Here is a 56,078-nt window from a genome sequence, read left to right as displayed (position 1 = left end):
GGCCGGCTTTGATTTCGTACCCGACCGCGTCCTTGAGTCCCTTGCCTACCCATGTCATTGCTTCGTCCCAGCGCCCGAGCCATTCGAGACAGCTCACGAGGTTACTAATGCACAGGCCGTTTACACCTAGGTCGAGATGGAGTTCCCCTGCCAGAAGGTAACCTTCTAGGGCATCTCCCGCGGCCGCTTCGTAGCGTCCGGCTTCCTGAAGCACGAAAGAGTGATTATTCAGCGTGCGGAGGAGGTTTTCGCCTGCGTCATGCTGGCGGGCGAGGGCCAGAGCCTGGTCAAGTATCTCCACGCCCTCATCTATCCGACCCGCCAAGGCGTAGGCTATCCCTGTGGTGGTCAGCGCGTTCGCCCGTGTCTGCCCTGAACGGTCACCGGGCTGCTCTGCGCACAGAGCCAAAACTTGGGCGGCGGCTTCCATGGCCTCTTCTGCTTGCCCTGAACCAATCAGAGCGCCAGCAAGAGTCGCAGTGATTTCGGCTTTCCGCAGTACGCTGACGCCCTCAGCTGACCCAGCGCGACGGGCTGTTAACCGGGCGCGTTCCACTGCTGCCGGCCCGTCGCCTGCCCACCGCAGGTACTGGACCAGTCTTTCGGCCAGATCCAACTCGTCAGCGATCTCGGGCTCCATAGAATCCAAGGCCTGCTGAGCCAACCGTGCCGCCATAGCAGCATTACCTGCACGGTATGAGGCTTCCGCAGCGATTGGCAGATGATTCATCCATTTGCGGCGCTCCTCTGATGCCGGGGCCGACCTTTCACTGAGCAGCATTGCTTGCTCGAGGTGGTGCCATTGCTCCTTGTACGCACCGCTGGATGAAGCTTCGTCTGCCGCGAGGAGGTAGGCCTCGAAGGCACGTGGCGCTTCACCCGCTTCCCTCCAGTGGGTAGCCATCTTAGGCGTGCGGAAAGGCACATCCTGTGTTGCTGACTCATACGCGAGAGCTAGCGCGCGGTGGATGCTTGCCCGGGCCTCAGGTCCAAGCAAATGCGTGGCCGCTTCCCCTATCAAGTCGTGCGCCAGAGCCACCGTTTCAGTCGAAACGTCAAAAATCAGGATGTTTTGATTGACCGCCTTAATGATCTGTTTCTCCGAAGAGACAGCATCACCCCCGAACGCCCGGGCCAAAATGAGGAACTCCATACTGCCTCCCGCAAGAGCCACAGTCTGTGCAAGCCGCCGAACGTCTTCGCCAGCAAGAATTAACTGGGACGAAAGAAAATCCAGCAGACTGGCAGGAAGCGTTGCGCGGCTACTGTCACTCGCGGCGCGGGCCAGCGTGAGGGCGTAGTAGGGATTGCCAGCCGCCCTTTTTAGAAGTTCTTCAGTCCTGCCGTCATAGCCTGCTTTCTTTAGCAACTGGACTATCGCCCCGTCTTCTAGTGCTGAGAGGCGGGCATGATGGCAGAGTTCCAGACGCTCCCATTCAGGCCACAGGTGCCGCAGGGACTGATTCATGTCAGGGGAGACGCGGAACGCGACGGCCAAAAATATGGGGGCGCGGGGTAGTTCCGCGATTCCCGACGCGAGGAGGCCTAGGGAGGAGTCGTCGCTCCACTGGAGGTCATCCAACACAACCAGCAAGGGCGTTTCGTCTGCAGTTCGGACTAGGGCCTGCCAGAACGCCGCAGCCTGGGAGCGTGGGCCTCCCTGCACATCACTCTGCAAACAGCGGGCAGCCCGACCCAAGTTCTCAAGGGCACGGGTGCTCAGGGTCCCCCGGGGCGAATCGAGCGCCTGCGCCCATGGAAGATAGGGCAGTTCATGGCCCACGAGAGCGGGACTTCGGCCGCACAGCGTCGCGCCGCCTCTGGACTCCCACGACAAAGTCGCGCAATCGAGTAAATTGGTCTTCCCAATCCCGGCCGGCCCGGACACAAGCATTATCTGGCCCGATCCGCCATAAGCCAGGTCAAGTCGGGCAGATAAGTGGGCAAGCTCAGAGCTCCTGCCAAAAATCATCATATTAGGACGACCTCTAGTGGCGCGGTCCTTTAGGCTGCGAGGCAACTACTCCAACTGCCAGAGTCGGGACAGCCCAATATATCCAACACTCCCAATTTAGTGATGTCTGCGGGTAATAGTAAACGCGTGGTTGGTAGTCGACCCGCTGTGGCCCACTCAAAATGCCTGTGGGCTCACTTTGAAGTCCGGCTAGAGGCTCAACCTCTGTGATCGTTAGTAGAAGGGAAGTTCAGTTGCCAATGCGGTCACAGAATAGGAAATGGACGGGTCGCTTTCGTCGTCCCTCTGGACCCAGGCCGTAAAATCTTTCAATGACATAAAGCAGTAGTAATCGCAGTACCGAAGGTTCTGCTTCGTTTTCTCGTCGGCAACCGCAAGGTCCCTCTCGGGACGACCGGCGTGGTGGTCCAGGTTCTGTGCCCCACTCGCGAAGGCGCGGGATGGTTGCAGCCCTTGAAGAGTGATGGCTGGCGACTGGTCGATGATGGACGGCGGTGATGCCTTTAGCTGGCGATGTTGTTTGCCGCGGTCTTTACTCATTTTGTGCTTCTCCTCGGTTGTTATGTTTGTTCAGTTGCCAGAGGCTATGGGCGTGATTGCCCAGACTTTTGGGACCGCCGGTTAAGGGCCCGGTGTGACCGTCACTTGAGATGCGTTATACGTCCTTTGGAAGGAGCGGCCTGAACCCGGCACCGTCGACAATGTCGCCACCTGAATTTCCACGTGCGTTTGAGGGACATCGCCCGCTATGTAGCGGGCGATGTCGGGGTCAATACTGTGGTCCTGAGCGGCGCCGCTTTAGAACTGTGCCGGGTCGGTCCGGCCATAGATGAGACCGTTGGCGTTGGAGTAGCCGAGGTCGATGAGCGCTTCGACGTGCAGGTGCGCGCCGACGTATTCGGCCGGGCCGATGGCTTTCGTGTTGCCGGAAAGCCCGATAACTTGCCCCTCCCGGACTTTCATCCCGGCAGGGGCCATGTTGTTATCGGACAGGTGCGCGTAAACGCCGATGCCCCACGGGTGCTGGATGACTGAACAGATGCCAGGAAATCGCTTATAGAGGAACCATCGTGACGCCCACCCGACCCAAGAATCATCGCCCGGGAGGTTAGTGGCCCAGTCCGCCCACAACACCGTTCCTCCAGCCATGGCGCGGACAGGCGTACCGATAGGACAAGCGATGTCCCGACCAGCGTGGCCAAGCGGTTGGTAGTTGCCGTAGAGGTAGACGAGGTAGGCGATTCCGCTGTTCGGGTCCGGACTTGGTGCCACACCGGCCGTCGCCCCTCCTCCGAAGTCCTGCGAGACCGGGAACGTCTCTGGAACTGGTCTCACCGAACGATTCCTTCCGTTGGTCGTGCGGAAGCTGCGGAGACAAGCTCATTCGGTGCGCACGGACTTCTGTAATTGCGGACCCGTGCTGGGGCGCCGATGGTCCTGTTGATAGCGCGATGATGCGGATTCACTGATGGTCTTTCTGAACGTGTTGGGATGGCACAGCACCACAAGGAGTTCAAGTCATGCTGTTGCCTGTGGGTGGGGTACCAGAGCTCCCGGTGCGGACCCGATCGACCGGGAGCAGATGGCATAGTCGTCGCTTGCATGAACTGGGCCTCAGTCTTGAGCCCAGGTAAATGACACGCGGGCACCGCCCGGTATGTTGCGAATGCCCCGGACCGAAAAAATTTCCGTCCAGATTCCAAAAATCTTCGGCTTCCAGAATGTGAGGGGCGCGTCGTTGGCGGCCTCATTCACATAGATGGCGTTCTCGTTGGAGGCGTACCCTTTGGCCTCGATGCGGTATTCGGCGCCGTTCCCATCGCGCAGGATCATTCGTTTGTCCCACCCTTCAGGGCTCTGGTTGTTGAGTCGGAAGGCCACGGCGTTCGGATCTATCACTCCGTGCTCGATATGGGTTTCGATGACGTCGCCCTCGGAGGAGCCGATAACTCCGTCATCCGATGAGAACCATGTGTCGTTTTGGGGATGCGGGTATCTTGTCGAGGGAATGAACGCGGCAGGGTTGAGAGGGAACCCGTACGCGGTTAGGAAGACACCATCGCCTTTGTCGGCGGCTTTCGTCGCCGGTATTTCCCACGCCAGATGTACTGCCACCGCTGCCGCGACTATGGGCGCCACGACGGCGGAAACCCCAAGCGCGGCCAGGAATGCCGTAATCGCGCGCACGTCTCCATTGGTCAGGGTGTCCGTGAATTTCGCAGTTTCTTCGTGATCAAGTTCGATACGAAGATAAACGCCGTTGTAGGTAACTTTGGACATTATTGAATCCTTTGCTGGGTTTTGTTTGGTGTATCTCAGGCTCCTGTCGGTGCCAGGTAGATTGAGTCTGTTCCCACACAGCGGTCTCAACATCTGCAATGCGACGTACTCGGGCAGGCCAAAACCCTTAGCCAAGGCAGCCGATACGAGAGCGACCTCCGTCACAGGCAGATAATGCAGTCATCGGAAACATGGCAACGCTTCGGAGCCCACGGACGACATCCCCGGGAGATAAAGTCTGGGTGTGGTTTTCTAGGCATCCCGAACTCCGCGGCGCCGGCCCCAGCCGGCATCCAACGTGTAATGCCGGCCCCTAACGCATGGAGCGGCCCTCCGGCCATCGCGCTAGGTCTGGACCTTTACGAGCCTGCAAATCCAGGCGCCACACTGAACGGAGGCACCGAATCGTCCTCCCCTGCGACAGCACGGATCGCCGCTACCGCCGGAAACCACGTACGCGAGAACCGGGTTGGTTCCCGTCGCCGCGGGGCGAACATGTGAACTAAAGCTTTTGACCCCGCCGCATATGTCGAACTGCGGATGTTGAAACAGGGGCGCTGAAAGAAACTCGATGTGTCCGGGCAACCAGCCGGCACTATTCGAGGAAGGTAAAGAGAGTGGACACTCTTAATTCAGGCGTTACTCTGTCTGCGAATTCGTCCATTGCATCCAGTAACGGTAAGTACACCCTTGTGATGCAAGGGGACGGCAACCTGGTCCTGTATGCGTTTGGGAATCAGGCTGTTTGGGACACGGGGACCTGGCAGCTGCCGGTGGAACACAGGCCAGATCGCGCCGTCATGCAGCCCGACGGGAACCTTGTTTTGCTCACTCCGGGCGGAGTCCCGGTATGGGCGACGCACACCGAAGGAAACGGAGGCTCAAGGCTCGTCCTGGGCGATGACCGCAACCTCGTTATCTACCGCTCCGACGGGAACGCAGTCTGGTCGTCGAACACGGTTTACGCTCCTGGGGCCGTGGTTACAATCAGCAAACTCAATGAGAACGTCGGCTACGCCAAGACCATGAGTACGGTCGGCACGCTCTACCGCTCGGGTCAGGCCGTGTGTTCCGTTTATACCAAGAATGACAACTGGACCGGAGGGCTAAGAGGGAAGGTGCTCCTCCTCGTGGTGGATGAGGGCGGTCATGCAATTTGGGTGTCACGTGAATTCGCGGCGGCGACCCGGTGCTCGGTCCCTGACCCGGCTTGCGCCTCGTATGGGCAGGAAACATTCCGTGACGACTTCCCTGAGGCAGTCGGGCGCTATGGCGCCCGGGTCGACGTGTATCAGGCCGACACACCGTCATACCGGGATCTAAGGAACGAGCTCATCGACGGAATTAAGGCTGCGGGCGACATTGCCCAAGAGGTCAAGGACGTCCTTGGCCAGCTAACTAAGTCCTAACACGACCTGCGTCGACTACCCCTCGGCGAACCCGGCCGTATGCGGTGTCAGGCATGGGACTCCTCAGTCCTCCCCGCAATCTTGCGGGAGGACTGAGGAACGCCCCTTGTCAGCAAATATCGGCGAGCCTGTCTGCGCTGTTTCTCGTCAGCCCAGGCGGGGCGTCAAACCCGTCATAGGACCACGCTCACAGCCGGCACATAGATACGGCACCACCATTTCTCTGCCTCCGGCAGGAGGATTCGGAAAGCAAATAGCAGGGAACCGGGCGACAGAACCACGGCCCTGCACTACATTTTGAAAGGAATTTTTCGTGGAAAAGCACACGGCCGCTTCCATGCCCCAATATCAGTTCACAGCGAAGACGACGCACGGAGAAATAGCAGCGGATACTTCATTGGACTTCCCTGTCAGCGCTGCCAGCGCCCTACTGTGGTTTGTCATTGCCCTGGTTATTATCAGTTTGGTTTCTATTGTGGTTTTCAAGTTCCGGCAACATCGTGCCCGAGAAAATACAACATCCCTGACTCGGCCTATTTTGGCCGTTCTATTGGTCGGGACGCTTGTCATCATGTCCGTTGCTTCTCTTATTTCGAGCAATGCTGACCTACAAAAGACCTTGATCGGCCCGATTGTTTCCTTGGCTTCTGCTGCCGCGGGATTTTATTTCGCCTCCGCTAATGCAACCGACGCCCGGCGGGATATGCTGGATGCCGCAACCGCCCATGCGTCGACCGTAGCCCCCAACCTGACGGGGAAGACCCTAGAACAGGCCCAATCTCTCATTACCCGCACTGATTTCACCCTCAAGGTGAACATGCCCGCACCGAAACCGGCGAGCATTATCCAATCGCAAACCCCAAGCCCCGGAGAAAGAATCGCTCCCTGGCAGGAAATCCACGTCTCGTAACCGAGCCGCAGAGCCAGGTGAAGCTGCCTCCGGTATCACGCAATACCGTGTCAGCCGGCGAGACAGCAGTCAGGAACGCCGGATGCGTCATTCGCGCCGGACACGATCAACAACTGATTGCTCAATTCAGTCGTCAAGATCCGGCAGCTCATAAAACAACCTGCCGTCAGCGCTTCGCACTTGACCCCGTCCACTTGGAGTCTAAAAAGGCACGGGTGCGCTGGTTCACAGACGTAGGATTATTTAGAAGCGCAAATCCCTTCAGCCGGGGCAAGTCCCTAATGAGCAAGCCGATAACAGCGCGGCGGTGATAGTCTTTTTGTATGGCACGTAAAACAGTAGTTACCCTTGAAGATGATCTCGATGGCTCAAAGGCCAGCGAAACCGTGAATTTTGCTGTTGACGGTGCGGAATATGAGATTGATCTCAACGACGAGCACGCTAACGAACTCCGCGAAACCCTACGCCGTTATACCGATGCCGCCCGTAAGACTTCTGGTGGCCGTGGCCGGCCAGTACGTAAATCGAGTGGCAATGACGCCAAGGCCATTCGGATGTGGGCTCTCGACAACGGTATTCAGGTCAATACCCGCGGCCGGATTCAGGCCGACGTGGTGGAGAAGTACCAAGCTGCCCACTAGCAACAGATGACAGCCAAGAGGCTAGTGAGTTCACGGGACTGACTTTGGCTATAACGGGCCCAGGACTGTAGAAAATCGGGCGGCCAACGTAACAATCAGGATCAGGCCTCATTTCGGCTTCTGATCTTGATTGGTTATTTACCCGAAGGTATCGCCCTATGCTGCGCACGGATTACCTGAAAAGTTTGTATCGTCTTACTTATAGCATTGGGTACCGGCACTGCTAGCCCGGGCGAACTTTCTAGTAACGTGGTTCCCGCTTTAGAAGGCCTTCGCCGCCCCTTGGAATCCTCAGCCGCTTTCGACTGACCCCCAACCGCCGATAACGGATCTTTTGTCAGCCGTGATGGAAGTGCTTTGGGTCGAAGGCAGTCCTATTCCGGGTAGGGTTTGCCTTGGCCGACGAAAGGGTCCAAATGAGCTATAAATATCGAACCGTCCGGGTTCGCGGCACCGACTTGATTGGAACCATTGCGCGAAAACACGCGAGCGCGCCCGAGATCTACGAAACCTCGAAGGACGCGAACACTTCAGTAGTTCCAGTGTTCTTCCAGGCAACGGGCGAGGTCCGATTCTTCGACAGGTCAATGCTGGAGGACGTCGTGACGCCGGCCAGTTAGCAGCGGTGGCGCATCCTCGGAACTGACAACGACGAGCTACCGTGGTCTCGTGCTGATCGCCGTCGGTGTGATGAACCTGGCATGGAGTCATCTTCCTGGAGCCCGCTGAGCCGAGGCTGCGTGCTCCCTGATTTCCTCATGGGGTTAGCAACGTACAAAGTCCGACGGGATCCGAGGTGAGGCGAATGGACCCAAGTCTGATGCCGGTGGCTCTTGAAGGCACTGGACTATACTCCGGGTTCGGGCTTGAGAGCTGTAGCTGCGTCAAGGGCGTCGTCGACGACGATGAGGTAGTTGTCCCGGCCCGCGGATAGCGGGATGGAGTGTTCGCCATACTTGCCGTAGGCGAGGTTCACGGCGTCGTCGGCGTTGGTGATGTTGAGGCGGCGCAGGAGGCGGGCGATATCGAGCATATCCTTGTCCCGTTCGGCGGCGATTTTCATGGCCAGGAGTGTTTCTGTGTCCGCTGCGCGGATGGTGAGTCCATCCAGTTGCTCCAGTTCGACCCAGGTGGCGTTGTCTGGAACGAAGGGCGATGCGTTGGAATTCAGCCATTCGGGCGCAAGGTCATAGTCCACGGCCATCTCGGTGACAACGGCGTTGACCGTGGTAAATCGGTCAACGCCATCGCACCGGGACCGGTGAACACTCCCATGTGGGCACAATTCGCAAAAGACTCAGGACCGGACGCAACCGCCAACCGGGCCAAGCGCGCCGCGCAACTTCCAATGCGCCGGTTCGCCGAACCCGACGAAGTCGGCCGCGCCATCCTTTTCCTCGCCGACCCGGACAACCGCTACATCACCGGCGTGACACTCGACGTGGCCGGAGGTGCGCACCTCGGTATGGGGACCTGAGCGTGAGGTCGCTGGAGGGTCCGAGCCCGGCAACCGTGATTTCGGGCAAAAGCGCGGGCACGAGGGGAGGGACCGTGGGAAGTCCAATGATTCCGGAGCAGCGGCAGAAGGAGCTGCTGCGCCTCCTCCGGACGGCTGGAGTCCTGAGCATCCGCGACATCACGGAACTCCTGAGGGTCTCGTATATGACCGTGCGCCGCGACATCTCCAACCTCGAGGCCAGCGGCCACGTCGTAGCGGTCCAAGGTGGAGTCCGCCTGGCGGAGAATTCTGGCACCCAGCCGCCGGCCGAGCGCTCGTCACGCTCTCAGCTCAGCCTGCAGCACAAGCGGGCCGTAGGCGAACTCGCGGCGGCCCTCGTCGAAGACGGCATGGTCGTCTTCCTCGACGCGGGAATCATATGCGAATTGGTCGTCCCGTTCCTAGCCGCCCGCAAAGGCATCACCGTCGTGACGAACTCGTACTATGCCGCGGCTGCTCTCTTCGATTACCCACAGATCGAGACGATCCACACGGGCGGCACGATCGACGTTGATAGCCGCTCGAGCAGCGGCCCCTTCGCTGCCGCGACCCTTTCCTCGGTGAACCTCGACCTCTGCTTCCTCAGCACTCAAGCTTGGGACGTCGAGCACGGGGTCACCACGACGTCGGCCGAGACGGTTCTCCTCGAGCGGGCGGCGCTCGACGCGGCGTCCTTGGGCGTCCTGCTAGCCGGCAGCGAGAACTTCGGATCCCTTGAGCGCTTCAACATTGTGCCCCTCGCGAAGCTTCACGCTATTGTCACGGACTCAGCTCTCGCTGAGCCGACGCGGCACGCGATCCAGGACCTTGGCGTTGGAATCCATATCGCCGAGATCTGACTCCCCAGAGCCGCTATGCCCTTCGCGAGCGGTGTCTGCGGCTCTGGAGGGCGTGGAAAAGGACCATCTTCGATGGCAGAACGAGCCAGATCCGGGGAGGCAGAACCTGCGGAATCACGCCGTTCGCAAATTGGTCCTGTGGACAATTTGCCTGTCAAACACCTCTGCCGCGGTCGCTCGCCCGCTTGTTGTTGCCCCCGCCCCTGCCTCTGTCTTGTTAAATGACCGGCCGTTGGCGCCCGCGCGAGCGGCGCCGAACTCCCATGCTCGCGAGATTCGGCAGGCGTACCGGTACCGGGTCCTGGCTGCCACGTCGGTGGATTGACCGGCTTTCGGTTGCGAGGACCGACGCCCACCCATGCCCTCGATGAAAGCCACAGCGCACTCGAACGCGTCGTACGGGGAAGGATCCGGCCATACCCCCGGGCTTCCTGTGCGTGGAAGGAGGTGCCCTCCCGGCGGACCAGCCGCCGCCAAGACCGGCAAGCCCCAAGGGAACGCCGAAACGGCTCAACGCCGGCATTCCAGAAAGGGGGGGCCTGGGGCAAGGCGCGAACCTGAGCGGCTGGCGTCAGGGCAACGGCGGTGCCGGTATCAGTCATGTTGTCAGAGGGCCCGGTTGGTGGGGGAAGATGAGCAGCGTGCTCGTGGCGGTGGCGAGGAGTTCTCCGTCGGCGGTGCTGAGGCGGCCTTCGGTGAAGATCACCCGCTGGCCGGTTTTCACGACTGACCCCTCGGCGCGCAGAGCACCCTTCTGGAGCGTGATGGGTCGCAGGTACTTGACCGCGAGGTCGATAGAGGTGTAGCCGATCCCTGCTTCCAAGGTACTGTGTGCTGCGCAGCCGAGCACCGTGTCGAGGAGCGTGCAGGCCAGGCCGCCGTGCACCATTCCGAGGGGGTTGTAGTGCGCTTCTCCCGGCCAGCACTGGAACTCGACGTGTCCGTACCTCGCATCGACGAGATCGAAATTCATGAGGGAAGCGATCGGCGGCGGCGCAATGCTGCCGTCGCGGAGGCCGGAAAAGTAGTCCAGACCCGACAGCCGTGGCAGCTGTTTGAGTGCGACTGCCGGATCAATCCAGGTGAAGGTTTCCGAGCGTTGCGCCGAGGTGTTGGTTGACACCGGGGTTTCCTCCTTAGCGCTCTGCAGGTCTTCAGGGTTTGTCGCGGTCATATCGAAGCATTGGTACTCAGTGCCGGGTACAGATCCGAGATCGAACCAGACAGTCCGAGCTTCACGCCGGCGCTGATTTCGTCCACGATAACCTCGTAATCACCCTGCTCGAGCCCATCGAACGACTTCCGGGCGACTTCCTCGGGGGAGGTCTTGGGGGCATTCACGCCCTTGGCCATGGCTGTGTCCATATAGCCGACGTGAACACCCGTGACCTGCGTACCTTGGGGGGCCAGTTCCACGCGGAAGGAGTTGGTCGCCGACCACAGTGCGGCCTTTGATGCGCTGTAGGCGCCGGTGAGTGCGATCCAGCTGAGCACTGAGTGGATGTTGAGGACCGCTGATGGCTTGCTGGCGGCGAGCACCGGTGCGAATGCCCTGGTCAGGGCGACCGGTCCGAAGAAGTTGGTCTCCATGACTTCACGGAACTCCTCGTCGGAGAGCGCCAACAGGGTGTCCGATTCGACGCTCATGCCGGCGTTGTTGATCAGAACGGTGACGTCTCGGGCCTGGGTAACGGCGGCCCGGATCGAGTCAGGGTTGGTGACATCGAGGGCGAGGGGGACGACCCGGGAGTCGTTCCACTCTTGCGGGCGGCGGGCCGTCGCATACACCTTCGCAGCACCCCGGGCGAGGGCCTGTTCCACGAGCTCGCGGCCCAGGCCTCCATTTGCACCGGTAACGAGGACGACGGCGCCAGATAGCAGTGGCATGGATTCTCCTGATCTCAGATAGGCGGCGACGCGGTTGTCGCGACCTCAGAACATCAGAGTAGTCGAGTGAGTTGGATTTTCCAACTGACTTGTATACTTGAAGAAAGTACCGAAAGCAGGTGAACGATGAATCGGCCGACCGACAAGGCAGTAGATGCGCCCAGGGCGTGTTTCATCGCGGCGGGGCTCGACGTGCTCGGGGAGCGGTGGGCGCTGCTGGCGCTTCGTGAGATGTCGTTGGGCGTTCACCGGTTCGATCAGATCGCGCGAAATACCGGCGCGTCCCGCGACATCCTGGTGGGCCGACTGCGCACACTCGAAAGCCAAGGCGTGATCGAGCGTGTCCAGTACTCCGAGCGCCCCCCGCGCTACGAGTACCACCTCACAACTTCCGGGGCCGAAGTCGCGCCCATCCTCATTTCACTCGCAGCGTGGAGCAGTACATGGATGCGCGACGAGACACCCCGTGCCTCTTACCGGCACAGTTGCGGGGCCGACCTGAAACCGGTGGTGTCGTGTGCGGAATGCGGTCAGGAGTTCACCCCAGGAAGTCTGATGCTGGGGCCGCTTGTGTCAGTGGCCGGTACGGACCCGGCGTCCGACCAGTAAGAACAAAAACCGGACAGAGGACGACGGTGGTACCACCGCCGTCGTCCTCTGGCCACGGTTGCGCACGGCGTTCCGCCGGTCGAATTCCCTGGAATCAAGCCTCAGGATGCTTCTCGAAGCAGACTGACTGTGATGTCGCGGTGTCGTAGGGCGAATAGCCGCGTGTGTATCTATAGCCGATCTTCGGGTACAGGGCTTTTGCTTCTGGTTGTTCGCCGCCAGTTTGAAGAGTGACCCGCCTGGCGCCAGCCACGGCTGCCATCTGCTCCAGTCCGGCCACCAGTCGAGTCGCCGCACGAGGCCGCGCGCTGCCGGGTCCACAGTGACACGTTTGACTTCCAAGACGAAGTGCCCCATGCCCTATGGAGTGCCAAAGGAGGCAACGAGGACATTCGCGACCATGGTCACCATGCCTTCTACTGCTCTCGCCAGCGCCCGCCCGCGGCGGACCCAGTCCCGTGAATGCTAGTTCGCCCTTAGGATGACAGCCTGCGCTGTCCTCCGCCGCCGCAGATTCCAGCGGGTCTCACTTGCCGGCGCCGGCAAGTGAGAGTTGCCTAGCCAGCGTGCCAATGAGTCGGACTCCGGGCGCGCCTACAGGACGACCGAGCGCGATGGCCCCGCCGTGTTGGTTGATGCCTTCCTGGTCCGTGCCGAGTTCGTGCAGGAACTGGGCGGCAACGGCGGCGAAGGCTTCGTTGATCTCTATGACCGGCAGGTCGGCCGCGCTGGTCCGTTGATTTTTTTCAGGGCAGCAGAGATGGCATTGGCCGGTTGCTTGTACAGCAGCACGTCAGGCCGGCCACGGACACGTGGTCTTTGGCGCATACTCCTGAACGCCCGATACCCGCGTATAAGGCGAAAAATGTCTCACCAATCCTGCCTTAGATCTGCTGACCGTGCTCGTGATGCACGCCCTTCAGCTTGGCTTTACAGGTGGTGTGCAGCGGTCGGCCTTCGATTCGGACGGCCTCCACGACATCGTCGGCACGCAGTGAAAATACTGTTGCCTGCCAGGATTCCTAGCGGCCGCAGTTCGCCGGATCCAGCATGAACTCCAGGTTGTCCTCGATTTCTGTCCGGACATCCGACGGCCAATGCCGGTATCACAATGCTTCTCCAATCCTCCAGCGACTCCAGCTCTCCTACACAAACAATCTGACGCCCCCAAGCGTGTCTGGCGCTGCCCGGACCGCGACGGCCCGAGAACGACATTCACCGAAGGATCATGCACTGGCCGGGCCGAGGGCGAAACTCACTGCCCGCGCTGCGGCCTGGGCGACGGACGCGCTGCAACATTTCGATACTTCGGTCTCGGCGTTTCGATCTGAGAGCCTTCCCAAGCCAATGTGGGAAAAGAAGAAGCGAACCTCATTCTGAGCACGCCTGGCTTCCGACCCTGACGTCACCTTGGGGTGTAGCCCAACGGACACGAAAAGAGATGCCGATTTCGTGAAGTCAGTTTGCGGTGCACCGCTGGCAGGAGAGGAACATATGAGAAGTCGTCAAGGAGTGGCATGAATTGATTCAAGGCTGTCATGGCAACGGGTTGGGGACAACTCTTGTCACAGACAGCGTCGCAGCCAGCGAGCTACTCGGCTTGCCCAGCGCCGGCTGAGCCCGCATGGCTTCCGCGGTCTCAGCAGGCCGCAGTAGGCGACAGCGCAGAATTTCCAGGGCGGCCGCAACGTGGACGTGATCTCCGGCGCCCCGCCGGATGACTGCGCACATTTGGCTCGGCGGTATGGGCGTTGGTACTACCTGGACACCTGGTGGGGCGAACGTGACTGAATACTCAGGCACGACGGCGGCCCCGAGCCCGAACGCTTAGGCCGCGGACCCCTTCGAGCAGGACGTCGAGAGCGTCCTTTCCCTCCTTGACGGCTCGCTCCCCGACGCCAGCGGTGAACCGCTGCAGGCGGCGTTGCCGAAGGATACGGACAATGACGTCTGGGTGCACGGCACCACGGCGGGCCTAAGCGCCGGCATCGCAGCCTCCCTGGGGCTGCCCTTCGGCTCCAACTACCATGTAACGCCGTCCTTCGTGCCGGATGCGATCGGAGCGTATCGTGAGGCCCTCCGTCCATCAGCCAGACTAGCGACGCCATACATCACCGTTTCAGTAGATGTTGTGGTGGCCGATTCCGACTCCGAAGCCCACCGGATTGGCCGCGGCTACGCCGAACGCCTGGTCCAGATCCGCAAAGGCGTCGGTTCAGGACCAGAGCTGGGTCCCTCGGCGGTCGCTGAAAACGGCCTTAGCGACGACGACCGCGGGATCGCCCGTGCTCGGTTGCTCACGCGCTTTGTGGGCACCCTGGACGCCGTGGCCGACCGGCTGGAGAGTCTCGTGGCCGTCACGGGCGCCAACGATCTTCTCCTGACGACGTCCGCCTTTGAGCAACCGCCAGATACATAGGATCCTGGCCCCAACGCAAATTGGGAGTCAGGGCTTGTGGTCTTGGCGCTCGAGCAGGCGCGATATGCCGTAGCCGATGAGCACGCCCCAGAATGCGGCATGGATGTTGAAGAGGTCCAGGCCAGAGATCGTGACGACGAAAGTCACCAGGGCTCCCAGGGTGAAGTTTGTGGCAAAGGCGGTAACGAAGGCCTGTTGGAGTGCACGCAGCATAGCTATACCGCCAAGAGTCAGGACGAATGCTTCGGGCGTGGCCAGCATGAGGCTGGTGAGCGTGGGGGCCAACAGAGCGCAGGCCAGGGACAGCAGTCCGTAGACCACCGCGGCCGTGTACTGGCGCCTTTTCTGCCCGGAGGCGGTCAGCAGGGCATTGGTAGGGCCAGTCACGCACGCGGAGACAGCGCCGAGTAAGGCGTTGAGCAGGGAGAACAAACCGGAGCTCATCGCGAAGACGTTGATCGGAGGGTTATGTCCTGCGGCCCGGAGTACGGCGGCACCCTGTCCGTTCTGCACCACGAGGACCGTGAGTGCCAACGGGATCACCAGTTCCAGTTGGGCGGCCCAAGTGAACGCGGGGGCAGTGAACACGGGTGCTGCCAGGATGGGTCCGCCCGCCAATATCGTGAACCGGCCACTGACCACGACGGCGACGACGCCTGTTGCCAAAGTGCCGAGTACCGGCGGGAGGCGTTTGCCCAGGGAGGGCACTGCGGTGAGTACAAGGAACGCCACCACCATGGGTGCCGCCACTGCGGGGTCGGCTTGTGTGGAGGAGACAATGTCCGTCCCGAACCGCAGGAACACGGCGGCAACCATGGCCATTACGATCGGCACGGGAATCGCGGCCATGATCGGACGTACCACTCCGGAACAACCAAGTGCGAGTATCAGCACCCCGGCAGAAAAGAATGCCCCTACCACCTCAGGAAACGACAGATGCTGCAGCGACGGCCCCAACAGCACGGTCCCCGGGATGGACCAGGCGAAACCCAACGGCTGGCGATAGATCAGTGACATGACCAGGGTGGCCGCGCCGGCCGAGAGAAACATGGCGAAGACCCACGACGCGAGCTGGGCCTCCGTCAGTCCGCCTAGCGACCCGACGGTAAGGGTCACTGCTACCGGCCCGGATGCTGAGAAAGCCAGTCCGACGACCCCGTTCGAGACGTAGTGCGGGCCGATGTCCCGCCAGATGTCGCGTACGCCAGCCGGACGGAGCCCGGGCCGTTCGAAGAGGGGGTGGGCTCCATGGACCGGGCGCGGTCGTGACCCGGTGATCACCGACGCGGCCCTTGGGAAGCGGGGCATGATGTCTCCTGAGAGATGACGGACGTGGGGTTCTGGTGACCACAAAAGTCGCCCTGGTGGCTGAAGAGATTCCTCAGCGGATGGAGTTGGGATGCTGGGCCAACGGTGTGACCTTGATTGTCATGAAGGGGTACATAGGGAAGCTGCTCAGGATCTGGTGCAGTTCGTCGTTTGATCCGACGTCGAACACCGAATAGTTCGCATACTCGCCGGCCACTCGCCAGATGGAGGCAAGGCGGCCTTCCTGTTGCAGGGCGTGGGAATACTCCTTCTCCAACCCCTGCATGCGGGTGACGTCCTCGGCGGAGAGGTGCGCTGGGAAGTGCACGTCCATACGGGCCAAAAACAACATTTGATTCTCCTTGGTGAGTGGGCCTAGGACAGGCGGTAGGTTGCGAGTTTGTCCTCGTCGATCTCTGCTCCGACCCCCGGCAGATCGCGCACGGAGATCGTGCCGTCGATGATTCGGAGCGGATCAGCCAGCAGGTCATCGGCCATATCGAGGAAGTTCGACAGTTCCCCTGCCCGGCGACTCGTGGCCTCGTGGGCGGCGCCGAAGGTGACGGTCGCAAGTGAGCCGATCTGGGTGTCGATCTGGTTGCCCATGGTCACATCCACGCCGAGCCCAGTGCATAGCCCCAATATCTCCGTGGCCTCTGTGAAGCCGGAACGGGCGGTCTTGATGCAGATGGCGTTGCAGCCACCGGAAAGCAGTTCCCGGGACGCGTCCCCGGCCGTGGGGACGGATTCATCGCCCACCACCGGGATTGGCGATTTATCGACCAGCCGGCGGCGGCTCAGTGATTCCTTGGCATCGCACGGTTCCTCGAGCATGGTCAGTCCAAGCCCCTCAGTCCTCCGGAGCACCTCAAGGGCTTCGTTCGCGGTCCAGCCGCGGTTCGCGTCAAGGTATATCTCCACGTCTTCGCCCAGTCCCTCGCGCAGCACGTGGCAGGCCTCCACGTCCAGTGACAGCGGCCGACGGCCCACTTTCAGCTTGAAGGTGGTGATGCCGTATTCCTCGCCGAAACGCAGGGCCTCGTCGAGGAGTTCCTGCGCTGGCCGGAAGCCGAGCATGTGGCTGACCCGCATGCGGTCGGTATACCCACCCAGTAGCTTGTGCACCGGAGTGCCGAGCGTCTTGCCGATCGCGTCCCACACCGCGATGTCGACGGCGCCTTTCGCCACCTGGTTGTGTATGGTCCGGCGCATTACTGCATGGATCTTTTCCCGATCCACAATCTCCAGACCGGTCAGCTGCGGGGCGAAGGTCTTCTCGATGATTGTCCCGATGGACTCTTGCGTCTCGCCGTAGGTATAAGGACGGGGAGGGGCGTCCGCGACTCCCACGACGCCGTCGTCGGTGTACACACGCACAAGAACGTGGTCAGCGTTTGCCACCTCGCCGCTGGCGAACTTCAGGGGGTGCGTGTACGGGATGGAGTACGGGATCACTTCGATCCGCTCGATCTTCAACGGCTCGGTTCCTTTCGGTTGTGTCAGGCAGTCCAGTGGTGCCGGGAAGAACGGTGCCCCAGGGCTCACTGCCCTGGGGCACCTCATTGGATGGAAATCATGAACCCGACCACGTCAGGAGCTTCTACTCGGACTGTCCCACTTTGGCGAGGACGTAGTCATATGAGGCTTCTTCGCCGGCAGCGCCGTCCGTCCGTGGAGTGGTGTTCAGCATCAGCTCCGGCTTGACAGCTGAGGCAATGTCGTCCGCATTGTGCGGGTCACCGGGGAAGTAAAGCTGCTGGGTTACAGACTGATAACCGGGCGCTGACACCTTGATGTGAATGTGGGCGGGGCGCCAGGCGTGCCAGCCCGCAGCACTGATCAGCTGCCCACAGGCCCCGTCAGTGGGAATCTGGTACGGAGCCGGGCGCATGGTGTGGAGGACGAATCGTCCTTCGCTGTCAGCCTGCACATTGGCGCGGAACAGCCAGTCCGGCAAACCCGGGGCGTACTGAGAGTAGAAGCCCGCCGCGTCCGCATGCCAAATCTCCAGCTGTGCCCCGTGGATCGGGTTGCCGTCGGTATCGGTGAACCGGCCGCTGAACTGCAGCGGAACACCCGCTTCGTCATCACGCATCTCAACCGTGGCGGGGGAATCCAGCTCAGGCGAGTTCGGGACATAGTAGGGTCCCTCGATGGTGCCTTTGGTGCCGGGCCGGTCCTGTGAGTTGACATCCTCCACGGTGTGCTCAAGCCACACGTCGAGGAACAGCGGCCACTCGCCGTCGTTGCCCACCTTGATCAGCCAGGCTTTCAGGGCGTTGTACTCCTCGTAGGTGACTTCGTGTTCGACGACGATGTCGTTAGCGGCTTTGATGAGGGCGCCGGCGAGCAAGCTCACTCGCTCCTTGGGAACCCCCGTCACCACAAGCTTGCCCGACGCGGCGAAGCGCTCGGTCGCCTTCGAACCGGCCTCCACAGCGCTGCCCTCATTTTCCTGGCGGGTGTCCAACTGATTCTCAGTCATAGTGATCTCCACACTCCTAGATGCATAAGGAACGGGATATGAGCCCGTTCCCCGAAACGCTCCGTCCGCAGGCTGTGCACCCGCAGGTTCACCGGCTTCGCGTGACGTCCATCTCATGCTAGCCAGCTAATAAGGACGAAACAAGGACTTATATGGCCATTATTATGTCTCTGAACTTACATAAAAGAACCCTTGGTCAGCACTAGGGTTTTGCCTGATGTGAGCGCTGTCACCTTGCAGCAGACTGGGTGGAACACATGCATTCCGTCCGAGGGGAACAGGCGTGGCCGCACAGTCGCTGCCCGCCTACCCGCACCCTCTCCCAAGAAGGAGCACACCATGACCGAGAATCTGACACGTGTCCGTGGAGTCCTGGCTGACGCCGTCGTCGACGATCGAGAGAACGGCGTTATCCGGGCGAAGCGTGAAATCTTCACCGACCAGGAAATCTTTGAATTGGAGATGAAGCACATCTTCGAGGGCAACTGGGTCTACCTTGCCCATGAATCCCAGATCCCCAACGTGGGGGACTACTTCACCACCTACATTGGCCGGACTCCCGTCGTCCTTACTCGGGACAAGGACGAGAAGATCAACTGCATCGTCAACGCCTGCTCCCACCGTGGCGCCATGCTGTGCCGGCGCAAGACCGACAACAGGACCACCTTCACCTGTCCCTTCCACGGCTGGACATTCAAGAACTCCGGAGAGCTCCTTAAGGTCAAGGATTCCCGCAATGCCGGGTACCCGGAAACCTTCAACAAGGAGGGCTCACACGACCTCACCAAGGTGGCCCGCTTCGACTCCTACCGGGGCTTCCTGTTCGGCTCATTGAATGCTGACGTCCTCCCGCTGGAGGAGCACCTGGGAGATGCCACCAAAGTCATCGATTCGATTGTGGACCAGTCCCCGGAGGGGCTCGAGGTGCTGCGCGGGTCATCCACCTACACCTATGACGGCAACTGGAAGGTCCAGGCGGAAAACGGCGCCGACGGCTACCACGTCACCGCCGTGCACTGGAACTACGCCGCGACCACCGCCCGCCGCACCGCCGGTGACTCCGCCAACAAGACCAAGGCCATGGACGCCGGCAAGTGGGGCAAGGTTAAAGGCGGCTTCTATTCCTACGATCACGGGCACCTGCTGCTGTGGCAGGAGTGGACCAACCCCGAGGACCGTCCGTTGTGGGACCGCCGCGACGAGCTCGTCGAAAAGTATGGCGAGGAGATGGCAAACTTCATGATCAACATCTCGCGCAACCTCTGCCTGTACCCGAATGTGTACATCATGGACCAGTTCTCGTCGCAGATCCGTCACTTCCGTCCCATATCAGCGGACCAGACCGAGGTGACGATCTACTGCATCGCGCCGAAGGGTGAATCGCAGGAAAACCGCTCTAAGCGCATCCGCCAGTACGAGGACTTCTTCAACGCAACCGGCATGGCCACACCGGACGACCTCGAGGAGTTCCGATCCTGCAACAAGACCTACTGGGCCACCTCCGCGCCGTGGAACGACATGACGCGAGGCTCCACCCACGAAATTGCCGGTCCTGACGAGCAGGCAACAGCGCTGGGCATGTCGCGGGTGATCGCCTCCGGTGTACGCACCGAAGACGAGGGTCTCTACCCGGTCCAGCACGGGTACTGGAAGGAAGTAATGGATAGGGCCCTCGCCGAGGCGGAATCCGCTGCCCAGGAATCCTTGCCGGTCACGGCGTAATTAAGACTTCCGAATCCTTACAGAGAGTGCTGAAACAATGGCCAACCTCATAAACCCCTTGACCGCGCTCAAGAGCGCCGACGAAATCGCGACCCTCGAAACTGTCCGCGCCTTCCTCTACCGGGAAGCCCGACTACTGGACGACCGCCACTTCGACGAGTGGCTCCAGTGCTACCACCCGGACTCCGAGTACTGGATGCCGGCGTGGGACGTCGACGACCGGCTCACGGTGGACCCCCAGAACGAGATCTCGCTCATCTATTACGACAACCGCGGCGGCATCGAGGACCGGGTTTTCCGCATCAAGACGGACCGCTCCTCCGCTACCTCCCTCCCTGAGCCGCGCACCGGGCACAACATCACGGACGTTGAAGTCCTGGAGCACGACGGCGACCAGGTCAAGGTCCGCTTCAACTGGTTCACTCTGTACTTCCGGTACAACACCACCGACACCTATTTCGGCACGAGCTTCTACACCATCGATCTCTCCGGTGAGCAGCCGGTGATCCTGAAAAAGAAGGTTGTACTGAAGAACGACTACATCCACCACGTGGTGGATGTCTACATGATCTGACGGCACCCGGCACGCGTACGGCGCGGCCGCAGCAAGGCAGCCAGGAGCGGCCCGCCGCCAGATTTGCTCGCAAGAGATAACCGCACTAACTTTCCGGGGGTTGCGAGGATGCGACCCCCAACCAGGAGGAATCATGGGCCATCAGGTAGCCCTCAGTTTCGAAGATGGCGTCACCAAAGTCATCAAAGTCGGCGACTATGAGACCGTCATGGACGCGGCGTACAAGGCGCGCATCAACATCCCTTCAGATTGTCGGGATGGCGCCTGCGGCACGTGCAAGGCGTTTTGCGACTTCGGCTCGTTCGACCCCGGCGACTATATCGACGACGCCATGACCGAAGAGGAGCTGGAGAAGGGCTACCTCCTCACCTGCCAGGCCGTTCCGGAATCGGACCTCGCCATTCAGATCCCGGCGACCTCCGAATCCGCGAAAACCTCAGCTGCCACTTTTGCGTCCACGCTGAAGGAACTCGACAAGCACTCGGAGTCCACCATCTCTTTCACCTTGGAGGTGCAGAACCGGGATGCACTGGCTTTCCTGCCCGGCCAGTACGTCAACATCAAGGTCCCGGGCACCGACGCGGAGCGCTCATACTCGTTCAGCAACGGCCCCAAAGGGATGGATGCCTCCTTCATGGTGCGCATCACGCCGCAGGGCGCAATGTCCGAGTACCTGCGTGACCGCGCGGCAGTAGGGGACACCATCGAGTTCACGGGCCCTTACGGCTCCTTCTTCCTTCGCGAGCCCAAGCGCCCCCTGCTCCTATTGGCAGGCGGCACCGGTCTGGCCCCCCTCCTGTCCATTCTGGAGAAGTTGTCCGAGAACCCCCCGGCCACGCCGGTCCACCTGATTTACGGCGTCTCCCGTGAAGCCGACATCGTGGGACTCGACTGGCTGCGCACCTACGAAGCGAAGTTGCCGACCTTCACCTGGGATTACATTGCCTCCGAGGCGGATACGTCCGCCCCGCACACGGGATACGTCACGAAGATCATCCAGCCGTCCCACCTCAACGACGGCGACGTCGATATCTACCTTTGCGGACCGCCGCCCATGGTCAATGCCGTCTCCAAGTGGCTGGACACCGAGGGCATACAGACAGCCAACTTCTACTTTGAACGTTTCGCTCCCAAGGAAACCACCGGCGGGGACGCCGAGACAGGCGCGCCCGCCCCCGCGGAGAAGGTGGAGACCACAGGTGACACTATCAGCCGCGTGGAAGCCATTTCGTCCATGGAGACCGGCCGGCTCGAGTTCCGTAAGGAAGACAGTTTCGCGCACCTGGACGCCCGCATGGGCCTTGAACTTGCCGTGACCGAGCTGATGTTGGATCGCCTGAGCAAGGAGCAGTTGCACCAGTTCCGTCGTCTTGCCGAAGCGACCATCCGGGCGGTGGATGCCGGAAGGGTTCTCGACCCGGAAGAGTATGTCAGGACCAATGAAGAGTTCCATGAGTACCTGTTCATGATCTCCGACAACCCCATGCTGCTCGAGTCTTACCGTCGGCTCGACGTCCACGCCCAAATGGCAGCCACTTTTGCAGAGGGCACGCATATCTTTGACCGGGTCGCCCAGGATCACCTGGATGTCGTGGACGCGTTTGAGCGCGGCGACAAGGAGCGGGCCCGGGAAGTGATCATGGCTCACGCCCGCGAGGCAAAAGGAACTATGGCCGAAGCGATCAACGCAACGGTCAAGGGCTTCTGACGGTGGCTGCGTACTCAGGACAGTTCATCACGCCCGGCCGCTTCGCCGGCAAAGTGGCCGTGGTCACCGGCGCGGCCCAGGGAATCGGGCAGAAAGTCGCGGAGAGGGTCGGCGCTGAAGGAGGCTCGGTGGTCCTGGTTGACCGCGCCGACATTGTGCAGGACGTTGCAAAGGGAATCCAGGAAGCCGCCCAGGAGTCTGGCTGCGGCGGGTCAGCCAGCTTCGTCACGGCGGACCTGGAAAGCTTCGCCGGAGCAGAACAGGCAGTGAACGCCGCCTTGGCCCTTCACGGAAGGGTTGACGTGCTCGTCAATAACGTGGGAGGAACCATTTGGGCCCGCCCTTTCGAAGAATACGACGAGGAGAAGATTGAGCGGGAGATCCGCCGTTCGCTGTTTCCCACCCTGTGGTCCTGCCGCGCCGTCCTCCCGGCGATGCTCGCCCAGGACTCCGGCACCATCGTGAACGTCTCCTCAGTGGCCACCCGCGGAATGCACCGCGTCCCCTACGCCGCAGCGAAGGGCGGTGTGAACGCCCTGACCCAGTCCCTGGCCATGGAGGTTGCCGGGCGCGGCATCCGCGTCGTTGCTACCGCCCCGGGCGGCACCGAAGCTCCGCCACGAAAGGTCAAGCGCGGACCGGAAGCCCAGTCAGCTACCGAAATGGCGTGGTACCAGGCCATTGTGGACCAGACCGTGGAATCATCCTTTTTGAAGCGGTACGGCACACTGGATGAGCAGGCTGCGCCCATCGTATTCCTGGCCTCCGACGAAGCGTCGTATGTCACTGGCAGCATCCTTCCGGTGGCAGGCGGAGACCTGGGCTGAGCCTGCTGTGACTGAAACCCGCTGGCGTGGCCGCGACGCGCGGTCGAGTAAGCTTGCCAGCATGATTCCGGGCCACCACCACGGCAACCCCGAGGAGGACCTGGCGCTGCTCGGCCATACCGAGGTCTTCGAGGAGTTGCTGGACACGCTCCGCACTGTGCGTAAAGGCAACGTGCGCACGGTGGTGCTCAGTGGCCCCCGGGGATCCGGAAAGACGGCGGTGTTGGATCTTTTCCTGGAGCACTGCCGGGGCGCCGCGCGTGGCGTGCGGGTGCTGTCCGCCACGGGCGATGAATGGGAAGCGCAGCTCCCGCTCGCTGGCTACTCCCAGCTCATGGTCACCCCGCCGCCGCGTTTGGCAAAGGACCCTGGCAGAGGAAACGACCGATCCGCGGAGCTGGGCGGCATACTCAGCCCCGTCCAGGCCGCCAACTATGCGTCCACTCTGGGTGCACACCTCGACGGGCTGCAATTGCACGGGAGCGTGGTGGTTGCCGTTGACGACGTTCAGCATCTGGACGCAGAAACTCTGCACGTCCTCGTCTTTGTCATGCGCCGGCTGCGCAGCAAGAGAGTCCTGTTCCTGATCACCCTGGATCCCGCTCAGGCCCGGCTGGTGCCAGCCGGCGTGTTGGCCTTCCTCAGCGGGCATCAGGTTTCCCGCCTTCCACTCGATCCGCTGTCACCGCAGCGGGTCCAGGAGCTCGCACGGCGGTGGTTTGGCATCGACCTGAACGCCACGGCCGCCCACGAGATCGTGCGGCATACCGGGGGATGGCCGCAGCCGGTTGTCGAACTTCTCGGCGAGCTTCCACCGGAAACCTGGCAGACGTGGTTTTCGTCCTTGCCTCCGAGTTCACGCGTGCGGGCCCAAGTGCGTAGCCTCCTCCAAGCCGCGTCCCCCGACCTGGTAGCCGTGGCCGAGGCCACGTCCGTACTCGGCCGCAATGCCGGGGTGGCTGAGGTCGCCCGTGTCAGCGGGATCGAGCACGTGATGGATGCCCTCGACGAGGGCCACCGGGCCGGCCTGCTGGGCCTCTCAGTGGACCAGGCCCACTCGCTGGTGACATTCTTCGAAACGGGAATGACCGAGTCCGTCTACGAGCAAATTGCACCCAGCCAGCGCATGCGCCTGCACCGCAGGGCTGCGGACTCGGTGCAGAATGAGGGCGACCGCCTGGGTCACCGGGTGTCGGCTACCCCGGGACCAGACGAGGCCCTGGCCTCGGAGCTTGAGGAGTACGCCCGGCAACAGGCCCTCGTAGGTGCCTGGCACGATGTCTCGACCGCATTGTTTTCCGCGTCCCGGCTTTCGGGTGACGTCCGGGTCGGCAACGATCGCCAGCTGAGAGCAGTAGATGCCCTCGTGGGGTCCGGCAACATTGCCCAGGCCCAAATGTGGGGCGCCGCCGTCGACGCCATGGCACCCTCGCCACTGCGTTCCTCCGTTCTTGGCTACCTCTCCACTGCGTCCGGACAGAACCACAGCGCCCAAACCCAATTGGAAATGGCCTGGCGAACAAGCAACCCGCAACAGGACCCCACCGCCGCCGCCCAAGTGGCCCAACGCCTGGTCCTGCACGGGGTGGCCTCCTGGGATGGCCCTGTCATCACCCGTTGGGCGGAGCAAGCCATGTCACTGACAACGGCAGGTACCCCCGCCTACATCGAATCCGAGGCCATTTATGGGCTGGGACTTTACGCCCAAGGCAGGCTGGCTGAAGCCGAGGCCTCCTATCGCCAGGCTTTCGAACACGCTTCCGAAAACGCGCAAAAGCAACGCGTGCAGATGGGAGCCGGATGGCTGGCCCTGCGGCTGGACGACGCAGAGACAGCGCTTGTAAATCTCGAAGCCGCTGCCCCGACTGAGTTCCGCGGCGGCTCGTTGCGGATCTCCCTCTGGGCAGAGGCGTGGTTGGCCCGCACCCAACTTGTACTCGGCAACTGGGATGCGGCGGGGGCCACGGTTGCACGGGCCTCGGTCCGGCTGGAGACCTCTCGGATGCCGCTGATCCGCCCGTTACTTTATTGGACAGCCGCCGAGCTCTGGTCCATGCGCGGGGACTGGGACCGTGCACGGTACTACGTCTCCCAGGCGGCGGTGCAGCCCGGCACCTATCGCGCCATGCAGGTCCCTGCCAGCCTGGCCCGGGCGCGCTTCCATGAGGCACGGGCGGACTACGAAAGCGCCCTGTCCGTGCTGCAGCCACTGACGGAGCTGGACCCCTGGACAGAAAGCAGGGTGTCGTTTTGGCCGTGGCAGGACTCCTACGTCAATGCCCTGGTCATGACCGACCAGCTGGATACGGCAGACGCTTTCCTTACCGCCTTCGAGCAGGTGCCGCGGGAGCGGGCCGTGCCGTCAGATCTGGCAAGAATGGCGTGGGCCCGGGGCCGGCTCGTTGCCGCCCAGGGGGATCCAGACACCGCCCGGGAGCATTTCGAGACGGCGCTGGGTCATCTGCGAGGGCTCAACCGGCCATATCTGCGGGCACGGGTGAGCTTTGCCTTCGGGCAAAGCATGCGACGTGCCGGCAAAAGGCGCTTGGCATCCTCAGTGCTGCGCGTGGCCAGGGATCTCTATGATTCCCTGGGCGCTGCCACGTATGTCGACAGATGCGATCGGGAGCTGAAGGCGACCGGCCTGGACGTCGGCAACATGCCCGACCCATCTGACGCCGTGCTCGCAGCCGTGACAGGACCGCAGGTCCAGCTCACTGCCCAGGAGCAGTCAGTGGCGGAACTCGTGGCGACCGGGGCCACCAACAAAGAGGCTGCCCGCGCACTGTTCCTGGCCGACAAGACTGTGCAGTACCACCTAACCCGCATCTATGGGAAGTTAGGGATCCGCTCCCGCAGCGAACTGGCCGCACGATTCCGCCCCACGGACTGAAGCGCGGGCCATCTGGCATCGAACCGGCCCGGCCCGGCCCCGCCCCGTATCAGGATCCTGGAGGGCTGGGAGTGCGGTTGGGCAGGTCTTTGGTCGCGGTGCCTACAACATCCAGGAAGCTTTGGAGCAGTGATGACCGGTCCTCACGCCGCCACGCCACGGCCAGCTCCACCTCGGGGGCTTGTTCGATATCGCGGTAAACGACGCCCTCAAGCTGCAGGGCACGGACGCTCGCCGGAAGGATGGCAACTCCACTACCGGCAGCCACAAACGAGAGCATCGTGGACGTCTCACTGATGACTTGGGTGATGCGTGGCTGGAAACCTGCCTCGCGGCAAAGACCTGCGGTGGTCCGGTAAAGCACCGACTCCGGCGGGTAGGAGATAAATTCCTGATCCTGGAGTTCGTGCATGGCCACCGGCCGGTCCATAGCCAGGGCGCTAAAGGACGGCAACGCCACGATGAGCGCCTCGCGCGTCACGATGCGGTAATCGATCTCCTGGGAGGCGATGGGCGGCCGCAACAGGGCCGCATCCAAGGTGCCATCCCGCAGGCCGGCCTCCATGGCCGGGGTGAGCATCTCGCCATGCAGATTCAGCGACAGCCCAGGAAGTACCTGCTTGGCCAGTCGAACGATCGGTGGCATAACGCCGTAGGTTGCTGAGCCGGAGAAGCCCACGCGCAGAACGCCGGATGCGCCTTGCCCGACCTGATACACGTCAGCCCGGAGTGTTCCGACCGCATTGACGATCTGCCGGCCCCGGTCCAGCAGCGCCTGCCCGGCGGCCGTGAGTTCCACCCGGCGGGTGGTGCGATTCAGCAGGCGCACACCCAGTTGCTCTTCCAGCTGCCGGATTTGCTGGGACAGAGGTGGCTGGGCCATATGCAGGCGTTTGGCGGCGCGGCCGAAGTGGCGCTCCTCGGCAACGGCAATAAAGTAGTTGAGCTGCCTGATCTCCATTGGTTGTGCCGTCCCTCCGTGTGGCGCCTACGGTCAGGCGCCAAAACCACATTGATTCAGAAATCAAGTATAAAGCCCACCACCCTTGTCTGATCCAGACATAATGGCAGGGCTTGGCTCGGCTTACTGGCGTCCGGCCGGGTGCCCAGGCCTGGCCTGGGCACCCTCGCGGTAGATCCGGCTCATTCAAGGCAGCGGCCGGATGCGCTGGGTCAAAGGCGCGCCGGGGGAGTGGCGGTGCTGAGGTCCTCGTCCACGGAGTGCTCAACGATTGCCTCGGCCCTGTGCTCAGCTTCTTCCAGCTTGCGCTGACGGGGGACCAGAACCGTGACGATTGCACCCAGCAGGGCGACGCCACCGTAGATGTAAAACGCGGTGGCTCCGCCGATTCCCGCCGCCGCCAGCCAGCCGCCAATGATTGGCCCGAGGATGCCGCCCAAGCGGCCCACACTGGCACACCAGGCCACACCGGCTGCCCGCGCGTTAGTGGTGAAGTAGTTTGACTGGAAACCGTAAACCAGCACCTGGGTGCCGAGGGTGCCCACTCCGGCGATGGCGATGCACAGGAACAACATCGGCAGGGGGAAGCCGAAGGTCATCAGCACCAGTGAAATAGTGGCCAGGACGAAGGTGCTGGCAATAACCCGCTGGGGACCGGCCTTGTCAGCGTAGCGCGAGAGCAGCAAACCTCCCGCCACCGCACCGAGGTTCAACGCCAGGGGGAAGAACAGGGCGTATGTTCGCCCGTAGCCGTATCCCTCCATGATTTTCGGCAGCCACGTGTTCAAGCCGTAGGTCAACAGCAGGCCGGAGAAGGACATCAAGGCCAGAAGCACGGAAGCCACGGCGAACTGTTTGGAAAACACAGCCGCGAAGCCGGTCTTCTGCGGGGCTGCGCCGATCTGCCGGATGACCTGTTCTTCAAGGAGCGAAACGCCGGTCCGCTGCGAAGCAGCCAGGGCCTCCTCCTCACGGCCGCGCGCCAACAGCCAGCGGGGGGACTCCGGAAGTTTGAACCAGGCGATGGGCACGAGCAGGACGAGGGGGAGGGCGCCGATCATGAAGAGTCCGCGCCAACCAATGTTACTAAGGAGCAGAATGCCCATGACGGAGGCGAACACACCGCCAGCGGGGACACCAGAATAGACGATCGCGTTGTAGAACTGTCGCCGGCCGGCTGGCGCGAACTCTGCCATCGTAGCGCCTGCGGTGGCGATGACGACACCGAGGCCCACGCCAGTGATGAAACGCAAAGCGCCGAAGGACGCCACGGTTGTGGTCAGCGCCGTGACGAACATTCCCACCGAGAACCAGGCGATGCCCAGGAGCATGAGCCGGCGGCGGCCGAAGAAGTCGCCGACCGCCCCGCAGGCCAGCGACCCGACCAGCACACCAACCAGCGCCCACGAGCCCAAGAGGCCGGCAGCGGCGGCGTCGAATGCGCCGATCTGGCTCGAGTCGGCAAGCAATCCGGGCAGGACGGTGCCGTATACAACAAGGTCGTAGCCATCGAATAACAGTGCTGCGCAGATGACGAAGGCCACCCAGTTTGCTGTGCGCGCCTCTTTGCGCGGGTCTTCGGCGATGACGGCGTGGAGCGTAGCCATATGCCTGTCCTCTCTGACGGAGCATGGATGGAGTGCCGTGGGGTGAACCTGTGTCCCTTGGCTTTGCTCCAGTGTTCCAGAGGTGTGACGCCCGCCATATGCGGCAAATACCCGGGATTAGGCCGGGGTAGGATCCATACTTTAAAGATATCAATCAGAAATGGTTAGTCGTATTTCGGAAAGAGTAGTGCTGCTGCCAGCGAAAGAACGCGTCTACAGCGCAGATTCGCTGTTTGTACGCCCCACGGAGGATTTGCGGAACTCCGACGGCGCCATGCCAAACTCGGACTTGAAAGCTTGGCGAGCCACTGAGCGTCATGGATGCACCATCTCGCCGCTCCTTCCGCGATGGTGAGATGGGCAGTGCGGTGAGCCGCAAGGTCACGACGGACGGCCTCCAAGCGTCTCTGCCGCACCAGGCCGGTCAGCCTCATCCCGCTTCCTACGAACAGCCGCTGAACCGTTCGCACGGAGACGTGGTGCGAGGATGCGATCTGCTTCAGGCCCAGGTTCGGGTCCTGCAGGTTTCGATCGACATAGGACTCGATTTCATGCCGGAGGAACTCAGCCATGTCCTAGGAGCCGGGCTCATAATCCTGCAGGACTACGCTGGCCAGAAGTGCTTCACCGGCCGCGGCCTAGTGGTTCCTCGCTGCCGATGCGGGCACAGTCATGGAGGTGCAGGCACTGATGAACTGCGCCAGCACCGTCCCGGCCCCGGTTGTGGCCGACCAAGGGTGCGACCGCGCTTCGTCAACGGCCGCACGTGGCGCGCCCAGGGACGTTGACGGCGGCGTCATGACCTCGCATTGCCATGTGCCGTGGAAGGTGAGCCGGTCGGGCACCGCTGTGTCGTAAAAGCCAAATTCCCCGGGTTCGACCGTCAGCTCGCGTCCGGACTGTTCGATGATGCAGCGCCCGCGGCGCATCGCGCACACCTTGAGTAAATCCGTCGGCGACTGGCGTACTGCACGGGGTGAACGGACGAGTTGCTGTGGCGTGCCCGAGATTCCATACACTCCGACGTGGCCGAGCTCCTTCGCCGCCAGCGCACCGGAAACCTGCCCGGCGGAACTGCCCAGAGCCACTACCTCAAGCCCGCCAAACGTGGAGGACAACCCCGCGCGTTGTGCTCCGTGTCACAGTATAGGCACCGGTCCGGACGCACGGACTCTCCTCGGCAACCAAACGCTTGACGGCTGCAAGGCCCAGCGTTGGGTCCTTGGCCCCGAAAGCCGCTCACCGCCGTCGACCCCATACCGTGCGCCGCACGTGTCAGCTTCCGCCAATTCAAGACTTACGCTGAGGAGCCATTCCAATGAAGGTCACTGCTGCCCTCGCTACGGCGCCCAAAGCCCCTTTCGAGATCGTCCAACTCTCCCTGGATGAGCCCCGCCCCGACGAGGTCAGGGTGAAGCTCGTCGCAACCGGCGTCTGTCACACCGACGCGATCGTCCGCGACCAGGTCTACCCCACGCCCTTGCCGGCGGTTCTCGGGCACGAGGGGGCAGGAATAGTAGAGGCGGTCGGCTCCTTGGTGACCTCCCGTCGCCGTCGGAGACTCTGTGGTTCTTTCCGCCAATTCCTGTGGAGTATGCGGGCAGTGCGTGACCGGACGGCCCGCCGACTGCAGCGACTTCTTCGGCCGCAATTTCGCGGGTACCCGTCCCGACGGTTCCACAGCCTTGAACGATGGCGAGTCAGCAGTCTCCTCACACTTTTTCGGCCAATCGTCGTTCGCGACGCACGTAAACGTTGCTGCCCGCAGCGTCGTGAAGGTAGACGGGAATCTTCCGCTGGAGTTGCTCGGCCCCCTCGGCTGCGGCCTCCAGACAGGGGCCGGTGCGGTCACCAACTCATTGGACGTACGTCCGGGTTCCAGCATTGTTGTCTTCGGCACCGGCGCCGTTGGCTGCGCGGCCTCATGGCCGCCGCGGCTGTGGGTGCGACAACCATTGTTGCGGTCGACATCGTCGAGTCCCGGCTGGCCACAGCAAAGGACCTGGTGCCACTCACGCTATCACCAGCCGCTCCACGGACGTGGCAGCAGAGATAGCGCAGATCACCGGTGGGCGCGGCGTCGACTATGCCCTGGACACCACGGGTATTCCCGCCGTCTTGCGGCAGGCTGCCGGCATCCTGGGGACCGGTGGAACGGTGGCCCTCGTCGGGGCCCCGGCCCCGGGCACAGAGGTGTCCTTCGAAGTTGGTGCTTCGTTACTCAAAGGGTGGCACTTCCGCACCATTATCGAAGGAGATTCCGTGCCACAGGTCTTCATTCCGCAGCTCATCCGACTCTGGCAGCAAGGAAAGTTCCCGCTGGAAAAGTTGACCAAAACGTTTGCGTTTGCCGACATCAACGACGCTTTCGACGCTTCCGAATCCGGCGAAGTCATCAGGCCTGTCTTGGTCTTCTGACCACCGGCGGACCCAATGCAGGGCCGCCACGATTCCACTTCACCCACTCCACTCCTCCCAGGAGCAAAACCATGACAACGACCACCTTGGAAATCACGGCGACTTTTGCCGGCCTGCCCGTCACCCAGCAGTTCATCGGCGGGATGTGGCGTGAGGGCAGGTCCGAGACGACTTTGACAGTCACCAACCCCTTCGACGACTCGGTGCTGGCTTCCATCCGCCAAGCCAACAAGCAGGACCTGGACGAGGCGTATAGGGCTGCCGAAGCGGCGCAAAAGGAGTGGGCCGCCCAGCCTCCTGCCGCCCGCCGCCAGGTAATTCTCCGGGCAGCGCAGATCCTGGAGGAGCGTCGCGAGGAAATTGTGGACTGGCTCATCAAAGAGTCCTGCTCCACCATGGGCAAGGCCCAGGTTGAGGTGTCCCTGGCCGCCGGTATTACCTCGGAGGCGTCGTCTTTCCCCACCCGCGTCCACGGTCGCATCGTCGAGTCCAATACGCCCGGCAAAGAGTTGCGGGTCTACCGGCGCCCCATCGGCGTGGTCGGCGTCATCAGCCCGTGGAATTTTCCGCTTCACCTGTCCGAGCGTTCAGTGGCACCGGCCCTCGCCTTGGGCAACGCAGTGGTTATCAAACCGGCCAGTGATACACCAGTTACGGGCGGGCTGATCCTCGCGAGGGTATTCGAGGAAGCGGGGTTGCCGCCGGGAGTGCTGAACGTGGTGGTGGGCGCCGGATCCGAAATCGGCGATGACTTTGTCACCCATCCCGTCCCTGGCTTGATTTCGTTCACGGGGTCGACGCCGATCGGGCAGAATGTTGGCAAGCTTGCCGCCGGTGGTAATCACCTCAAGCACGTTGCCTTGGAACTCGGCGGTAACGCGTCCCTGGTGGTCCTGGCGGATGCCAATCTGGATGCTGCAGTGGAAGCTGCCGTGTTGGGCAAGTTCCTGCATCAGGGACAGATCTGCATGGTGGTCAACCGGATCATTGTTGAGGCCCCGCTCTACGATGAATTTGTGGAGCGTTTCACCGCGGCGGCCTCTGGAGTGCCATTCGGCGACCCCGCTTCAGCGCAGACCCTGGTGGGTCCGGTGGTTAACGACAGCCAGCTTGAAGGGCTGAAAACGAGAATCGCAACAGCCAAGGCTGAGGGCGCCCGCGCTGTCCTTGAAGGCGAAATCACAGGCCGGGTCGTGCCGCCGCACGTGTTCGCCGACGTCCGTCCCGACATGGAGATTGCCCGCGAGGAGATCTTTGGACCGTTGGTGGGCATCATCAAGGCCAACAACGAAGCCCACGCACTGGAATTGGCCAATGCCACAGAGTTCGGACTTTCCAGTTCCGTGTTCTCCCAGGACCTCGATCGCGGCGTGCAATTCGGCCTGGGCATCAAGGCCGGCATGACGCATATCAATGAGATGCCCGTCCATGACGAATCGCACGTCCCTTTCGGTGGCGAGGGCAACTCCGGGTTGGGCCGGTTCAACGGAGACTGGGCTATTGCTGAATTCACCACCGACCACACGGTTGGAGTCAGGCGACTCTAATGCCGGGTGCCCCGCCGATGCACGGATAAGCGTGCATTGACGGGGCACTTCCGTTTCCATCGTGCCGCTTACAGCCATCACAAACGGTATGGATCGGTACGATTTCAATATGAATCATTGGCCCGGATTGCCAGCCGGCGTCCGGGCCAATGGATAAGGTGAATTTATGATCAATCCCGCACGCCTGCACTCGGACCTGTCCCGCCTGGGCCGGGAGACCGATATGTTCATGGCCACCGTAGAGTCGCTGTCCGACGTCGAAATGGCCACCCCATCCTTGTGCACGGGTTGGACCCGGGCGGATGTCATCGCCCACATCGCTTCGAACGGCCAGGCCTTAGTCAAGCTCATCGACTGGGCAACGTCCGGCGAAGAGCAGCAACTGTATGCCTCGCAGGAGGCTCGCGCCCGGGAGATAGCCGAGCTGGCCGCCCTGCCGCGCCGGGAACTGCTGGGCAAACTCCGCCAGTCCTCCGCCTATTTCGCCGCAGAGGCCCTCCGGCTCGGCGGGGAGATCGCCGCGGAGGAAGTGCACTTGCACGGTAAGCAGATTCCTGCGACGTCCATTGTGGCGTTGCGGATCGCCGAGATCGTGGTGCACCACCACGACCTCGACACCGCATGGACCATAGAGGAAGCGGACCCGGACTCTGTGCTCAACGCCCTGGAAGCCGCCGTGCGCACCATGCGCGCCAAGGGGGCGCCGGGGATGACGCTCGTGACGGAGGAACGCGACGAGTGGGTGATCGGCGACGGTGCCCTGCGCGTTATGTCCGACCGCGAGGGATTGCTCCAATGGCTGGCCCGCGGTGTGACCGACAATGTCGAGGCTGACGGCCCGCTGCCCATACTGCCGTCCTGGTAAGACCCGTATCCTGCGGGCCCGTCTTCAGCTCGTTTCCGGTTGGGTTCAACCGCCGACAGCGGTCCGAAGATTCTGCTACCGGATCGGCGCGGCCGCGAGTGGGGTCAGTGGGTCGAGCACGGGAACAGAAACGCCTGAATGCTCGCCAAGACGAACAATTGCCCCGCCAATGAAGTCAGCCTCCGTGCGGCGCCGCGCCTCCCGATCCTGGAGCATTGAGGCCTTGTGCTCACCGGCGTACGCGTAGGCATTTTCCAGGGCCGCATCAACTCGCCGCAGATAGGTTGACGCTTTGGGTTTGTGCCACGGCAATTGTCTCGTCGACGACGCGGGCCACGAGTTCGCGGGCCGGGGCGCTTGCTCCAAATTGGCCTACTGTTTGTCCGGTCGCGGCGCTTAGGGTGTTCAGGGCGGCGTTGAAGGCAAGCCACTCCCAGTTGGGTTCCTGGATGGCTTCTTCGGGGGAGGCATTGCTCATCCTCCGCCCACCTAAGTCTGCCGACGCACGCGAGCAAACCGGCCGAATCACACGCAAAGACCTCGTGATCTGCCGCTCGTAATGCCCAACGGTGGCCAATACGACGGCGGGACCTCCCGCCATCGTCCGTTTGAGCTGCACCGAACAGCCGTCGCCTATTGGGCTCTGGCCCACGCCGCTTCAAGCGCATCATGCCGTCCAGGTATGCTAACCCGCGGACTTTGGTCTTAGACAGCATTCGCGGGCCAACGCGACACTGGGAGGATACTCGCGATTGAAAGGTATCCCGTGTCCGTATCAGTGGAAACATCTCCAGGCCCTGCCAGCATTCCCGGGGACGTCAGCGTCCCCGTCCGGCAGCAGCACCTAGCGCAGCGCACCCTCGCCGCGCGCCCCTCGGAAGTCCGCAAAGTGTTCAGGGCCGCCCAGCGGCCGGGCATGATCTCGTTCGCTAATGGTGCACCTTACCTCGGTGCCCTCCCGTTCGACCGGATCGCTGCAGACGCCCAGCGGATCCTGCTCGAAAGCGGGGAACGCTCATTCCAGTACGGTGCCAGCGACGGCATCCCCGAGCTGCGTGCCCACATTTCCGAATTGATGAAGCTCGAGGGCATCAAGGCCGGCCCGGACCAGGTCATCGTGTATTTGAGGATCCGGTCCACGCCGGTGCGGGTCATGACGGTTTCCTGGATGACGGTTTCGCGGTCGGTGCCTTCGAAGATCTTCCCGCCGATGCTGGAGTACTCGCCCTCGGTGTTTTCGCGTACGACGTAGAAGTCGACATCACCCGGGACGCTGCCGGTCAGGGGGCTGGGCACGCCGGGTAGGAGTTTGACCGGGCGGAGGCTGACGTACTGGTCGAAGTGGCGGCGGAACTGCAGGAGGCTGCCCCACAGTGAGACGTGGTCGGGGACGACGTCGGGCCACCCGACGGCGCCGAAAAAGATGGAGTCGAACTGGTTCAGTTCCTCGAACCATCCGTCGGGCAGCATTTTCCCGTGCCGGGTGTAGTAGTCAGCCGAGGCGTAGTCGAAGTGCTCGTAGGTGAGGTTCAGGTCGAAGGCTGCGGCTGCGGCGTCCAGGACGCGCAGCCCTTCGGGCACGACTTCGGTGCCGATTCCGTCGCCGGGAATGACTGCGATGCGGTGGGGTTTCGACATCAGGATCCTTCTTCGTCGTTGGTGGTACTCGGGGCTAGCGGTCGACGGGGTGTGCCGGTTCGCGGTTTTCGAGGACGTCGATGACGGCGTGCGCGGCTGCCAGCCCCGCCCGTGTCCGTGCCTCGATCGTTTGTCCGGCGAGGTGGGAGGTGATGAGCACGTTGTYCAGGCCCCGRAGGGGRCTGTCGCCGKKCAGGGGTTCGCTCTCGAGCACGTCCAGCGCGGCRCCGGCGAGGGTGCCGTCGKAAAGTGCCTTGGCCAGGGCCCCTTCATCCACGAGTGAGCCGCGGGCGGTGTTGATGAGGACGGCGGTGGGTTTCATCGCTTGCAGCCGGGGCCCATCGATGAGTTTGCCGGTGCTCTGGCCTGCGCGGGTGTGCAGGGAGAGGTAGTCWGCGTCGCGGAGGACGGTGTCGAGGTCCGTGAACTGGACAGCGGTGTTGTCGCGGTCCGGGTGGGCTGTGCTGACCAGGACGGTCATGCCGAGGGCGACACCCAGGTTTGCCGTGGCTCGTCCGCCGGGGCCGTAGCCGATGATGCCCAGGGTGGAACCGCGCAGTTCATGGCCGGCTTCCCGGGGCCAGTGCCCTTGGCGGACGGCGGTGGTGACCTCCAGGAGGCGGCGTGCGGCCATGATGATCAGTCCGATGGTCAGTTCGGCGACCGAGTGGTGGTTTGTTCCGGGGGCGTTGCAGACCCTGATCCCGTGTGCGGCCGCGGCCTGGATGTCGATGGAGTCGTACCCCACTCCGCTGCGCGCGATGACTTGAAGGGAGGCGGCACCGGTGAGCATGTCGGCGGTGACCGGTTCGCTGGCGAGGATCGCGCCGGAGATGCCCTCGAACAACGAGCGGCGTTCCTCCAGGGTCCGCGGCCCCCGGGATGGCGAGTAGACCGGTTCCAGCCCGCGTTCGCGCAGGAGCTGGTCAACGGCATCTCCCGGGTGGAGGTAGTCGGTGGTGATCAGAATGCGAGCCATGGTGCGGTACGTTCCTAATTTGATGGCTGGGGATGCGTTGTGAAAGCGGCCGTTGGCCTACGGTTCACGCGGGCAGGGCCGCCGCGGAGTGCACGGCGGCCCTGAGGGGTGCTGTGTTAGTGGACCTCGATCTTTTCCGCTTCAATTGCGGTCGGTGCGTTTGACTCGATGGCGTTCTTTTTCTGGCCTGAGGCGTGGAGGGCTTTGCGGGCTTGTTCGGGGTCGAAGTCCTTTTCCCATTTGCCGACGACGACTGCTGCCATTGCGTTTCCGAGGACGTTGATGAACACGCGGCCTTCGTTCAGGAGCCGGTCGATGCCGACGATGAGGGCGAGGGCGGCCAGCGGGATGCCGCCGACGGAGCTGAGTGTGCTGGCCAGGACGATGAAAGCGCCGCCGGCGATACCCGCGGTGCCTTTGCTGGTGAGCATCATGACGCCGACCATGACCAGCTGCTGTTCCCAGGAGAGGTCCATGCCGACGGCCTGGGCCAGGAACACCGAGGCCATGGTCAGGTAGACGGCGGATCCGTCCAGGTTGAAGGAGAATCCGGACGGGATCACGATGCCGACGGTGGATTTGCCGACGCCCATGTTTTCGAGCTTCTTGATCAGCTGGGGGAGGACCGCTTCGCTGGAGCAGGTGCTGAGGGCGATCAGCAGTTCGGCCTTGAGGTAGCGCATCACTGTAAAGATGTTCAGTCCGCAGGCCCGGGCGATGGTGCCCAGGACCACGACGACGTAGACGATGCAGGTTGCGGTGAACAGCAGGACAAGGTATCCGAGTTGCTGCAGGCTCTGGGTGCCGTAGTTGGCCACCACGGCCGCAAGTGCCCCGAACGTGCCGATGGGGGCAAGGCGCATGACCCAGCTGACGATCTTGAAGATGACCGTGGACAGGGCCTGGATGCCCTTGGTGAGGAAGGCGCCGGATTCTCCGGAGACGTTCAGGGCGGCACCGAACACGATGGAGACCATGAGCGCGGCGATGATGGTGTGGCCGGTCAGGGCCCCGAACAGGGAATCCGGGATGATGTTGCTGACGAATTCGAGGCCGTCGAAGCCTTTGCTGGCGGCCTCCGGCACCTTGCTGGCGTCCAGTTTGGACGGATCGATGTTCATGCCTGCGCCGGGGTGGAACACGTTGGCGACGACCAGGCCGATCAGCATCGACACCAGTGACAGGGCGATGAAGTAGCCCAATGCCTTAACGCCGATGCGGCCTGCTTTGCGCAGGCTGTCCATCGAGGCGATGCCCAGGGACACGACGCAGAACACCACAGGGATTACGATCATCTTCACCAGCGCGATGAACCAGTCGCTGAGCGGGGTGAGCTGTTTACCGACGGACGGCAGAAGCAGCCCGACGGCGACGCCCAGGACGGCGCCCAGGACAACTTGGAACCAGAGTTCGCGGATCAGCCGGCCGAACCGGGATCGCTGCTTGGGCGGTGCGGAATGTTGCGGGTACTGCATGGTGTGGGACGACATCTTGGGTGCTCCTTTGCACGACAGACAGAGAAAAATGGGGAGGTGCGGTCCCGGGCAGTGACCCTGCCCGGGACCGGGCACTACCAGAGGGGTTAGTTGTGCAGTGCGCGCAGGACCTTGTAGAACTCGGCCTTGCCTTCAAGCCCGACGCCGGGCAGATCGCCCGGGGCCACGCGGCTGTTGACGATGACAGCGTCGTCAGTGAAGCCGCCGGTGGGCTGGAACTCGCCCGGGTAGGACTCGTTTCCGCCGAGCTTGAGTGCTGCGGCGATGTGCAGGGAGAACTGGTGTCCGCCGTGGGGGATGCAGCGGCGTGAGGACCAGCCGTGCTGGGCCAGCATGTCCTGGATCCGGCGGTATTCGGTCAGGCCGTAGCTCAGGGCCGGGTCGACCTGGATGAAGTCGCGGTCCGGGCGCATCCCGCCGTAGCGGACCAGGTTCCGTGCGTCCTGGAGGGAAAACAGGTTCTCTCCGGTTGCGATCGGGTTTTTGTAGTGCTCGGAAAGGGTGGCGTTCAGGGCGTAGTCCAGCGGGTCGCCGACTTCCTCGTACCAGAACAGCCCGTACTGGTCGATGGCCTTGCCGTACGCCAGTGCCGTCTCGAGGTCGAACTTGCCGTTGACGTCCACCATCAGGCGGGAAGCGTCGCCGTCGAGGACCTCGATCACGGCTTCGATGCGGCGCAGGTCTTCGGCGAGGTCGGCGCCGCCGATCTTCATTTTGACCACGTTGTACCCCTTGGCGAGGAAGCCGCGCATTTCGTTCTGCAGGTCTTCGAGGCTCTTGCCGGGGGCGTAGTAGCCGCCGGCGGCGTAGACGAAGACGTCCTTGTCCGGGTTGCCATCACCGTAGTGATCCGAGATCCACCGGTACAGCGGGACGCCGGCGATCTTCGCTGCGAGGTCGTGCAGTGCCATGTCGGCGACGCCGACGGCGACCGAGCGTTCGCCGTGGCCGCCGGGCTTCTCGTTGGACATCATCAGGTCCCACGCCTTCTCCGGGGAGAGCTGGCCGTCCTCATCGAGAAGATCCTCGGAAGGGGCATCCATGATGCGCGGCAGAATGCGGTCTTTCAGGATTCCCGTGGCGTTGTAGCGGCCGTTGGAGTTGAAACCATAGCCCACCAGAGGCTTTCCGTCGACGAACACATCGGAGACGAGCGCGATGATCGTGCAGTCCATCTTGGTGAAGTCAATGAAGGCGTTCCGGATCGAGGAACTGATGGGGATGGTGCCTACGTGGGCGGAAACGATTTTCATCTTTGAACTCTCTCCTGACTGAGTATCTTATTTCTTATAAGACTTGATCTAAAGCTGGGCCTGGTAGTGATGGGAGCATAAGCCCTCGGAACAAATATCTTATAAGACCTTGGGCTCAAGACTAGCCCGGGGTGACGAGGAGCACAAGCCTTTCGTGAATATTCTTATAAGATGTTTCCAACGCTCTACACTGAGAGCAGCGGGGGCGCACCTCGGTAAGAGATTCGGAGCAGCAGATGGGCACCACGAACGTCTTTTCCAGTAAGGGCAGTCTGGCGTACAGCGAACTCCGCCAGCTGATCCTCTCCGGTGGCCTTGCCCCTGGCTCGCGCATCTCCCAGTACGAACTGGCGGAGAACATGCAAATGAGCATCACCCCCCTGCGTGAAGCGATCCGCCGACTCGCGAGCGAGAGCCTGATCATCATGGACACCCACCGCGACTCCCGTGTGGCCGACATGAGCGCCTCCGAAGCGCGCGAACTCCTTGAAGTCCGTCTCTCACTTGAACCATCAGCAACTGAATTGGCAGCCTCCCGCCGCACGGACGCAGATATCGCGGCAATGCGCACAGCGGCCGAGAAGCTCCTGCCGGTCACCCGGGTGTGGGGCGAGGACGCGATAACAGTGCACCGGGAATTCCACCGGGCCGTCTACGCCGCCTCGCACAACGACGTAATGATCAAGCTCCTGGATGACCTGTGGGACAAATCCGACCGCTACCGCCGCATCGGCCTCGAGCTCCCCTCCGGGGATGAGCCCCGCACCATCGACCTGGACCAGCACCATCAGATACTCGAGCTCATCATTGCCGGGGACGGCGCCGGCGCGGCCGAGCTCGCACGCACCCATATCGCCAACAGCCTCACAGCCTCGGTGACCGGAGCTTTGGAGCAACGCGAAAGCGTACAGTCGCCAGCCATGGAGAAAACCGCCTAGTATCCGCCGATTTCCCTCCGATCGTCAAGAACCGGTAGCTGTCGGCGGCGCTTGTCCCGCACCGGTTATAAGGCAGAGCCTCGGCCTGGCGGGAAGCCGGAGACCTCATTCCGGCACGCAGCGTGGAGGAATGGCAGGAGATCAAGCCACTGAACCTCCGCGAACTGTTAAAGGGCCAACTGACCCGAACCCTGGGCCGGCCCTGTGTATTCAAGGGTGTGGGAATGGCTTGGCAGGACCTGGTCACGGTAACAGTGGTGTATGAACAACACACCAGCGATGAAACTGCAGGGTAAGCGGTCTGAGCTTCATCGGTTGTTGGCTGGTAACTTCTGCGATCTGACCAGAACAAGGGGAAACATCTCCTTGCTGCGCTGGGCTCTCCCTTTGGCAAATCCAACGCCGATAACGGACCTTCGCCACCCTGCCCAAACTCTGGCATTACTTGTGCACCGTGATGCCGAGTCGGGACAGCTTCCTTTATATTGTTGCCCGGCTCAGTCCGAGTTCGGTTCCGCCGCCCCTACAGTGGTAGCCGGGCGGCACAGGGATCGGATTATTCAGCGTACAAAGTGCACGGGGCGTGCCCTGGACATTGGACCTCGTCGAAGTTCTTGCCGGAGGCGTCAGCGGCGCACGAGCAGGCTGATCTGGGTCCTGATGTCCTGCACGATCGCCTCGGCACTCAAGGCAGCGTTCACGCTTGCTGCCATGCTGACAAACATGATCGCCGAGACAATGCGTGCCGTCGTTGCGGCATCACCGGCACCGGCGAGCTCCTCCCTGCCCAGGACTGCAGCGATGGCCTCCTCGGTCTGCGCGACGATGGAGAGGGCCTCGCTGTGGTGTGGCTCCGTCGGGTCGCCGAAGACCATCTCCCGCAGGTAGGTGCGCCCGTTGTCTACCTGGGTTCGGTTGCACTCAACGATCGGCCGCACAATGGCCGTCACTGCATCCAGCACATCCGGGATGGCTTGAGCATGAGTCCCGCCCCGCTCGAGCGCTTCGGCGTAGTGGGCGTTCTGTACGAGCAGGAGCAGTTCTCCTTTGGTTTTGGCGTAGAGGAACAGGGTTCCGGTGCCGATGTCGGCCTTATCGGCGATTTGCTGGGTTGTGACCTCCTCGACCCCGTGCTCCGCGAACAGCTCGCTGGCTGCGGCAGTGATGCGATCGAGCTTCTGCTGCTTGTTCCGCTCGCGCCGTCCGAGCGGCTGGGACGCGACAGGCATTGAGGGTTCCTCCGGATGTAAACTGACTGGACTCAGTAATGAGTATAACGATCCCGGGGAGCCCGAGTCCCTCTTGCGGCGTCTCTACTCTTCGTAGTGGGGGAGGGCCTGGCCCTGCCTGACATAGGTGAGGGCGGCGTCGACGTCGTAGGCGTGGATCGCGGAGGCCAGCGGCGTCAGCTGGCGGGAAAGCATCTCAACCGGAAGGCGTCGCGGGCCGCTCTGTCGGCGAACCCCAGGGGGAGAGCGGCGGATTGGAAGGTGACTTCCGCGATGCCGTCGATCTTCCGGTCATCCGGGATAGCGGTCTCCGCCCCGGTGGTGGCGGGCCGCAGGCTGGGTTGTGTTCGGCTAGGTGGATCTGCCGGTATTCCGACAGGCCTGGGGTGGCGGCGATGATGCCGGAGTGCGGGCCCTTCCAGCAGTCCATGCCGGTTTGGCGGGACTGGTCGGTGCGCACCCACAGCAGGATCGAGGAAGTGAAGTGTCTTATCACATGCGGTTGCGTGGTTGACGGTGAGGTGCCCGTTGGTGCCTTCTGGTCGCGAGCGTGAAGGTCAGGGGGCGAGGAATTCGACGGCGGCGGGGGCGAACTTGGCGTGGTACTGGAAGATGCCGCCGTGGCCGGAGTCGGGGTAGATGATCAGCTGGGATTCCTTGATGCGCCGGTGCAGGTCCTCTGAGAGAACGGATGGCACCATGCGGTCGTTGTCGCCGTTGGCGATGAGGGTGGGGTGYGTGAGCGTGGACAGGTCCGACGGGGCGGAGCGGCCGAACTTCTGGATTGCCTTCAGCTGCGTCTGGAATGCACGGGTGCTGATCGGCTTGTCACGGTCGACGGTGCGCTCCTGAAGACGCTTGATGAACGCTTTCGCGGCGGGTTTGCCGGTGGTGTTGCGGTTGAAGAACAGGAATTCCTTGGGGTCCGACCGTGTCAGCGTTGCGCGGAGTATGTCCCAGTAGGTGGTGCCGACGACCTTGTCGATGTCTTTGCCTCCCCGCGGGCCGGTTCCGGTCAGCACGAGCTTGCGGACGAGGTCGGGATGCTTGAGGGCCAGGTCCTGGGCGATCATGCCTCCCAGTGAGAAGGAGAAGACGTCGATTTTGTCGAACCCGAGGGCCTGGATGAAGGTGTAGGCGTCTCCGGCCATTGCCTCGATACTGTCGGGAACCCGTCCGGTTGAGGCGCCGACACCGGGCTGGTCGAAGGTGATGACGTGGCGGTTCTTCGCAATGGGGTCGATGATGCGGGGATCCCAGTTATCCATTGTGGCAGCGAGGTGCACGAGGAACACGACGGGGATGCCGCCCTTTGGCCCCAGCTCGCGGTAGGCGTAGGTGACACCTCCGGCTGTGATGGCGTTGGCAGGTGCTTTCGCGTACGAGGTGACGACGAATTCCTTCGGGGTGTCGGTGTTGCCCATGACGGTTGTTCTCCTGGATGGTCTGCGGGATGAATGGCTGGCGGCGGGTCAGTCGGTGACCGTGAGTACTGCTTTGCCGCGGATGCCGCCCGCGGCCAGGGACTGCAGCGCTTGTGGGGCCTGGTCGAAGGTGAAGACCTTCCCTACGATGGGGTGCAGCACGCCGTCGTCGACCAGGGCGCTGATCTGGCGCAGTTGGTCGCCGCTGGCACGCATGAAGAGGAACTCATAGCTGACGCCGAGCTTCCTCGCCTGCCGCCGAATCTTGCTACTGAGCCCGGTGATCGCCAGACGCAGCACAGGACTCAGGCCGGCTTTGCGGGCGAACGCCGGATCAGGCGGGCCGGAGATCCCAATCGCTTTGCCACCGGGCCTGAGGATGCGCAGTGACTTCTGCAGGTTTTCCCCGCCGAGGCTGTCCAGCACCAGGTCGTATCCGCTGAGGAGCTGCTCAAAGTCCTGGGTGCGGTAGTCGATCACGATGTCCGCCCCGAGGTCCCGCAGGAAGCCGGCGTTGGAGCTGCTCGCGGTGGTTGCAACGGTCGCGCCGAGGTGCTTGGCGAGCTGGATGGCGATCGAGCCGACCCCGCCGGCGCCGGCGTGAATGAGAACCTTGTGCCCGGGGCGCACGTTGCCCTGCTCGACGAGGGCCTGCCATGCGGTAAGCGCCACAAGCGGCAGCGAGCCGGCTTCCTCCATGCTGGCCGATGCGGGCTTCAGTGCGAGGTCTTCCTCGGCGACGGCGATGCGCTCGGCGAACGTGCCGATGCGGTCCTTGTCGGGGCGGCCGTAGACCTCATCACCGGGCTTGAACCCGCGCACCTTTTCCCCGACCTGGAGGACGGTGCCGGCTACGTCGTTGCCGAGGATCAGCTGGAGCTTGTAGGGGAGGATCTGCTTGAACTCACCCAGCCGGATCTTCTCGTCCAACTGGTTCAGGCCGGCTGCTTGAACCTGCACGAGCACGTCGCGTTCGCCGACGGTCGGCTCAGCGACCTCCGCTTCGCGCAGCGGCTCCCTGTACTTGGTGACGACGAACGCTCGCATGCCGTGATGTCCCTTCTATGACGGGTGTTGGTTAGTAGTTGCTGCCGGTGATGCAGGCAATCTCTCGGGGGCGCCATCCGGTCGCGCCGGGCACATTGTCCTAGCGGCGGCACGAGATGGACCATACTCAATTCTGATTCACCTCAATTATGATTTTACTCAGATATTTGTCAAGGGGAAGTGTCCCAGCCGACGCTGCATGCCAATGCCACGGGGAACCCTCTCGTAGCACGGGAAGGGCCGGAGTTCCTCGAGTTCCTCGGGTCTGTGGTTCTGGTCCTCTCGGCGGGTGATTGAAGCGGCTGGCGCCCCAGGCTTGGAAGTTCCTGCACGGGCACACAGGTTGGGGCGCATCGCTATGGCCCTCGTAAGCTGCGGGCGTGCCGGGCACCCGCCTCTCGAGACGATAGCCCATTGGTTGCGAGTACGAGTGAGCCGCGAAGCGCGCGCGTTCTGCGCGTTCGAAGCGGGGTAATCGTGGTCCTCCCTTGTTCGCAGCCGCCCATGCCAGTTCGCTGATCCGGGGTTCGGAAGCACCGTGGTCATGGACTTGAGTAACGATTGGCGCGCTGTCCCAGCCAGCCCAAGTGGTCGGTACTGAGTGTCCGAAATAGTTATGCACGAGGCGTGGGATACACCGCCAAATAGTGACCTCGGCTTCTCACCGAGCGGGGAAGCGCAGGCTGGACTGCGGCGTTGAGTGCTCGTCCTGTCCCAGCCCAAGGCAAAGATGCCATTGGTGCACAATCCCGTGCCCTAACTTCAAGAACTAGGGCTCCGCTAGCACGTTCACCCTGTACCCGTCTATCAGCGGTTCATCTCTGAAGCCGCGTGGCGGCTCCACGTCCATATGCAATTCCCGTGAACGTCCAAATATAAGACCGGAGGGCAGGAATGCTCACTGCTACACTCTGCTCATGATCGGGCTTCCCTTCGCGGGAGACGGGCTGGTGCACGCCGGCCTGTTAGGGCTGGGAATCCTCGCAGCCTTGCTGTTCTACGCCTTTGAGAAGCGCCGGCGCGGCCTGTCCGACCCGCGGTTGTGGCCCATTGCCGGTTTCGCTATCGCCTTCGGGGCCATCGGCTCAAGGGTCCTCACATGGGATGTTTCCCGGCAGGTCTCCTTGGCGGACTGGTGGGGCAACGGCGACCGCAGCATCCTCGCGGGCCTTGTGGGCGCGTGGCTGGGCGTCCATCTGGGTAAACGGCTGACAGGTTACCGCGAATCCACCGGTGATTTGCTTGCGCCCGCGGTCGCATTGGCGCTGGTCATCGGGCGGGTGGGCTGCCTCCTTACGGAACTGCCCGGCACCCCTACCGGGGGTGCATGGGGGATAACGCTCACGCCCGGGCAGGCTGCGATGTTGGGCGGACCGCCCGGGGTAGGGCTCCACCCGTCCTTTGCCTATGAAATCGTGTTCCATGCGGCCGCATTCGCGCTCATGTGGCGTTATCGGGACCGTTTGCCTGGTCCTGGCGACCTCTTCATCTGCTACGTGACTTCCTACGCCTTGTTCCGGTTCGGAGTCGAATTCGTCCGAGGCAACGAGGTGCTCTGGCTGGGGATGAGCCGGCCCCAATGGTTCCTCCTGGTGATTCTTCCCCTGCTGTTCTGGCGGATGCTGCGGGTCTTCGGTAAACCACTCCGCCCGAAGTTGGAAGGAAAAGTGGCATGAGCGAGGACAACCCCGACGTTCCCCGGAACCCGCCCCCACCGCCCCAGCAAGAGGAGCCGCCCTCTGAACCAAGACGCGGCTCCATGGGGCTCGGAATCCTGTTGGGAGCTCCTGCCCTTTATGCCCTTTACTTCGGGACAACAAGGGGTATCGCTCCGGATGAAGGGTACAAGACGTTCCTCGCTGGGCCTGCAGCGTTCATACCTATCGCTGCGTATCTGGCGGTAGCCGTTGTGCTGGCGGTCCGGCCACGCACCTCCCGGTTGGGTGCGGGGCTGCTTATTGGCCTGGGGATCTTCACCCTCCTCGGCGGTGGGATCTGCGTCGGAAGCCTCGCGCAGATGAGAGGCCTGAGATGAATCCGTCCTCGTTCTCTTCCCGGCAGGCGCTGCCCGGTCCCGGCCAGCCGCTGCGCGGGGACCGCATCCACCGGTACGTCACAGCCTTCTGTCCCGCCTGCCACGAGACAAACCCCCCGCTCGCGCAGGTGCGGCGCCTCTCCGGCGCTCTGGTGATCCGCGACGACCGGGTCTGGCTCGAACGCGGCTGCCCGGATCACGGACTCGTCAGCACGTTGTACGACGAGTCTCCGGAAATTCTGCGCTACCTGGAGAAGTGGCAGGCGCCGACTAAGCAACACATCCCGGACCAGGCCGGCAATTACCGCCAGGTACCGGAGGCTTACGCCTACGGGCTGCCCGCCATGCAGACGCAGCACACGTGTATCCTCCTGCAGGACATCATCGAGCACTGCAACCTGCGCTGCCCCACCTGCTTCACTGCCTCCGGCCCCCAGCTGCAGGGAGTGGCGCCGCTCAGCGAGGTGCTGGCGAATATCGACACCCGGCTTTCCCGCGAAAACGGGCGGCTGGACGTGCTGATGCTCTCCGGCGGCGAGCCGACGCTTTATCCCCATCTGGGCGAACTTCTGGATGAGCTCGTCGCTCGGCCGATCGTCCGGATCATGGTGAACAGCAACGGCATCCTGATAGCGACCGACGACGAACTGCTCGCACTGCTGGCCAGGCACCGGGACCGCGTAGAGGTGTACCTCCAATACGACGGCCCGTCCAAAGGAGCATCCATCCACCACCGAGGGGGAGACCTGACCCGCTTCAAGGACATGGCCATCGCGCGCCTGTCCGAGGCAGGTGTTTTCACCACCCTGACGATGACAGCGACACTGGGCGTCAACGACGGTGAGGTGGGCGCCGTCGTCATGAGGGCTTTGGAAACCCCGTTCGTGGGCGGGGTTGCGCTTCAGCCGGTGTTCGGTTCCGGCCGGGGGCACGGCATCGACCCCCTGGACAGACTCACCCATACGGGGGTACTCGATAGGCTCGCGGAGCAGACCGGAGGGGTGGTCTCATGGCACGACCTGACAGCACTCCCGTGCTCACATCCGCACTGCGCGTCTGTGGGCTACATGCTGAAGGACGACTCAGGGATCTGGCGTTCGCTGACAGCCCTCATCGGGCACGATCAACTGCTCGCCTGGCTGGAACTCAATCCTGACAGCATCGCCAACCGCATCGCCGACAGCGCGATCCCGCTCGAACTGCGCAACCTGATGAAGTCCTCCCTGCTGGACCTGCTGAGCGAGCAGTCCTCGCTGTCCCACCCGCGGACAATGGATCTTTGGAAGAACATCTGCACCCAGTGCGACCTCGGCATCGGCACGCTCACCACACTGGCTGCCGGCAAGCTTCCAGGGCAGCAACAGCGGCTGCGTCGACTCCTCGCCGAACGGGTCACCCGCATCATGGTCAAGCCCTTCATGGACATCTCGACCATGATCGAGGAACGGCTTACGCAATGCTGCGTTCATGTGGGCACGAAGAGTGACGCCGGCGATCACCAGTGCGCTCCGTTCTGCGCTGTTCAGGCGTGGCCGGCCTTGGCAAGGCAACGTATGAGCACAGCCACGGGCACGCGGCTTCTCCCCGTCCGCCAGGTCTGAGTCAGCGATAGGGAGGAATGATGAGTTCTGCTTCTGATGCCCGGCGTATTGCAGCCGGACCATTGCCGTCGCAGCTGGTGCGCTCCAAGCACGCAGGCCGGGACGGACACAGGCCTGACCCTGAAACGGATCCGCAGTCCCCGCCGCCCGTCGATCCGCTGCGGCTCTGCATCTTCGCGACCGTTGCCCTGCTCGGCTGGGCAGCCGGTCCGGTGGCAGTGGCCGTGTTCGCTGCAGTCGGATTCGCAGGCTATTGGAAAGCGCGACGGAGGGGCCTGACGAAATCGAACTGTTACCTCGGCGATACGAGGCTGGTCTTGGCCTACCTGGGCGTCCTGTTGGCGGCTGGGTTGTGGGGGATATATTCGCTGGCAGTTCAACTTTTCGGCTCGTAGACGCCCCGCCGGCACAGCGAGCCATAATTTCGGCTCCTGCTCATTCCCACCCTGCTGTCCACGGCATGCCTTCAGTTTCAACCCCGGATCTTGTCCTCACGATAGCTGCTGACCCACTCCTGTAGCCAGTCGGTGCTCCAGGTCGGGGTGGCGACCAAGAGAACTTCCGGAGTCCTTGGTCATCGCGCCCGCCCAGATGCATTTCTGAAGCGTCCTGTGTACTGTGCGGCTGTTGATTTCGAGCTGTCCGGCTCGCTGTGCCAACAATTCTCCGGTCTCAGGGATGATGAGCTCCGTCGCTACCTTTAGATCCATGCCATCAACGTGACACAGCCTGCGAAGCCCGTAGCCGTCGTTCCCTTAGAACAGCGGCCAGGGCACCGCCGACATCTCACCGCTCGGAGCCGGAAACCTCCCTGCCAAGCGCAACCGGGCGCAGCGCGCGGCGAGCGTTGCAATTTCTTCGGCGCTGAGCAAGTGCGCCAGGTTTCGGCCCAGCCCACCGTGCAGTCCTTCGCTGACACGATCGATGCCGTCGCGTTCCTCGGCGGTCAGAGCGTCGCCCAGCCATCCCCACAGCACCGTGCGCAGCTTGTGGTCACGGTGAAAGGTGAGCCCATGGTCCACGCCGTGCCGGTGTCCGTCCGTCATGGCAAGAATGTGGTCGCCTTTGCGGTCGGCGTTGTTGACGACCATGTCGAACACCGCCATGCGTCTGAGCGCTGGCGAGTCTTCGTGAACGAGGGCGACCATCCGTCCGTTCTCATCTCGTCCTTCGAGAACGTGCTTCCAGCCCGTCTCCGGCACGTGGTCCGCCGCGACCAGGTTCACGGCGCATTGGGCGGGGTCTTGCTCCTGCCAGAGCTGCACCATTCCTTCGCCCATCGGACCATCGCGCAGCCAGGTGTGCGGCACGACGTCCCAGCTGAAGGCCTGCGAGACCAGGTAGGCGGCCACCTCCCGGTGAGCCAGGGTGCCGTGGGGAAAATCCCACAGCGGACTTTCGCCTGCTATCGGCTTGTAGACGACCACCACGTCGCCGATGCTGCCCAAAAATGTAGCGTTTGAAGCCGTCGTGATCCGGCCGGTGAGCGTCAGCTCGGCGGTCACTAGGTCCGGCGCTGGCATCAGACCTCGGGAAGGGTGCAGATGTGCCCGTCGGCGTCTATGGGGTAACCGCAGAGCGAGCACGTCGGACGCCCCGCGACCACGATCTCACGGGTGCGCTTGGCAAATGCGCGGGCGGTGCCGACGGGCATTCGCACCACCAGCATTTCGGGCTCGTTAGCGCCGTCCTCATCAAGCGATGTGTCGTTGTCATCAGCATCGACATCGGCGATGGGGTAGGCCTCTATTACGACCTGGGCCGTGGTTGGGTCCCAACCTAAGCTCATGGCGCCGGTGCGAAACTGCTCCTGAACGGCCTCGAGCTGGTCGTTGTCGACAAGTTCAATGGGAGTACTCGTGGGAACGCTGAAGGGGTTGCCGTGGACCGTGATGAGCTGGTCGAGAATTTCGTCGATCTTCTCCGCGAGCAGAGCCGACTGCTGCTTCTCCAGGGCAATACTCACGATCTGCGTCCCTGCGCGTACCTGAAGGTAGAACGTGCGCGCCCCCGGGAGGCCAATCGTGCCGACGACGACCCGATCGGGCCAGGCAAACTCGTGAACACGTGTAGGCATGTCAGTATTTTAGGCACATGAGGTTCATGGTGCCTTTTGCCCTGCACCGCCGCCCACCGGCGCGTCGCCGGAGTGGGTGCCGTTCGACAGCCACGACAGATCACCCGCATCGGTGTTGGTCGCGTAGACGCTCGGCCGACTAGCGCCGTAGCGCACGATCGATACGGAGGCGGGGCCCACGTTAATACGCTGGAACAGGTCAAGGTGCATGCCGAGCGCGTCGGCGAGGATTGACTTGATGATGTCACCGTGACTTACCGCCACCCACACGGCCCCTGGCCCGTACTCGGCTTCGAAGGCTGCATCGTGGCGTCGAATCGCTGCCACCGACCGAGCCTGCATCGCGGCCATGGATTCACCGCGGGGAAAGACGACGGCGGACGGTTGCGACTGCACAACCGGCCACAAATCCTCGGTCGCGAGATCACTGAGCGTGCGGCCCTGCCACTGGCCGTAATCGCACTCGGTGAGATCGGGATCGGCCGGCGCGTACGGCGTGCCAGCCTGGCGATCGAGGATAAGCTGGGCGGTCTGCTGACAACGCTCAAGGGGGCTCGACACCACCCCGACCACGGGCACGGCCGCGAGCCGGTCTCCGGTCAGAGCCGCCTGGTCGCGCCCGATCTCGTCCAGGCTGACGCCGACGGCCCGGCCGGCCAGCAGCCCAGTGGCATTGGCTGTGGTGCGACCGTGCCGCACGAGAATAACTGTTGCCATCCCCCCAGCCTAACCACCCGCTCGATGGCGGTGTGAACCGTACCGGGTCGCGGGTAGAACAGGCAGATAAAGCACTGGCGGAACACTTCAAGCACGCCGACGGGCTCAAACCCGCCCAGACGGACTCGGCACGCATTGACCAGCTAATGGACGACGCAGCAAAACCGGAAACCGGCGGCCAGAACCCCGGCCGAAGTCGACCCCCGCATGGAGGACGTCCTGTGCCCGCTCCGCGTCGGATCCAGAAGTTCCCGCCATCTCAGAGCGGGTCGTGTGCCATCGGTTGTGATGGACCACACCTACCCCGCGCTGTGCGCCCAGAACCAGGGCACGGCACTCTTTGTAAAAGCCCCGGCTTTTGTGGAGACGTTTTTAGTTGGAAATTGAGAGCAGCCCCTGGGCAGGGTGGCCCGCGTGGAGCTGCTCGTATTCGACTGGCGGGATATGGCCAATCTCGCCGTGGAGACATCGGTGGTTGACCCACTCTACGTATTCGGCCACTAGTGGCTGAGCGTGCCGTGCGGCGTGCCCGGGAGTCGGCAACGGGCGGGGGCGGGACTTGGTCGCAGCCGCGGTTGAACTTCTCCAGCAGGATCAAGTGTTTCTAGGCAAAGAAGCGCCGCACCCTGTCGATGCGGGGTGCGGCTGTTTGGGGGGGGAGAATAAGGCTGTGGACAGTGTTGACACTTTGGGTCACGGACTGGGCCGTACCGGTGCTGGACTGGCCCGGATTCCGTATGTTTGATGCAGGGGCGGGACGGGCGGCGGTTGCCTGCCCGTCCCGCTGTGCAATAGGCGGAGGGGAAGAACCAGTGGCCCTGGCGTTCCGGCCGGTTGGCTACGACCGGGAAGCTGCCGGTGCAGCCCCGCCGTTCAAGGGCGGCGGCGTAGATCCCCTTTCGGGCGGAGAACCAGCCGGCGATCAGGAGGGGAATGACAATCAGTAGCGACGCCAGGACCCATCGTTCGGAAGGAGACGGGCATTACCCAAGGTGCGCTCACCGGTTGCGTCCCTGCGATGTTCAGCCCTCGCGCCTTCATCTGGCGTCCGTCGGCGATGACGATCATGCCCCGCCTTGGCGTTGCTCCGCACGTTTCCTGGGAACGTGGTTCCGGTGTCGCCCCAGATGACATTCGGTGCGCTGGCCAGAATGTAGTTGCGCGCGGCGGGACCTGTCATGGCTAGGCCGTTGTTCGAGGAACTGATGCCGTGCCGGTCCTTAAGCGCTTTGAAGAGCGCTCTCGCGGTTGCAGTGTGGGCATCAGTCATCAGGCACCAACTGGTGTAGAGGCCGTACAGTGCGTCCGGCCCAAGCCCTGCTCCTGCTTCCCGGTCGACGGCGATGGCTTCGGAGAGGAACCGGTCGAAGTGCGAAGGGGAGGTCATTTGCGCTCTTTTCAGTAGTTACATCGGTCCCGGTTTCACGTCAGCTGCCACGCGCTTCGGCAGTGTCAGATCGGGCCAGTGACATGAGTTGTTCGGAGCAGATTCCGACGTGGATGGGAAAAGGTGCCGAGGGCGGCAATGTTTGGTGGCTACATTCCGTCAACGGCTTGTCTGCTGAGGATCTCGTATGAGGCACGTGGCTGCCGTATCGGGGACCTCACCCTGAAAAGGAGCCGGATACGTGAAAGTGACGGGCGGATCGACGTGCTCGACTCCCGCCGCGGGCTTCGTGGATCCTAGATGGAGCGCCAGTTCCGGCTGGCGGCAGCCGGCGTTACGTCGGCTTGAAGGGCAGAGCCGTCACCGGTGAATCAGTCGCCACATGGAGTCTTTTCTCGCCTATTCTGGGTTTTTCGTCTGAGGCGGTCTGACGGTGGACAATTTCGTGCGAGGGATGACCTTGGGCTGTGGGGCGATCGCCATGGAAAGGACTGCGCTGTGATGTCAGGTGGGGATTCCCGGGCTGTTCCGGCTGAACCGAACCATGCCCGGGCTGACAGCCGTCGGGAGCGCAGGCAGAGCCGCTGGGCCACTGTCCTGGCTGTGGCGCAGCGATTGTTCTACGTGGCGGTTACGGGGGCGGTGGGGTGGGCGGTCTACTACTTCCTACTGGCACGCCTGGCGCGCGGGCCCGAGCAGGTGTGGGTGTTCCTGCCTGTCTGGCTGATCTTGGCGTACGCCCTCTTGCCGCGCGTCCACAGGATCCTAAGCAGCCTATACATTCCGGACTACTTCATCGGCCGCGCACGGACCGGCGACGGCGTGCTCGGGGATCCCATCAACCTCGCCGTCATCGGCCCGGCAGGGGAGTTGCGGCAGGCGATGATCACGGCGGGATGGGTCGAGGCCGACCCCCTGACTGTCTCGACTGCCTGGCGAACCCTTGAATCAACGGTGGTCGGGCGCAGCTATGCGGCCGCGCCGGTCAGTTCGCTCTACGTGTTCGGAAAGAAGCAGGACATCGCTTTTCAGCGTGAGATCGACGGTAACCCCCGTAAACGGCATCACATCCGGTTTTGGAGATGCCCTGACGACTGGATGCTGCCCGGAGGCATAGGAGTGGACTGGGTGGGTGCGGGCACCTACGACAGAAGTGTCGGTCTGTCCCTCTTCACCTTCCAGATCACGCACAAAATTGCTGACCGCACCGACGAAGAGCGCGATTTCATCATTGAGACCCTCCGGGCGGCCAACGCGGTCGAATCGGTGCATGTCATCAGGAACTTCTCGACCGGATATCACCACCGAAACGGGGGCGGTGACTCCATCCGCACCGACGGCCACCTTCCGATCATTGATCTGAATCCCCCGGAGCGGCTGGGGACTCGGTCCGGAACTTGATCATCTTGTGGGTGCCGTCGCAATAGGGCTTGATCGCGGACGCCCCGCACCGGCACAGGGCCACAGTTCGCCGTTGCCGCGGCGCTGGTTCCCCTGAAGGGGTGACGATGTCGAAGTCGCCCCGGACGAGGATGGGGCCGTCGGGGCAGAGGACGATCGAGCCGTTGCCGGGAAACTGCTGCTGGTCCTGATTCATGTGTACTCCCGTTGGGGTTGGGCAAGAAATGAAGGGTCGGGTGAGAATGCGAGGCGGATCTTGCCGCCGTGCCTGACCTGCAACTCCGTGACGGAATGCGCGGCTGTCTTGAGCCGGGTCCCGGCGTAAGGAACGCCTCCTCCGAGCCGCAGTGCCAGCGCGATCCAGCTGCAGACGGCGCGTTCGGCAACCCACAGCGGGGCGAACAGGACGGTCCGGGCCGGAAAGACGCACCGGCCCCGGTGCCGTCTGCGCCCGACTTCCGCCAGAGCCACGGCAGCCACGGCAGATCCCAGGATAGCGGGGACAGCCAGGCGCGGCGGCTGGACAAGCASGGCAGCCAGTAGAGGCACCAAAGCTAGCTCCGCACAGAGCCGGCGAGGCTGGGCGAAGCCGTCGTAAGCGTGCCGGATCCGCTGTTCCAGGAAGTGCCGGGACGCCGGAGGCCGGCGGGCAATGAACAGTGCAGGCATCCGCTTTTCCACTCCGCCTGCGGCAGTGACGGTCCGGATCAGCTCAAGGTTTTCGAAGAGGACGGCATTGTATCCGCCGGTAGCAACCAGCGCGTCACGCCGGACGGCCAGCGTCCCTGGAAAGTCGTCGGCGAAGGCACGGTTGATCAGCGTCCGGGCGGTATCCCAGCACGCGTGCCAGGGCAGGGGGCTGAAAAAGTTCTGCGGCCGCACGACGTGCGCATGATCCAGACCACCGAGTACGGACGTGAGCCCCTCATAGGTGTAGCGGACGTCGTCGTCGGCGATCACGAGTCTCTCCGCGCAGCTGAGGCGCACGGCTGTCAGTACGGCCGTGACTTTGCCGTTGCCGCCTGCGCCTGGCGCCGGCCGGATATGGCGGACGGCTACCGGGAACCGCGCCTGGTGGCAGTCGTAGAGATCCGCCGCTGATCCGTCGACGACGGTTACCCGGATCCACGAGCATAGTTGCTCCAGATAAGGCACCAGCTCGTCCAGCCCGGAATCCTCCGCCCAGCGCAGTGGAAGGATGTACTCGGCCCGCAGGGGTTCGGGGAGCGTCACAGGCCGGCCGGGACAGCGGCTCGCAGGGAGGACCTGCCGTTGTCCCAAGCGTCCATGATCAGGGAGGAGAGCCGGGCGTCGATCGCAAGAACGGCTGTGGCGCCGAAGAGCACGTCCCCGAGGAGGCCCGGTTCTGCCTCCACCAGGCCGCCGGCGAGGTCCCGTCCGGCGATTTGCTCGTGCACCGCATCCGCTTCCACGTGCTCGTCGAAGTACCAGGTCACGTCTGGGCCGAATCCGTGGCGCCGGAACCCCTGACCGTAGAGCTGGTTGGGCCGGGAGGACGTCATTTCGTAGATCGCCAGATGCCCGGCGATGGCTCCGCGGAGTCTGCGGTTCAGACCGAACAGGGACATCACGTTCACCGAGGCCAGGGAGATCGCCGGAACGGCGTCCACGTAGCCGCCATATTGGTCGTTAAGGCCCAGTCCCCGCATGGTCCGGCCAAACAGGACACTGTGCATCCGGTCCGGGCGGCCGCCACCGTATTCGTCAGCCTGGATCTCCACCAGCGCGGCCTTGGCCCGCCCGCTCAGGCGGGGAATGGCCCAGGTGTGCGGGTCGGCTTCCTTCAGCTGATACACCGACTTGTGGATCAGGAACTCGCGGAGTTGTTCAAGGTCCGCCCTTTTGGCCACATGGCGGGACACGCTTGGCCCGCCGCCCTGGGCGGCGAGTTCGAACAGGACGGCGGCGACATCATCGCTGCTCATTGTTTCCGCCGGGGGCAGGCTGGTGTGTTCGGCGTGCTGGTGCGCTGCGGAGCGCAAGGCATTTTCGAACCGTACCTCGAGCAGATGGCGGACCCGGATCAGGTCGGGGTTCCATTCCCAGCGGTCATCCACGCCGTCCAGGCCCGTGTAGTGCAGCTCGTAGAGGCAGAACAGGGCCAACTGGAGGTCCTCGTCTTCGATGATGTCCCCGACGAGGGGCAACTGCACCGTGACCAGCTGGTGCAAGTGCGCCTGTGCTGACGGGTCGGCCCCGGGATGGCCGGAAAGGAGGCTGAGCAGCCCGGCGGTGACGGGTCCGCGCGGTTCGGGGATCTTCATTGTGCTCCTATGGTGCCCTCAACCGTTGCGGCTGCGGACGTTGAAGGGGGGTGGGGGCAGGTCGGCCGAGGTTCGAAGGCCGGCGTCGCGGGTGAGCAGCACGGCCAAGGCGATCATGCCAACGRTCAAAAGAGGGTGCAGCCAGTTGTCGGCGCTGGTGACCGGGACGTAGTTCGCCGGGCTGTCATGTCTGAAGACGAGGCCGGGCGAAACGGGGGACCTCAGACGACGGTCTTGCCGCGCCGGCGCCGCCACCAGATGAAGGCCGCGAAGAGGGTGACCAAAGCGATTCCACCGATCACGTAGGGCGCGAGATTCGTTCTGGTGGCCTCTGATTCGGCCGGCTCACCGGTGCCCGGGTTTACCGGGTTTCCCGACGGCGTCGCAGAGGGCGACGATTGCCCGCTGGGCGCAGGCGTCCCGGCCGCGTCCGGAGCGCCGGTGGTCTCCGTCTGGACCCGCACAGCAGGCATGGTCCGGGCATCAACTGTCGAACTGGACGCAGCCGCTTCGGAGGGAGCCGCCAGCGAAGGTGCGGCGAGGTCAACTGCGCCTCCGGCGAGGAACAGTCCGATGGCGACTGCGGTAAACATCCTGGGCATGAGTCCTCCTGGTGGGTTCCGGCGACCGGGGTCAGCATCGTGCCCCAGTGAATATAGTAAGCATGATTAGCATTAAGTGCTAAGCGACCTCAAGTCGCTCCTGCATGCGGTCTAAGGGCGGCCTGAGAGAAGGTTTTGCGCAGGTGCAGCGGCGCCGGGCTCCGGTGGACGTGGCTGCTCAGCTGTTGCCTGGATGGACGAGGCTGTCGGGGTCCTCCCGGCTCGCCGGCGCATCGGCGAGTCCCTGCGGTGACAGGTCGAGGTCTTCAACTCGGGTCCATTCCTGGCCGGCTGCCGCCGGGGGATCCGGGGGTGGTGTGATGTGGTTCGTCATGAATGTTCGTCTCTGGTTCGGCAAGGGCTGGGCCGGGCTGGCGTCGCTGGGGTCCGGGTGGCTGGGGTTAGTGCGGTATTTCCATTTGGAAGCCGCACCGGCACCGCAGTACCCGGGTCCGGAGGTAGGCCCGGAGGAAGTCTGCTGGCCGCGGCTGGGTGGAGAGTGGTGTGTGGGAATTTCTCAGGTCCGGATCGGTGGGGGACATGGGTTCCCCGCAGTGGATGTACTGGGCGCCCAGGTGCACGACGTC

General features: G+C 62.9%; 55 protein-coding genes and 2 pseudogenes (1 of these 57 running past the window's edge). 23 read left to right on the top strand and 34 right to left on the bottom strand.

Annotation, left to right across the window (positions count from 1 at the left end; genetic code table 11):
* The 4 genes from AC1D14_RS18215 to AC1D14_RS18200 form a co-directional block, all read right to left on the bottom strand.
* Nucleotides 1–1,972 carry the 5' portion of a helix-turn-helix transcriptional regulator gene (locus AC1D14_RS18215; RefSeq protein WP_230118366.1) on the bottom strand. It extends 890 nt beyond the left edge of the window, so only the first 1,972 of its 2,862 coding nucleotides appear in the window; it begins with the start codon at nt 1,970–1,972; its stop codon lies off the left edge, out of view.
* Between the two features lie 216 nt (nt 1,973–2,188).
* A complete protein-coding gene (locus AC1D14_RS18210) occupies nt 2,189–2,515 on the bottom strand; it encodes a hypothetical protein (protein ID WP_230118278.1) in 327 nt (108 codons plus the stop codon).
* Nucleotides 2,516–2,773: 258 nt separating this feature from the next.
* Complete coding sequence (locus AC1D14_RS18205; RefSeq protein WP_230118277.1) at nt 2,774–3,310, bottom strand: M23 family metallopeptidase; 537 nt, start codon at nt 3,308–3,310, stop codon at nt 2,774–2,776.
* 279 nt (nt 3,311–3,589) lie between these two features.
* Complete coding sequence (locus tag AC1D14_RS18200) at nt 3,590–4,255, bottom strand: hypothetical protein (RefSeq protein WP_230118276.1); 666 nt, start codon at nt 4,253–4,255, stop codon at nt 3,590–3,592.
* A 617-nt stretch (nt 4,256–4,872) separates the two neighbouring features.
* On the opposite strand from AC1D14_RS18200, the gene AC1D14_RS18195 reads away from it, so the two are divergent.
* From AC1D14_RS18195 to AC1D14_RS18180, 4 genes are all read left to right on the top strand, one after another.
* Entirely contained in the window at nt 4,873–5,664 is a 792-nt protein-coding gene (locus AC1D14_RS18195) for a hypothetical protein (protein WP_230118275.1), read from the top strand.
* A 313-nt stretch (nt 5,665–5,977) separates the two neighbouring features.
* Entirely contained in the window at nt 5,978–6,574 is a 597-nt protein-coding gene (locus AC1D14_RS18190) for a PASTA domain-containing protein (protein WP_230118274.1), read from the top strand.
* 323 nt (nt 6,575–6,897) lie between these two features.
* Nucleotides 6,898–7,215, top strand: coding sequence for a histone-like nucleoid-structuring protein Lsr2 (locus tag AC1D14_RS18185; RefSeq protein ID WP_230118273.1), 318 nt, complete (start codon nt 6,898–6,900; stop codon nt 7,213–7,215).
* Nucleotides 7,216–7,631: 416 nt separating this feature from the next.
* Nucleotides 7,632–7,835 carry a hypothetical protein gene (locus tag AC1D14_RS18180; RefSeq protein ID WP_230118272.1) on the top strand — a complete coding sequence of 68 codons (204 nt, stop codon included), beginning with the start codon at nt 7,632–7,634 and terminating at the stop codon, nt 7,833–7,835.
* 227 nt (nt 7,836–8,062) lie between these two features.
* Here AC1D14_RS18180 and AC1D14_RS18175 read toward each other — a convergent pair whose 3' ends face one another.
* Nucleotides 8,063–8,413 (bottom strand): hypothetical protein, encoded by a 351-nt coding sequence (locus AC1D14_RS18175; RefSeq protein WP_230118271.1) that lies wholly within the window; start codon nt 8,411–8,413, stop codon nt 8,063–8,065.
* Here AC1D14_RS18175 and AC1D14_RS18170 point away from each other — a divergent pair.
* Nucleotides 8,327–8,692: an SDR family NAD(P)-dependent oxidoreductase gene (locus AC1D14_RS18170; RefSeq protein WP_290369741.1), complete on the top strand. Its 366-nt coding sequence runs from the start codon at nt 8,327–8,329 to the stop codon at nt 8,690–8,692. The two genes, AC1D14_RS18175 and AC1D14_RS18170, sit on opposite strands and share 87 nt — an antisense overlap.
* An 86-nt stretch (nt 8,693–8,778) precedes the next feature.
* Complete coding sequence (locus AC1D14_RS18165) at nt 8,779–9,552, top strand: DeoR/GlpR family DNA-binding transcription regulator (protein WP_230118269.1); 774 nt, start codon at nt 8,779–8,781, stop codon at nt 9,550–9,552.
* Nucleotides 9,553–10,150: 598 nt separating this feature from the next.
* Here AC1D14_RS18165 and AC1D14_RS18160 read toward each other — a convergent pair.
* Nucleotides 10,151–10,726: a PaaI family thioesterase gene (locus AC1D14_RS18160; RefSeq protein ID WP_476968924.1), complete on the bottom strand. Its 576-nt coding sequence runs from the start codon at nt 10,724–10,726 to the stop codon at nt 10,151–10,153.
* A complete protein-coding gene (locus AC1D14_RS18155) occupies nt 10,723–11,439 on the bottom strand; it encodes an SDR family oxidoreductase (protein ID WP_230118267.1) in 717 nt (238 codons plus the stop codon). Before AC1D14_RS18155 ends, AC1D14_RS18160 begins: the two co-directional genes overlap by 4 nt.
* A gap of 126 nt (nt 11,440–11,565) precedes the next feature.
* Between AC1D14_RS18155 and AC1D14_RS18150 the strand changes: the two genes are divergently transcribed.
* On the top strand, nt 11,566–12,048 hold the full coding sequence (locus AC1D14_RS18150; protein WP_476881885.1) for a winged helix-turn-helix transcriptional regulator: 483 nt from the start codon (nt 11,566–11,568) through the stop codon (nt 12,046–12,048).
* A gap of 526 nt (nt 12,049–12,574) precedes the next feature.
* Here AC1D14_RS18150 and AC1D14_RS18145 read toward each other — a convergent pair.
* Nucleotides 12,575–12,751, bottom strand: coding sequence for a hypothetical protein (locus AC1D14_RS18145; RefSeq protein WP_230118364.1), 177 nt, complete (start codon nt 12,749–12,751; stop codon nt 12,575–12,577).
* A gap of 1,179 nt (nt 12,752–13,930) precedes the next feature.
* Between AC1D14_RS18145 and AC1D14_RS18140 the strand changes: the two are divergent.
* Nucleotides 13,931–14,467: pseudogene (locus AC1D14_RS18140) on the top strand (LLM class flavin-dependent oxidoreductase); the annotation flags it as partial.
* 27 nt (nt 14,468–14,494) lie between these two features.
* Here AC1D14_RS18140 and AC1D14_RS18135 read toward each other — a convergent pair.
* From AC1D14_RS18135 to catA, 4 genes are all read right to left on the bottom strand, one after another.
* On the bottom strand, nt 14,495–15,775 hold the full coding sequence (locus AC1D14_RS18135) for a benzoate/H(+) symporter BenE family transporter (protein ID WP_476968923.1): 1,281 nt from the start codon (nt 15,773–15,775) through the stop codon (nt 14,495–14,497).
* Between the two features lie 73 nt (nt 15,776–15,848).
* On the bottom strand, nt 15,849–16,127 hold the full coding sequence (catC, locus tag AC1D14_RS18130) for a muconolactone Delta-isomerase (RefSeq protein ID WP_230118262.1): 279 nt from the start codon (nt 16,125–16,127) through the stop codon (nt 15,849–15,851).
* A 23-nt stretch (nt 16,128–16,150) separates the two neighbouring features.
* Complete coding sequence (locus AC1D14_RS18125) at nt 16,151–17,251, bottom strand: enolase C-terminal domain-like protein (RefSeq protein ID WP_230118261.1); 1,101 nt, start codon at nt 17,249–17,251, stop codon at nt 16,151–16,153.
* 124 nt (nt 17,252–17,375) lie between these two features.
* The gene (catA, locus tag AC1D14_RS18120) at nt 17,376–18,260 is read right to left on the bottom strand and encodes a catechol 1,2-dioxygenase (RefSeq protein WP_230118260.1); all 885 of its coding nucleotides are present in this window, start codon (nt 18,258–18,260) and stop codon (nt 17,376–17,378) included.
* 339 nt (nt 18,261–18,599) lie between these two features.
* Here catA and benA point away from each other — a divergent pair, with 339 nt between their 5' ends.
* From benA to AC1D14_RS18095, 5 genes are all read left to right on the top strand, one after another.
* Nucleotides 18,600–19,982, top strand: coding sequence for a benzoate 1,2-dioxygenase large subunit (benA, locus tag AC1D14_RS18115; RefSeq protein ID WP_230118259.1), 1,383 nt, complete (start codon nt 18,600–18,602; stop codon nt 19,980–19,982).
* Between the two features lie 37 nt (nt 19,983–20,019).
* On the top strand, nt 20,020–20,556 hold the full coding sequence (gene benB / locus AC1D14_RS18110) for a benzoate 1,2-dioxygenase small subunit (protein ID WP_230118258.1): 537 nt from the start codon (nt 20,020–20,022) through the stop codon (nt 20,554–20,556).
* A 133-nt stretch (nt 20,557–20,689) separates the two neighbouring features.
* Nucleotides 20,690–22,264, top strand: coding sequence for a benzoate 1,2-dioxygenase electron transfer component BenC (gene benC, locus AC1D14_RS18105; RefSeq protein ID WP_476968922.1), 1,575 nt, complete (start codon nt 20,690–20,692; stop codon nt 22,262–22,264).
* A 2-nt stretch (nt 22,265–22,266) separates the two neighbouring features.
* Entirely contained in the window at nt 22,267–23,091 is an 825-nt protein-coding gene (benD, locus tag AC1D14_RS18100; RefSeq protein WP_230118256.1) for a benzoate diol dehydrogenase BenD, read from the top strand.
* Entirely contained in the window at nt 23,045–25,984 is a 2,940-nt protein-coding gene (locus AC1D14_RS18095; RefSeq protein WP_476968921.1) for an AAA family ATPase, read from the top strand. Before benD ends, AC1D14_RS18095 begins: the two co-directional genes overlap by 47 nt.
* 49 nt (nt 25,985–26,033) lie before the next feature.
* On the opposite strand, the gene AC1D14_RS18090 is transcribed toward AC1D14_RS18095, so the two are convergent.
* From AC1D14_RS18090 to AC1D14_RS18080, 3 genes are all read right to left on the bottom strand, one after another.
* A complete protein-coding gene (locus AC1D14_RS18090; RefSeq protein WP_230118254.1) occupies nt 26,034–26,945 on the bottom strand; it encodes a LysR substrate-binding domain-containing protein in 912 nt (303 codons plus the stop codon).
* Nucleotides 26,946–27,157: 212 nt separating this feature from the next.
* Nucleotides 27,158–28,552, bottom strand: coding sequence for an MFS transporter (locus AC1D14_RS18085; protein ID WP_230118253.1), 1,395 nt, complete (start codon nt 28,550–28,552; stop codon nt 27,158–27,160).
* Nucleotides 28,553–29,190: 638 nt separating this feature from the next.
* Complete coding sequence (locus tag AC1D14_RS18080) at nt 29,191–29,670, bottom strand: AraC-like ligand-binding domain-containing protein (RefSeq protein ID WP_476968920.1); 480 nt, start codon at nt 29,668–29,670, stop codon at nt 29,191–29,193.
* Between the two features lie 200 nt (nt 29,671–29,870).
* On the opposite strand from AC1D14_RS18080, the gene AC1D14_RS18075 reads away from it, so the two are divergent.
* The 4 genes from AC1D14_RS18075 (at nt 29,871) to AC1D14_RS18060 (ending at nt 33,382) form a co-directional block, all read left to right on the top strand.
* The gene (locus tag AC1D14_RS18075; protein WP_476968919.1) at nt 29,871–30,608 is read left to right on the top strand and encodes an alcohol dehydrogenase catalytic domain-containing protein; all 738 of its coding nucleotides are present in this window, start codon (nt 29,871–29,873) and stop codon (nt 30,606–30,608) included.
* Nucleotides 30,593–30,970, top strand: coding sequence for a zinc-binding dehydrogenase (locus AC1D14_RS18070; protein ID WP_476968918.1), 378 nt, complete (start codon nt 30,593–30,595; stop codon nt 30,968–30,970). Before AC1D14_RS18075 ends, AC1D14_RS18070 begins: the two co-directional genes overlap by 16 nt.
* A 71-nt stretch (nt 30,971–31,041) precedes the next feature.
* Nucleotides 31,042–32,517, top strand: a complete 1,476-nt coding sequence (locus AC1D14_RS18065; RefSeq protein WP_476968917.1) for an aldehyde dehydrogenase family protein — start codon at nt 31,042–31,044, stop codon at nt 32,515–32,517.
* A 166-nt stretch (nt 32,518–32,683) separates the two neighbouring features.
* Nucleotides 32,684–33,382 carry a maleylpyruvate isomerase family mycothiol-dependent enzyme gene (locus AC1D14_RS18060; RefSeq protein WP_476968916.1) on the top strand — a complete coding sequence of 233 codons (699 nt, stop codon included), beginning with the start codon at nt 32,684–32,686 and terminating at the stop codon, nt 33,380–33,382.
* Nucleotides 33,383–33,457: 75 nt separating this feature from the next.
* On the opposite strand, the gene AC1D14_RS18055 is transcribed toward AC1D14_RS18060, so the two are convergent.
* From AC1D14_RS18055 to AC1D14_RS18030, 6 genes are all read right to left on the bottom strand, one after another.
* A complete protein-coding gene (locus tag AC1D14_RS18055) occupies nt 33,458–33,598 on the bottom strand; it encodes a ketopantoate reductase C-terminal domain-containing protein (RefSeq protein ID WP_476881875.1) in 141 nt (46 codons plus the stop codon).
* A gap of 49 nt (nt 33,599–33,647) precedes the next feature.
* Entirely contained in the window at nt 33,648–33,860 is a 213-nt protein-coding gene (locus AC1D14_RS18050; protein WP_230118247.1) for a ketopantoate reductase family protein, read from the bottom strand.
* Nucleotides 33,861–34,324: 464 nt separating this feature from the next.
* Complete coding sequence (locus AC1D14_RS18045; RefSeq protein ID WP_476968915.1) at nt 34,325–35,020, bottom strand: isocitrate/isopropylmalate family dehydrogenase; 696 nt, start codon at nt 35,018–35,020, stop codon at nt 34,325–34,327.
* Between the two features lie 34 nt (nt 35,021–35,054).
* Nucleotides 35,055–35,999, bottom strand: coding sequence for a phosphoglycerate dehydrogenase (locus AC1D14_RS18040; RefSeq protein WP_476968914.1), 945 nt, complete (start codon nt 35,997–35,999; stop codon nt 35,055–35,057).
* 116 nt (nt 36,000–36,115) lie between these two features.
* Complete coding sequence (locus AC1D14_RS18035; RefSeq protein WP_476968913.1) at nt 36,116–37,489, bottom strand: cation:dicarboxylate symporter family transporter; 1,374 nt, start codon at nt 37,487–37,489, stop codon at nt 36,116–36,118.
* A 92-nt stretch (nt 37,490–37,581) separates the two neighbouring features.
* Nucleotides 37,582–38,748: a mandelate racemase/muconate lactonizing enzyme family protein gene (locus AC1D14_RS18030; protein ID WP_476881870.1), complete on the bottom strand. Its 1,167-nt coding sequence runs from the start codon at nt 38,746–38,748 to the stop codon at nt 37,582–37,584.
* Nucleotides 38,749–38,984: 236 nt separating this feature from the next.
* Between AC1D14_RS18030 and AC1D14_RS18025 the strand changes: the two genes are divergently transcribed.
* Nucleotides 38,985–39,686 carry a GntR family transcriptional regulator gene (locus AC1D14_RS18025; protein ID WP_230121460.1) on the top strand — a complete coding sequence of 234 codons (702 nt, stop codon included), beginning with the start codon at nt 38,985–38,987 and terminating at the stop codon, nt 39,684–39,686.
* A 626-nt stretch (nt 39,687–40,312) separates the two neighbouring features.
* Here AC1D14_RS18025 and AC1D14_RS18020 read toward each other — a convergent pair.
* From AC1D14_RS18020 to AC1D14_RS18010, 3 genes are all read right to left on the bottom strand, one after another.
* Entirely contained in the window at nt 40,313–40,915 is a 603-nt protein-coding gene (locus AC1D14_RS18020) for a TetR/AcrR family transcriptional regulator (protein WP_230121461.1), read from the bottom strand.
* A gap of 557 nt (nt 40,916–41,472) precedes the next feature.
* On the bottom strand, nt 41,473–42,339 hold the full coding sequence (locus AC1D14_RS18015; RefSeq protein WP_476968912.1) for an alpha/beta fold hydrolase: 867 nt from the start codon (nt 42,337–42,339) through the stop codon (nt 41,473–41,475).
* A 48-nt stretch (nt 42,340–42,387) separates the two neighbouring features.
* Nucleotides 42,388–43,386 (bottom strand): NADP-dependent oxidoreductase, encoded by a 999-nt coding sequence (locus AC1D14_RS18010; protein ID WP_476881868.1) that lies wholly within the window; start codon nt 43,384–43,386, stop codon nt 42,388–42,390.
* Between the two features lie 917 nt (nt 43,387–44,303).
* On the opposite strand from AC1D14_RS18010, the gene AC1D14_RS18005 reads away from it, so the two are divergent.
* The 4 genes from AC1D14_RS18005 to AC1D14_RS17990 are packed head-to-tail and all read left to right on the top strand — an operon-like array spanning nt 44,304 to nt 47,417.
* On the top strand, nt 44,304–45,062 hold the full coding sequence (locus AC1D14_RS18005) for a prolipoprotein diacylglyceryl transferase (protein WP_230121464.1): 759 nt from the start codon (nt 44,304–44,306) through the stop codon (nt 45,060–45,062).
* Nucleotides 45,059–45,421: a hypothetical protein gene (locus AC1D14_RS18000; protein WP_476968911.1), complete on the top strand. Its 363-nt coding sequence runs from the start codon at nt 45,059–45,061 to the stop codon at nt 45,419–45,421. The genes AC1D14_RS18005 and AC1D14_RS18000 overlap by 4 nt, the downstream gene beginning before the upstream one ends.
* Nucleotides 45,418–47,022 (top strand): radical SAM protein, encoded by a 1,605-nt coding sequence (locus AC1D14_RS17995; protein WP_230121389.1) that lies wholly within the window; start codon nt 45,418–45,420, stop codon nt 47,020–47,022. The genes AC1D14_RS18000 and AC1D14_RS17995 overlap by 4 nt, the downstream gene beginning before the upstream one ends.
* Before the next feature lie 20 nt (nt 47,023–47,042).
* On the top strand, nt 47,043–47,417 hold the full coding sequence (locus AC1D14_RS17990) for a hypothetical protein (RefSeq protein WP_230121388.1): 375 nt from the start codon (nt 47,043–47,045) through the stop codon (nt 47,415–47,417).
* Between the two features lie 360 nt (nt 47,418–47,777).
* Here the strand turns inward: AC1D14_RS17990 and AC1D14_RS17985 are convergent, their stop codons facing one another.
* The 4 genes from AC1D14_RS17985 to AC1D14_RS17970 all read right to left on the bottom strand — a co-directional run bounded on the left by AC1D14_RS17985 (nt 47,778) and on the right by AC1D14_RS17970 (nt 51,203).
* Entirely contained in the window at nt 47,778–48,545 is a 768-nt protein-coding gene (locus tag AC1D14_RS17985; RefSeq protein WP_476968910.1) for an SCO1664 family protein, read from the bottom strand.
* Nucleotides 48,545–49,099 carry a DUF3090 domain-containing protein gene (locus AC1D14_RS17980; RefSeq protein ID WP_476968909.1) on the bottom strand — a complete coding sequence of 185 codons (555 nt, stop codon included), beginning with the start codon at nt 49,097–49,099 and terminating at the stop codon, nt 48,545–48,547. Before AC1D14_RS17980 ends, AC1D14_RS17985 begins: the two co-directional genes overlap by 1 nt.
* 24 nt (nt 49,100–49,123) lie before the next feature.
* Nucleotides 49,124–49,816 carry a histidine phosphatase family protein gene (locus AC1D14_RS17975; protein WP_230121385.1) on the bottom strand — a complete coding sequence of 231 codons (693 nt, stop codon included), beginning with the start codon at nt 49,814–49,816 and terminating at the stop codon, nt 49,124–49,126.
* Between the two features lie 940 nt (nt 49,817–50,756).
* Complete coding sequence (locus tag AC1D14_RS17970; RefSeq protein ID WP_230121384.1) at nt 50,757–51,203, bottom strand: hypothetical protein; 447 nt, start codon at nt 51,201–51,203, stop codon at nt 50,757–50,759.
* 501 nt (nt 51,204–51,704) lie between these two features.
* Between AC1D14_RS17970 and AC1D14_RS17965 the strand changes: the two genes are divergently transcribed.
* Complete coding sequence (locus tag AC1D14_RS17965; protein ID WP_230121383.1) at nt 51,705–52,604, top strand: LssY C-terminal domain-containing protein; 900 nt, start codon at nt 51,705–51,707, stop codon at nt 52,602–52,604.
* On the opposite strand, the gene AC1D14_RS17960 is transcribed toward AC1D14_RS17965, so the two are convergent.
* The 6 genes and pseudogenes from AC1D14_RS17960 to AC1D14_RS17935 all read right to left on the bottom strand — a co-directional run.
* On the bottom strand, nt 52,555–52,800 hold the full coding sequence (locus tag AC1D14_RS17960) for a CDGSH iron-sulfur domain-containing protein (protein ID WP_476881859.1): 246 nt from the start codon (nt 52,798–52,800) through the stop codon (nt 52,555–52,557). The two genes, AC1D14_RS17965 and AC1D14_RS17960, sit on opposite strands and share 50 nt — an antisense overlap.
* On the bottom strand, nt 52,797–53,837 hold the full coding sequence (locus tag AC1D14_RS17955) for a glycosyltransferase family 2 protein (protein ID WP_476968908.1): 1,041 nt from the start codon (nt 53,835–53,837) through the stop codon (nt 52,797–52,799). The genes AC1D14_RS17960 and AC1D14_RS17955 overlap by 4 nt, the downstream gene beginning before the upstream one ends.
* Nucleotides 53,834–54,889, bottom strand: a complete 1,056-nt coding sequence (locus AC1D14_RS17950; protein WP_230121380.1) for an iron-containing redox enzyme family protein — start codon at nt 54,887–54,889, stop codon at nt 53,834–53,836. Before AC1D14_RS17950 ends, AC1D14_RS17955 begins: the two co-directional genes overlap by 4 nt.
* A gap of 221 nt (nt 54,890–55,110) precedes the next feature.
* Nucleotides 55,111–55,491 (bottom strand): LuxR family transcriptional regulator, encoded by a 381-nt coding sequence (locus tag AC1D14_RS17945; RefSeq protein WP_230121379.1) that lies wholly within the window; start codon nt 55,489–55,491, stop codon nt 55,111–55,113.
* A 178-nt stretch (nt 55,492–55,669) separates the two neighbouring features.
* Nucleotides 55,670–55,825 carry a hypothetical protein gene (locus tag AC1D14_RS17940; RefSeq protein ID WP_230121378.1) on the bottom strand — a complete coding sequence of 52 codons (156 nt, stop codon included), beginning with the start codon at nt 55,823–55,825 and terminating at the stop codon, nt 55,670–55,672.
* A 67-nt stretch (nt 55,826–55,892) separates the two neighbouring features.
* Nucleotides 55,893–56,078: pseudogene (locus AC1D14_RS17935) on the bottom strand (hypothetical protein); the annotation flags it as partial.

The organism is Arthrobacter sp. P1_B11 (assembly GCF_056406715.1).
The sequence above is the reverse complement of the archived record's forward strand: the minus strand, read 5'-3'. Positions and strand labels throughout refer to the sequence as shown.

Bases quoted from the DNA above. Each gene is read 5' to 3' on its own strand.
- AC1D14_RS18000 (WP_476968911.1), top strand. From the start codon at position 45,059: ATGAGCGAGGACAACCCCGACGTTCCCCGGAACCCGCCCCCACCGCCC.
- AC1D14_RS18050 (WP_230118247.1), bottom strand. From the start codon at position 33,860: ATGAGCAATGCCTCCCCCGAAGAAGCCATCCAGGAACCCAACTGGGAG.
- benB (WP_230118258.1), top strand. From the start codon at position 20,020: ATGGCCAACCTCATAAACCCCTTGACCGCGCTCAAGAGCGCCGACGAA.
- catC (WP_230118262.1), bottom strand. From the start codon at position 16,127: ATGTTGTTTTTGGCCCGTATGGACGTGCACTTCCCAGCGCACCTCTCC.
- AC1D14_RS17965 (WP_230121383.1), top strand. From the start codon at position 51,705: ATGTCAGGTGGGGATTCCCGGGCTGTTCCGGCTGAACCGAACCATGCC.
- AC1D14_RS17995 (WP_230121389.1), top strand. From the start codon at position 45,418: ATGAATCCGTCCTCGTTCTCTTCCCGGCAGGCGCTGCCCGGTCCCGGC.
- AC1D14_RS18010 (WP_476881868.1), bottom strand. From the start codon at position 43,386: ATGCGAGCGTTCGTCGTCACCAAGTACAGGGAGCCGCTGCGCGAAGCG.
- benA (WP_230118259.1), top strand. From the start codon at position 18,600: ATGACCGAGAATCTGACACGTGTCCGTGGAGTCCTGGCTGACGCCGTC.
- AC1D14_RS18090 (WP_230118254.1), bottom strand. From the start codon at position 26,945: ATGGAGATCAGGCAGCTCAACTACTTTATTGCCGTTGCCGAGGAGCGC.
- AC1D14_RS18160 (WP_476968924.1), bottom strand. From the start codon at position 10,726: ATGACCGCGACAAACCCTGAAGACCTGCAGAGCGCTAAGGAGGAAACC.
- AC1D14_RS17940 (WP_230121378.1), bottom strand. From the start codon at position 55,825: ATGACGAACCACATCACACCACCCCCGGATCCCCCGGCGGCAGCCGGC.
- AC1D14_RS18075 (WP_476968919.1), top strand. From the start codon at position 29,871: ATGAAGGTCACTGCTGCCCTCGCTACGGCGCCCAAAGCCCCTTTCGAG.
- AC1D14_RS17950 (WP_230121380.1), bottom strand. From the start codon at position 54,889: ATGAAGATCCCCGAACCGCGCGGACCCGTCACCGCCGGGCTGCTCAGC.
- AC1D14_RS18035 (WP_476968913.1), bottom strand. From the start codon at position 37,489: ATGTCGTCCCACACCATGCAGTACCCGCAACATTCCGCACCGCCCAAG.
- AC1D14_RS17980 (WP_476968909.1), bottom strand. From the start codon at position 49,099: ATGCCTACACGTGTTCACGAGTTTGCCTGGCCCGATCGGGTCGTCGTC.
- AC1D14_RS18065 (WP_476968917.1), top strand. From the start codon at position 31,042: ATGACAACGACCACCTTGGAAATCACGGCGACTTTTGCCGGCCTGCCC.
- AC1D14_RS18085 (WP_230118253.1), bottom strand. From the start codon at position 28,552: ATGGCTACGCTCCACGCCGTCATCGCCGAAGACCCGCGCAAAGAGGCG.
- AC1D14_RS18095 (WP_476968921.1), top strand. From the start codon at position 23,045: ATGTCACTGGCAGCATCCTTCCGGTGGCAGGCGGAGACCTGGGCTGAG.
- AC1D14_RS18005 (WP_230121464.1), top strand. From the start codon at position 44,304: ATGATCGGGCTTCCCTTCGCGGGAGACGGGCTGGTGCACGCCGGCCTG.
- catA (WP_230118260.1), bottom strand. From the start codon at position 18,260: ATGACTGAGAATCAGTTGGACACCCGCCAGGAAAATGAGGGCAGCGCT.
- AC1D14_RS18165 (WP_230118269.1), top strand. From the start codon at position 8,779: ATGATTCCGGAGCAGCGGCAGAAGGAGCTGCTGCGCCTCCTCCGGACG.
- AC1D14_RS17990 (WP_230121388.1), top strand. From the start codon at position 47,043: ATGAGTTCTGCTTCTGATGCCCGGCGTATTGCAGCCGGACCATTGCCG.
- AC1D14_RS18200 (WP_230118276.1), bottom strand. From the start codon at position 4,255: ATGTCCAAAGTTACCTACAACGGCGTTTATCTTCGTATCGAACTTGAT.
- AC1D14_RS18055 (WP_476881875.1), bottom strand. From the start codon at position 33,598: ATGCTCCAGGATCGGGAGGCGCGGCGCCGCACGGAGGCTGACTTCATT.
- AC1D14_RS17960 (WP_476881859.1), bottom strand. From the start codon at position 52,800: ATGAATCAGGACCAGCAGCAGTTTCCCGGCAACGGCTCGATCGTCCTC.
- AC1D14_RS18180 (WP_230118272.1), top strand. From the start codon at position 7,632: ATGAGCTATAAATATCGAACCGTCCGGGTTCGCGGCACCGACTTGATT.
- AC1D14_RS17985 (WP_476968910.1), bottom strand. From the start codon at position 48,545: ATGCCAGCGCCGGACCTAGTGACCGCCGAGCTGACGCTCACCGGCCGG.
- AC1D14_RS17975 (WP_230121385.1), bottom strand. From the start codon at position 49,816: ATGGCAACAGTTATTCTCGTGCGGCACGGTCGCACCACAGCCAATGCC.
- AC1D14_RS18060 (WP_476968916.1), top strand. From the start codon at position 32,684: ATGATCAATCCCGCACGCCTGCACTCGGACCTGTCCCGCCTGGGCCGG.
- AC1D14_RS18150 (WP_476881885.1), top strand. From the start codon at position 11,566: ATGAATCGGCCGACCGACAAGGCAGTAGATGCGCCCAGGGCGTGTTTC.
- AC1D14_RS18210 (WP_230118278.1), bottom strand. From the start codon at position 2,515: ATGAGTAAAGACCGCGGCAAACAACATCGCCAGCTAAAGGCATCACCG.
- AC1D14_RS18020 (WP_230121461.1), bottom strand. From the start codon at position 40,915: ATGCCTGTCGCGTCCCAGCCGCTCGGACGGCGCGAGCGGAACAAGCAG.
- AC1D14_RS18185 (WP_230118273.1), top strand. From the start codon at position 6,898: ATGGCACGTAAAACAGTAGTTACCCTTGAAGATGATCTCGATGGCTCA.
- AC1D14_RS18135 (WP_476968923.1), bottom strand. From the start codon at position 15,775: ATGCCCCGCTTCCCAAGGGCCGCGTCGGTGATCACCGGGTCACGACCG.
- AC1D14_RS18030 (WP_476881870.1), bottom strand. From the start codon at position 38,748: ATGAAAATCGTTTCCGCCCACGTAGGCACCATCCCCATCAGTTCCTCG.
- AC1D14_RS18045 (WP_476968915.1), bottom strand. From the start codon at position 35,020: ATGTCGAAACCCCACCGCATCGCAGTCATTCCCGGCGACGGAATCGGC.
- benC (WP_476968922.1), top strand. From the start codon at position 20,690: ATGGGCCATCAGGTAGCCCTCAGTTTCGAAGATGGCGTCACCAAAGTC.
- AC1D14_RS17945 (WP_230121379.1), bottom strand. From the start codon at position 55,491: ATGCCCAGGATGTTTACCGCAGTCGCCATCGGACTGTTCCTCGCCGGA.
- AC1D14_RS18155 (WP_230118267.1), bottom strand. From the start codon at position 11,439: ATGCCACTGCTATCTGGCGCCGTCGTCCTCGTTACCGGTGCAAATGGA.
- AC1D14_RS18025 (WP_230121460.1), top strand. From the start codon at position 38,985: ATGGGCACCACGAACGTCTTTTCCAGTAAGGGCAGTCTGGCGTACAGC.
- AC1D14_RS17970 (WP_230121384.1), bottom strand. From the start codon at position 51,203: ATGACCTCCCCTTCGCACTTCGACCGGTTCCTCTCCGAAGCCATCGCC.